This is a genomic window from Herbaspirillum sp. WTB6 (assembly GCF_057457785.1).
This window is the reverse complement of record NZ_CP176522.1, coordinates 854,230-910,117: the sequence shown is the minus strand read 5'-3', so window position 1 is coordinate 910,117 and position 55,888 is coordinate 854,230. Positions and strand designations below refer to the sequence as shown.

At 62.4% G+C, this 55,888-nt stretch carries 55 protein-coding genes and 2 tRNA genes (2 of these 57 running past the window's edge); 30 read left to right on the top strand and 27 right to left on the bottom strand.

Annotated features, from left to right (window positions below; translation table 11 throughout):
- Positions 1-325: the 3' end of a PKD domain-containing protein gene (locus ACK2VC_RS04185; RefSeq protein ID WP_486732339.1), read on the top strand. The gene continues 1,340 nt to the left of window position 1, outside the view; 325 of the gene's 1,665 nt are visible here — the last part of the coding sequence; its start codon lies beyond the left edge, outside the window; the stop codon is at positions 323-325.
- Between the two features lie 558 nt (positions 326-883).
- On the opposite strand, the gene ACK2VC_RS04180 is transcribed toward ACK2VC_RS04185, so the two are convergent.
- From ACK2VC_RS04180 to ACK2VC_RS04140, 9 genes are all read right to left on the bottom strand, one after another.
- Positions 884-959: transfer RNA gene (locus ACK2VC_RS04180), tRNA-Lys, on the bottom strand.
- A gap of 84 nt (positions 960-1,043) precedes the next feature.
- A complete protein-coding gene (gene ybgF, locus ACK2VC_RS04175) occupies positions 1,044-1,790 on the bottom strand; it encodes a tol-pal system protein YbgF (protein ID WP_486732338.1) in 747 nt (248 codons plus the stop codon).
- 5 nt (positions 1,791-1,795) lie between these two features.
- Positions 1,796-2,317, bottom strand: coding sequence for a peptidoglycan-associated lipoprotein Pal (pal, locus tag ACK2VC_RS04170; protein ID WP_486732337.1), 522 nt, complete (start codon positions 2,315-2,317; stop codon positions 1,796-1,798).
- Positions 2,318-2,342: 25 nt separating this feature from the next.
- The gene (gene tolB, locus ACK2VC_RS04165; RefSeq protein ID WP_486732336.1) at positions 2,343-3,626 is read right to left on the bottom strand and encodes a Tol-Pal system beta propeller repeat protein TolB; all 1,284 of its coding nucleotides are present in this window, start codon (positions 3,624-3,626) and stop codon (positions 2,343-2,345) included.
- A gap of 2 nt (positions 3,627-3,628) precedes the next feature.
- A complete protein-coding gene (gene tolA, locus ACK2VC_RS04160; protein ID WP_486732335.1) occupies positions 3,629-4,573 on the bottom strand; it encodes a cell envelope integrity protein TolA in 945 nt (314 codons plus the stop codon).
- Positions 4,574-4,583: 10 nt separating this feature from the next.
- Positions 4,584-5,027: a biopolymer transporter ExbD gene (locus ACK2VC_RS04155; RefSeq protein WP_486732334.1), complete on the bottom strand. Its 444-nt coding sequence runs from the start codon at positions 5,025-5,027 to the stop codon at positions 4,584-4,586.
- Complete coding sequence (gene tolQ, locus ACK2VC_RS04150) at positions 5,027-5,725, bottom strand: protein TolQ (RefSeq protein ID WP_486732333.1); 699 nt, start codon at positions 5,723-5,725, stop codon at positions 5,027-5,029. The genes ACK2VC_RS04155 and tolQ overlap by 1 nt, the downstream gene beginning before the upstream one ends.
- 75 nt (positions 5,726-5,800) lie before the next feature.
- Positions 5,801-6,235 carry a tol-pal system-associated acyl-CoA thioesterase gene (gene ybgC / locus ACK2VC_RS04145; protein WP_486732332.1) on the bottom strand — a complete coding sequence of 145 codons (435 nt, stop codon included), beginning with the start codon at positions 6,233-6,235 and terminating at the stop codon, positions 5,801-5,803.
- Positions 6,236-6,363: 128 nt separating this feature from the next.
- The gene (locus ACK2VC_RS04140) at positions 6,364-7,110 is read right to left on the bottom strand and encodes an SDR family NAD(P)-dependent oxidoreductase (protein WP_486732331.1); all 747 of its coding nucleotides are present in this window, start codon (positions 7,108-7,110) and stop codon (positions 6,364-6,366) included.
- 188 nt (positions 7,111-7,298) lie between these two features.
- Here ACK2VC_RS04140 and ACK2VC_RS04135 point away from each other — a divergent pair, with 188 nt between their 5' ends.
- The 3 genes from ACK2VC_RS04135 to trxC all read left to right on the top strand — a co-directional run bounded on the left by ACK2VC_RS04135 (position 7,299) and on the right by trxC (position 9,215).
- Positions 7,299-7,778 (top strand): flavodoxin domain-containing protein, encoded by a 480-nt coding sequence (locus ACK2VC_RS04135; protein ID WP_486732330.1) that lies wholly within the window; start codon positions 7,299-7,301, stop codon positions 7,776-7,778.
- On the top strand, positions 7,759-8,583 hold the full coding sequence (locus ACK2VC_RS04130) for an alpha/beta fold hydrolase (RefSeq protein WP_486732329.1): 825 nt from the start codon (positions 7,759-7,761) through the stop codon (positions 8,581-8,583). Before ACK2VC_RS04135 ends, ACK2VC_RS04130 begins: the two co-directional genes overlap by 20 nt.
- Before the next feature lie 197 nt (positions 8,584-8,780).
- The gene (gene trxC, locus ACK2VC_RS04125; protein ID WP_486732328.1) at positions 8,781-9,215 is read left to right on the top strand and encodes a thioredoxin TrxC; all 435 of its coding nucleotides are present in this window, start codon (positions 8,781-8,783) and stop codon (positions 9,213-9,215) included.
- Between the two features lie 57 nt (positions 9,216-9,272).
- On the opposite strand, the gene ACK2VC_RS04120 is transcribed toward trxC, so the two are convergent.
- Positions 9,273-10,199, bottom strand: a complete 927-nt coding sequence (locus tag ACK2VC_RS04120; protein WP_486732327.1) for a CysB family HTH-type transcriptional regulator — start codon at positions 10,197-10,199, stop codon at positions 9,273-9,275.
- A gap of 232 nt (positions 10,200-10,431) precedes the next feature.
- Between ACK2VC_RS04120 and ACK2VC_RS04115 the strand changes: the two genes are divergently transcribed.
- A tRNA-Val gene (locus ACK2VC_RS04115) sits at positions 10,432-10,508 on the top strand.
- 158 nt (positions 10,509-10,666) lie between these two features.
- Here ACK2VC_RS04115 and ACK2VC_RS04110 read toward each other — a convergent pair.
- The gene (locus ACK2VC_RS04110) at positions 10,667-10,966 is read right to left on the bottom strand and encodes an acylphosphatase (RefSeq protein WP_486732326.1); all 300 of its coding nucleotides are present in this window, start codon (positions 10,964-10,966) and stop codon (positions 10,667-10,669) included.
- Positions 10,967-11,184: 218 nt separating this feature from the next.
- On the opposite strand from ACK2VC_RS04110, the gene ACK2VC_RS04105 reads away from it, so the two are divergent.
- Positions 11,185-12,093: a formylglycine-generating enzyme family protein gene (locus ACK2VC_RS04105; protein WP_486733165.1), complete on the top strand. Its 909-nt coding sequence runs from the start codon at positions 11,185-11,187 to the stop codon at positions 12,091-12,093.
- A gap of 276 nt (positions 12,094-12,369) precedes the next feature.
- On the opposite strand, the gene ACK2VC_RS04100 is transcribed toward ACK2VC_RS04105, so the two are convergent.
- Complete coding sequence (locus ACK2VC_RS04100) at positions 12,370-12,561, bottom strand: hypothetical protein (RefSeq protein ID WP_486732325.1); 192 nt, start codon at positions 12,559-12,561, stop codon at positions 12,370-12,372.
- Here ACK2VC_RS04100 and hemN point away from each other — a divergent pair.
- Both hemN and ACK2VC_RS04090 read left to right on the top strand, forming a co-directional pair.
- Entirely contained in the window at positions 12,560-13,957 is a 1,398-nt protein-coding gene (hemN, locus tag ACK2VC_RS04095; protein ID WP_486732324.1) for an oxygen-independent coproporphyrinogen III oxidase, read from the top strand. The genes ACK2VC_RS04100 and hemN overlap by 2 nt on opposite strands.
- A 302-nt stretch (positions 13,958-14,259) precedes the next feature.
- Positions 14,260-17,097 carry an adenosylcobalamin-dependent ribonucleoside-diphosphate reductase gene (locus ACK2VC_RS04090; protein ID WP_486732323.1) on the top strand — a complete coding sequence of 946 codons (2,838 nt, stop codon included), beginning with the start codon at positions 14,260-14,262 and terminating at the stop codon, positions 17,095-17,097.
- 44 nt (positions 17,098-17,141) lie between these two features.
- Here the strand turns inward: ACK2VC_RS04090 and ACK2VC_RS04085 are convergent, their stop codons facing one another.
- A complete protein-coding gene (locus ACK2VC_RS04085) occupies positions 17,142-17,534 on the bottom strand; it encodes a YbaN family protein (RefSeq protein WP_486732322.1) in 393 nt (130 codons plus the stop codon).
- A 177-nt stretch (positions 17,535-17,711) separates the two neighbouring features.
- Between ACK2VC_RS04085 and ACK2VC_RS04080 the strand changes: the two genes are divergently transcribed.
- Entirely contained in the window at positions 17,712-18,392 is a 681-nt protein-coding gene (locus ACK2VC_RS04080) for a Crp/Fnr family transcriptional regulator (protein WP_486732321.1), read from the top strand.
- On the opposite strand, the gene ACK2VC_RS04075 is transcribed toward ACK2VC_RS04080, so the two are convergent.
- Together ACK2VC_RS04075 and ACK2VC_RS04070 are read right to left on the bottom strand one after the other, a co-directional pair.
- Positions 18,372-19,676 carry a hypothetical protein gene (locus ACK2VC_RS04075; protein WP_486732320.1) on the bottom strand — a complete coding sequence of 435 codons (1,305 nt, stop codon included), beginning with the start codon at positions 19,674-19,676 and terminating at the stop codon, positions 18,372-18,374. The two genes, ACK2VC_RS04080 and ACK2VC_RS04075, sit on opposite strands and share 21 nt — an antisense overlap.
- Positions 19,673-19,897, bottom strand: coding sequence for a DUF2249 domain-containing protein (locus tag ACK2VC_RS04070; protein ID WP_486732319.1), 225 nt, complete (start codon positions 19,895-19,897; stop codon positions 19,673-19,675). Before ACK2VC_RS04070 ends, ACK2VC_RS04075 begins: the two co-directional genes overlap by 4 nt.
- A 257-nt stretch (positions 19,898-20,154) precedes the next feature.
- Here ACK2VC_RS04070 and ubiU point away from each other — a divergent pair, with 257 nt between their 5' ends.
- Genes ubiU through ACK2VC_RS04050 form a run of 4 tightly spaced genes read left to right on the top strand, consistent with a single transcriptional unit; the run spans position 20,155 to position 23,095 of the window.
- On the top strand, positions 20,155-21,210 hold the full coding sequence (ubiU, locus tag ACK2VC_RS04065; RefSeq protein WP_486733164.1) for a ubiquinone anaerobic biosynthesis protein UbiU: 1,056 nt from the start codon (positions 20,155-20,157) through the stop codon (positions 21,208-21,210).
- A gap of 36 nt (positions 21,211-21,246) precedes the next feature.
- Complete coding sequence (locus ACK2VC_RS04060) at positions 21,247-22,134, top strand: U32 family peptidase (protein ID WP_486732318.1); 888 nt, start codon at positions 21,247-21,249, stop codon at positions 22,132-22,134.
- 47 nt (positions 22,135-22,181) lie between these two features.
- The gene (gene ubiT, locus ACK2VC_RS04055) at positions 22,182-22,670 is read left to right on the top strand and encodes a ubiquinone anaerobic biosynthesis accessory factor UbiT (RefSeq protein ID WP_486732317.1); all 489 of its coding nucleotides are present in this window, start codon (positions 22,182-22,184) and stop codon (positions 22,668-22,670) included.
- Positions 22,671-22,708: 38 nt separating this feature from the next.
- Entirely contained in the window at positions 22,709-23,095 is a 387-nt protein-coding gene (locus ACK2VC_RS04050; RefSeq protein ID WP_486732316.1) for a putative zinc-binding protein, read from the top strand.
- A 223-nt stretch (positions 23,096-23,318) separates the two neighbouring features.
- Here ACK2VC_RS04050 and ACK2VC_RS04045 read toward each other — a convergent pair whose 3' ends face one another.
- The 3 genes from ACK2VC_RS04045 to ACK2VC_RS04035 form a co-directional block, all read right to left on the bottom strand.
- Positions 23,319-23,696, bottom strand: coding sequence for a SirB2 family protein (locus ACK2VC_RS04045; RefSeq protein WP_486732315.1), 378 nt, complete (start codon positions 23,694-23,696; stop codon positions 23,319-23,321).
- A 73-nt stretch (positions 23,697-23,769) separates the two neighbouring features.
- Entirely contained in the window at positions 23,770-24,033 is a 264-nt protein-coding gene (locus ACK2VC_RS04040; protein WP_486732314.1) for a DUF2249 domain-containing protein, read from the bottom strand.
- An 81-nt stretch (positions 24,034-24,114) separates the two neighbouring features.
- Positions 24,115-26,391 carry a nitric-oxide reductase large subunit gene (locus tag ACK2VC_RS04035; RefSeq protein ID WP_486732313.1) on the bottom strand — a complete coding sequence of 759 codons (2,277 nt, stop codon included), beginning with the start codon at positions 26,389-26,391 and terminating at the stop codon, positions 24,115-24,117.
- Between the two features lie 188 nt (positions 26,392-26,579).
- Between ACK2VC_RS04035 and ACK2VC_RS04030 the strand changes: the two genes are divergently transcribed.
- Positions 26,580-27,836 (top strand): acyl-CoA dehydrogenase family protein, encoded by a 1,257-nt coding sequence (locus tag ACK2VC_RS04030; protein ID WP_486732312.1) that lies wholly within the window; start codon positions 26,580-26,582, stop codon positions 27,834-27,836.
- A gap of 154 nt (positions 27,837-27,990) precedes the next feature.
- Here ACK2VC_RS04030 and ACK2VC_RS04025 read toward each other — a convergent pair whose 3' ends face one another.
- Positions 27,991-28,248: a heavy-metal-associated domain-containing protein gene (locus ACK2VC_RS04025; protein ID WP_486732311.1), complete on the bottom strand. Its 258-nt coding sequence runs from the start codon at positions 28,246-28,248 to the stop codon at positions 27,991-27,993.
- Positions 28,249-28,740: 492 nt separating this feature from the next.
- Here ACK2VC_RS04025 and thrS point away from each other — a divergent pair, with 492 nt between their 5' ends.
- From thrS to upp, 10 genes are all read left to right on the top strand, one after another.
- Complete coding sequence (gene thrS / locus ACK2VC_RS04020; RefSeq protein WP_486732310.1) at positions 28,741-30,648, top strand: threonine--tRNA ligase; 1,908 nt, start codon at positions 28,741-28,743, stop codon at positions 30,646-30,648.
- A 61-nt stretch (positions 30,649-30,709) separates the two neighbouring features.
- Positions 30,710-31,231, top strand: a complete 522-nt coding sequence (gene infC / locus ACK2VC_RS04015) for a translation initiation factor IF-3 (RefSeq protein WP_486733163.1) — start codon at positions 30,710-30,712, stop codon at positions 31,229-31,231.
- 208 nt (positions 31,232-31,439) lie between these two features.
- Complete coding sequence (gene rpmI, locus ACK2VC_RS04010) at positions 31,440-31,637, top strand: 50S ribosomal protein L35 (protein ID WP_486732309.1); 198 nt, start codon at positions 31,440-31,442, stop codon at positions 31,635-31,637.
- Between the two features lie 27 nt (positions 31,638-31,664).
- Positions 31,665-32,024 (top strand): 50S ribosomal protein L20, encoded by a 360-nt coding sequence (gene rplT, locus ACK2VC_RS04005; protein ID WP_486732308.1) that lies wholly within the window; start codon positions 31,665-31,667, stop codon positions 32,022-32,024.
- 129 nt (positions 32,025-32,153) lie between these two features.
- Complete coding sequence (pheS, locus tag ACK2VC_RS04000; RefSeq protein WP_486732307.1) at positions 32,154-33,170, top strand: phenylalanine--tRNA ligase subunit alpha; 1,017 nt, start codon at positions 32,154-32,156, stop codon at positions 33,168-33,170.
- Between the two features lie 97 nt (positions 33,171-33,267).
- The gene (gene pheT, locus ACK2VC_RS03995; protein ID WP_486732306.1) at positions 33,268-35,697 is read left to right on the top strand and encodes a phenylalanine--tRNA ligase subunit beta; all 2,430 of its coding nucleotides are present in this window, start codon (positions 33,268-33,270) and stop codon (positions 35,695-35,697) included.
- Between the two features lie 21 nt (positions 35,698-35,718).
- Positions 35,719-36,138, top strand: coding sequence for an integration host factor subunit alpha (locus ACK2VC_RS03990; protein ID WP_486732305.1), 420 nt, complete (start codon positions 35,719-35,721; stop codon positions 36,136-36,138).
- A gap of 6 nt (positions 36,139-36,144) precedes the next feature.
- A complete protein-coding gene (locus tag ACK2VC_RS03985) occupies positions 36,145-36,546 on the top strand; it encodes a MerR family transcriptional regulator (protein ID WP_486732304.1) in 402 nt (133 codons plus the stop codon).
- 214 nt (positions 36,547-36,760) lie between these two features.
- Positions 36,761-38,245 carry an NCS1 family nucleobase:cation symporter-1 gene (locus ACK2VC_RS03980; RefSeq protein WP_486732303.1) on the top strand — a complete coding sequence of 495 codons (1,485 nt, stop codon included), beginning with the start codon at positions 36,761-36,763 and terminating at the stop codon, positions 38,243-38,245.
- Between the two features lie 132 nt (positions 38,246-38,377).
- On the top strand, positions 38,378-39,028 hold the full coding sequence (gene upp / locus ACK2VC_RS03975; RefSeq protein WP_486732302.1) for a uracil phosphoribosyltransferase: 651 nt from the start codon (positions 38,378-38,380) through the stop codon (positions 39,026-39,028).
- Positions 39,029-39,054: 26 nt separating this feature from the next.
- On the opposite strand, the gene ACK2VC_RS03970 is transcribed toward upp, so the two are convergent.
- Complete coding sequence (locus tag ACK2VC_RS03970) at positions 39,055-39,675, bottom strand: 3'-5' exonuclease (protein WP_486732300.1); 621 nt, start codon at positions 39,673-39,675, stop codon at positions 39,055-39,057.
- A 284-nt stretch (positions 39,676-39,959) separates the two neighbouring features.
- Between ACK2VC_RS03970 and ACK2VC_RS03965 the strand changes: the two genes are divergently transcribed.
- Positions 39,960-41,162: a glycosyltransferase family 4 protein gene (locus ACK2VC_RS03965; protein WP_486732299.1), complete on the top strand. Its 1,203-nt coding sequence runs from the start codon at positions 39,960-39,962 to the stop codon at positions 41,160-41,162.
- Positions 41,149-41,946: a DUF2334 domain-containing protein gene (locus tag ACK2VC_RS03960; protein WP_486732298.1), complete on the top strand. Its 798-nt coding sequence runs from the start codon at positions 41,149-41,151 to the stop codon at positions 41,944-41,946. Before ACK2VC_RS03965 ends, ACK2VC_RS03960 begins: the two co-directional genes overlap by 14 nt.
- A gap of 14 nt (positions 41,947-41,960) precedes the next feature.
- On the opposite strand, the gene fghA is transcribed toward ACK2VC_RS03960, so the two are convergent.
- The 4 genes from fghA to ACK2VC_RS03940 all read right to left on the bottom strand — a co-directional run bounded on the left by fghA (position 41,961) and on the right by ACK2VC_RS03940 (position 45,235).
- Complete coding sequence (gene fghA, locus ACK2VC_RS03955; RefSeq protein WP_486732297.1) at positions 41,961-42,818, bottom strand: S-formylglutathione hydrolase; 858 nt, start codon at positions 42,816-42,818, stop codon at positions 41,961-41,963.
- 11 nt (positions 42,819-42,829) lie between these two features.
- Positions 42,830-43,936 (bottom strand): S-(hydroxymethyl)glutathione dehydrogenase/class III alcohol dehydrogenase, encoded by a 1,107-nt coding sequence (locus tag ACK2VC_RS03950; RefSeq protein WP_486732296.1) that lies wholly within the window; start codon positions 43,934-43,936, stop codon positions 42,830-42,832.
- Positions 43,937-44,055: 119 nt separating this feature from the next.
- Positions 44,056-44,463 carry a DoxX family protein gene (locus ACK2VC_RS03945; RefSeq protein WP_486732295.1) on the bottom strand — a complete coding sequence of 136 codons (408 nt, stop codon included), beginning with the start codon at positions 44,461-44,463 and terminating at the stop codon, positions 44,056-44,058.
- 133 nt (positions 44,464-44,596) lie between these two features.
- A complete protein-coding gene (locus ACK2VC_RS03940) occupies positions 44,597-45,235 on the bottom strand; it encodes an NAD(P)-dependent oxidoreductase (RefSeq protein WP_486732294.1) in 639 nt (212 codons plus the stop codon).
- Positions 45,236-45,373: 138 nt separating this feature from the next.
- On the opposite strand from ACK2VC_RS03940, the gene ACK2VC_RS03935 reads away from it, so the two are divergent.
- Positions 45,374-46,102, top strand: coding sequence for a LysR family transcriptional regulator (locus tag ACK2VC_RS03935; RefSeq protein ID WP_486732293.1), 729 nt, complete (start codon positions 45,374-45,376; stop codon positions 46,100-46,102).
- Here ACK2VC_RS03935 and ACK2VC_RS03930 read toward each other — a convergent pair.
- From ACK2VC_RS03930 to metG, 3 genes are all read right to left on the bottom strand, one after another.
- On the bottom strand, positions 46,081-47,076 hold the full coding sequence (locus ACK2VC_RS03930; protein WP_486730009.1) for an IS30 family transposase: 996 nt from the start codon (positions 47,074-47,076) through the stop codon (positions 46,081-46,083). The two genes, ACK2VC_RS03935 and ACK2VC_RS03930, sit on opposite strands and share 22 nt — an antisense overlap.
- A 187-nt stretch (positions 47,077-47,263) precedes the next feature.
- The gene (locus ACK2VC_RS03925) at positions 47,264-47,755 is read right to left on the bottom strand and encodes a GNAT family N-acetyltransferase (protein ID WP_486732292.1); all 492 of its coding nucleotides are present in this window, start codon (positions 47,753-47,755) and stop codon (positions 47,264-47,266) included.
- 62 nt (positions 47,756-47,817) lie between these two features.
- Entirely contained in the window at positions 47,818-49,941 is a 2,124-nt protein-coding gene (gene metG / locus ACK2VC_RS03920; RefSeq protein WP_486732291.1) for a methionine--tRNA ligase, read from the bottom strand.
- A gap of 173 nt (positions 49,942-50,114) precedes the next feature.
- On the opposite strand from metG, the gene apbC reads away from it, so the two are divergent.
- The 3 genes from apbC to fdhF form a co-directional block, all read left to right on the top strand.
- On the top strand, positions 50,115-51,203 hold the full coding sequence (gene apbC, locus ACK2VC_RS03915; protein WP_486732290.1) for an iron-sulfur cluster carrier protein ApbC: 1,089 nt from the start codon (positions 50,115-50,117) through the stop codon (positions 51,201-51,203).
- A 353-nt stretch (positions 51,204-51,556) separates the two neighbouring features.
- Entirely contained in the window at positions 51,557-53,254 is a 1,698-nt protein-coding gene (locus tag ACK2VC_RS03910) for an NADH-ubiquinone oxidoreductase-F iron-sulfur binding region domain-containing protein (RefSeq protein WP_486732289.1), read from the top strand.
- 30 nt (positions 53,255-53,284) lie between these two features.
- On the top strand, positions 53,285-55,888 hold the 5' portion of the coding sequence (gene fdhF, locus ACK2VC_RS03905) for a formate dehydrogenase subunit alpha (protein ID WP_486732288.1). Its footprint extends 225 nt past the window's final position; the window shows 2,604 of its 2,829 coding nt (coding positions 1-2,604); the start codon lies at positions 53,285-53,287; its stop codon lies off the right edge, out of view.

Here is a 55,888-nt window from a genome sequence, read left to right as displayed (position 1 = left end):
GGATTCAGTTTTCACTACTACTTGCGTTAGCGGAGTTGCCTACAAGGTTACCTTCGATCTTTCTATGCTGATTCCGAAGGTGACGTTGCCGGGTGGTACTTTTGCCTACGACGTTTCATTCGCGACGAGCGCCCATGGCGCCGCCCCAGGCCCCGCCGACCTACTGAAAATTGCGGTTTACCAAACCGGTACAACCCCTTCCGTTGGTGCTGCCGTGGCTTCTGGTTCCCTTGTTTGGAATGGGGTGTCTGCACTAGCGGCCACCATTATTCCTGGCAGTCCTGCAGCGGGGCTCATGGCGCAAGTCGGATTGATCGCACCCTGATGGCTTTTCGCTTAAAGGCCAAAGGGATTGCTTCAGCGTCAATGAACCAGGTGAGTGAGATGCCTGGTTCTGGAAGTCAGGTCAGCGGTTAACTGGGGCAAATGGTCAGCAGAGATCTGGTCGGTGCTGATTGAACCTCTGTCGTACTTGACGACATGCGACGCTAAAATCAGAGGAAGTTCTGGTGCAGAAGTGCTTTACAGGAATGCTGTTCAGTTGAATCTGAACAGCATTTTTATTTGAGTGATCAGGATTTTAATCACCAATCAGAGTTGTCAATTTTTGGTTCGATGCTGCCGGGGTAACTTTACACAACGACCGAGGTTTTGCCTGTGGCAGGCCCTGATCGACTGGCTGATCGTTTGCCGTTGGCCGAAATCGAGCGCTCCGTCATGGCACCCTGTTTATCCATGTCCATATGCAACGGAGCATTTGACCGTTGCCGCAGCCAGGGTCGAGCGCGTTCGAAGTGATGACAACGGGAAAGATTTCGCCACGTTTCTGCCACTTCAGAAACACGAAAGGGTCTAGACTTGTGATCTAGACCCTTGGTATTCGTGGTAGGCCGTGCGGGATTCGAACCTGCGACCAACGGATTAAAAGTCCGCTGCTCTACCAGCTGAGCTAACGACCCGAAAGAACGCAATTATAAGTAGATAATGGCTGACCTGTCAAACATGGAGGAGGGTTTTATTGCTCCGGCGACTCGAATTTTTCTTTATCGCAACGCAGCCAGGCGTTCCTTCGCGGTCTGGGCAGCCGGCGTCGATGGATATTGCGCTACCAGCGCCTCCAGCGTCTTCTTGGCAGATGGCTTGTCTTTCAGTTCGGTGTAGCAACTGGCGATATTCAGCATGGCGTCGGCTGCCTTCGGACTGTCCGGGAAGTTTTTTATGACCACCTGTTGCGCACTGATTGCGTTCCGATAGTCGCGTTGCGCGTAGTAGGCATTTCCCAGCCAGTATTGGGCAGACGGCAGAAAGCCGGATTGCGGATAGCGCCGGATGAACTCGGCGAATGCGGTCCCGGCGCCGCGATAATCGCCGGCCTTGAACTGGGCCAGCGCGGCGTCGTAGGATTTTTGTTCGGTTGGTTCGACGCTGACTTCCTTGCCGTCCACCGTGACCTGCTGCGGTTCCAGCTTGCGCAGGCGGGCGTCAAGGTCGACGTAGAAATCCTTTTGCCGTTGCTGCGTGTTGGCAAGTTCATTGGTCAGCACTTCGACCTGGCCGCGCAGCTTGGCAATTTCCTGCCTGACCTGGTCGTTTTGGTCGGCCAGCCCAAGTGCACTCGACTTGTCGGCCTTGTTGTTCAGGTCGCGCTGGACGGCATCGATCTTGTTGCGGATATCGAGGATCGCGCGGCGCGCCTCGTCGTCGTCAAACAGGCCGGCGTGGGCGAGCGGTGCGTGCCATGCCGCACTCAGTACGAGTGCCGCCAGCGTGGCTCTGAACAGGGGCTTCATGGCAATTATTGATACACGATATCGGCACGGCGGTTTTCAGCCCAGGAGGCTTCGTCGCTGCCCAGGGCTTTCGGCTTTTCCTTGCCGAAGGAAACCGCTTCCATTTGCGAATCCGGTACACCCAGGAGACCCATCGCCCGGCGCACGGCTTCGGCGCGTTTCTGGCCCAGCGCCAGGTTGTACTCGGCGCCGCCGCGTTCATCGGTATTGCCCTGGATCAGGATTTTGCGATCCTTGTGGGTGTTCAGGTAGCGTGCGTGATTTTCAACTACCGGCTTGAACTCGTCCTTGACGGTGTAGCTGTCGTAGTCGAAATAAATGCTGCGCTTGGCGAGCACGCCTTTCGGGTCGTTCAGCGGATCGGTCGAGCCGGTGGTGACGGTGCCGACACTGCGCGCATCGGCCGCAGACCCGGTTGAGCCCGTGCTCTCCGCGATCGGTGCCTTGTCGTCGAGCTTGACGGAAGAGCAGGCCGACAGCAGCACGGCACTGGAAAGAATTACAGCCAGGATATTCAGGGAACGCATTAATTTCTCCTTGTGGTTGAAGGGATTATTTCATGAACGGGCCCCAGGTGGGCTCGCGGATATCGCCGTTCTGCATGGTCAGGCGATGTTTGACGCGACCGTCAACTGAAACTACGGCCAGGGAGCCACGCCGCCCCGACTCGGTCGCATACATCAGGTATTTGCCATTCGGCGAAAAACTGGGAGATTCATCCTTGGCGGTGTCCGACAGCCGCAGTTCCTGGCCATTGCCCAGGTCCATTGCGTACAACTGGAACTTGCCGTCGCGGCGCGAAATGTAGGCCAGCGTCTTGCCATCCGGCGAGATGCGCGGGCTGATGTTGTAGCTGCCGTTGAAGGTGACCCGGCGCGCTTCGCCGCCGGTTGCGCTCATGCGGTAGATCTGCGGGCCGCCGCTGCGGTCGCTGGTGAAGTAGATGCTCTGGCCGTCGGCCGAGAACTGCGGTTCGGTGTCGATGCCGTTGGTGTTCGACAGCCGGCGCAGGTTGCTGCCGTCGGCGTTCACCACGTAGACCTGGGTCAGGCCATCGCGCGACAGCGCCACCGCCAGCTTCGAGCCGTCCGGCGACCAGGACGGCGCCGAATTACTGCCCTTGAAGTTGGCTACCACGGTGCGCCGCATGGTTACCAGGTCCTGCACGTAGACCACTGGTTTTTTTGCCTCGAACGAAACGTAGGCGACCTTGCCGCCATCCGGCGACCAGGCTGGGGAGATGATCGGCTCATTCGAGCGCAAGGCGATCTGGCGTCCTTCGCCGTCGGAGTCGGCGATTTCCAGTTGATAGTCGCGGCCGACCTTGGTGATGTAGGCGATGCGGGTGGCGAAGGCGCCGCGCACGCCGAGCAATTTCTCGTAGATGTCGTCGGCGATCTTGTGGCCGGAGACGCGCAGGAACTGTGGCGCCGCCGCCAGCGACAGCGCCGACAGCGGGCTCGATTTCACGGTGTCGAGCAGCTTGTAGCGGACGTCAAAACGGCCATCGGCCAGCCGCTGCACGCTGCCGATCACCAGCGCGTCGGCGCCGCGCGCCTTCCAGTCGCTGTAATTGACCGGGGCGGTTTCGGACATGATGTCGCCGGTATCGATGATGCGGAAATAGCCGCTGCGGGCCAGGTCAGCCTTGATGATCGCGGTTATCTGTTGCGGCGCGACCGTTTCGTTGGCAAAGCCGGCGATCGCGATCGGAATCTGGTTGGCGCCGACGCCGGAAATTTCAACCCGCAATTGGGCCTGCGCCACTGAGGCGCCGCCGAATGCGATGATCGCGCACAGCGCGCCGAAGCTACGGAGGAAAAGGCGTTTCATCATGGTCACTGATCCTTCGGGTGGTGAACTACATTGAATCCGGCCGGCACCCGGCCGCTCTGGTCGGGCGGGAAGGGCGCGGATTTGCCGATCGCGCGCTGCACCGCTTCGTCGAAACCGGGCACGCCGGAAGATTTGACTTTGTTTAGCGAGCGAATCGAGCCGTCCGGCAACAGTTCGATTGCAAATTCGACCGCCGGATTTCCTGCCAGGCCTTCCGGCACATTGAACACTGTGTTCGAGCGGATGCGGGCGCCGACTTTCTGTGTGTAACTGCTGTCGGCACGGCTGCCCTGGGTAGTTGGCGCGTTGCCCGTGCCACCGGTACCGGCCTGGGCCAGCATGCGTTTCATGTCTTCGGCGCGGCGTTGGTCGGCCGCCGCCGCATCTTGCGCATCCTGTTTGCGCTTTTTCTCAGCCGCCAGTTTTTCCGCTGCCAGCTTTTTGGCTTGTTCGGCTTCTTTTTCCTTCTTTGCCAGCGCTTCGGCTTTTTGCTTCTCGAGGTGTTCCTTTTCCGCCTGTTTTTGTTTTTCTTCGCGTTCGTGTTCCAGTTTCTGCTGTTTCAGCTTCGCCTGTTTCTCGTGTTCCTCGCGCTCACGCTTTTCCTGCGCCTTGCGCTTCTTTTCCTGCTCCAGCACGATCTGCGGGTTTTCCCGCACCGGCTCGGCGACCGGCGGTTTCGGTATCTCCTGGACCACTGGCTTCGGTGCCGGCTGCGGCTCTGGTTGCGGTTCCGGTTTTTTCTCGACCGCCTGCGGCTCGGGACGCGGCGCCGCCTCCTGGTTTTGCGGGCTCCAGATTTCAGCTTCGACGCCCAGCGGCGTTTCGTTCTGCCAGCGAATGCCGATCCACAGGAACGCCAGCAACGCGATATGCACGATCACCGCAAGGGTAATCGCGCGCCAGCGGCCAGGTTCTTTTGGTACCGAATACGGGACAGGGTCCGTCATAAAGCTGTGCTCACTTGGTAGCGAGTCCCACGCGTTCGATGCCGAGTTTTTTGGCGTCCGAGATGGTACGGATCACCTCTTCGTACTTGATGTCCTTGCTGGCTGAAATCATCAGCGGCAAACCCGGCTGGTCGGCGTGCAGTTGCTCCAGTTTTTGCATCAGGCTGGCGCGGCCGCCGACGGTTTCCGCGCTGCCGCCACCGCCCGTTCGGCCGCGTACGGCGATGGTGGCCGTGGTGTCGGCTTTCAGTCCGATCTCGATGTATTCCGTCGGCGGCAGGTTCGACTTGGCGGCCGTCGGCAGGTCGATCACGCCCGGGTTGGTGATTGGCGCGGCCACCATGAAGATCACCAGCAGCACCAGCATCACGTCGATGTACGGCACGACGTTGATCTCGGATTTGAACTTGCGCGTGCGCCCGCCGCGCATCGAACCGGAAAAGGAACTGGCCATCAGCCTGCCTGCCGTTGCAAGATGTTGGAGAATTCTTCGATAAAGCTTTCGAAGCGGATTGCGAGGCGATCGATATCGTGCGAGTAGCGATTGTAGGCGACCACCGCCGGAATCGCCGCGAACAGGCCGATCGCGGTGGCGATCAGCGCCTCCGCGATGCCGGGCGCAACCGCCGCCAGCGTCGCCTGCTGCACATTGGCCAGCCCGCGAAAGGCATTCATGATGCCCCACACGGTGCCGAACAGGCCGACATACGGCGACACCGAGCCGACCGAAGCCAGGTAGGCCAGGTGCGCCTCCAGCGCATCCATCTCGCGCTGGTAGGCGGCGCGCATGGCGCGGCGGGCGCCGTCCAGCATGGTGTTGACGTCCATCCGCTCCTTGTGGTTGGCGGCGCGCGTCTTGCTGAATTCAGCCATGCCAGCCTCGAAAATCCGTTCCAGCGCGCCGCTGTCGCCGCTGCTTTTGCGGCGGTTGGAGGACGCGTCCTGGTAGAGCGTGGCGAGGTTGCCGCCGGACCAGAAGGCGCGCTCGAATTCCTCGGTTTGCGTTTGCGCGCTGCGGATGGCAAACATTTTGCGGAAGATGTAAGTCCAGCTGATCACCGAGACGGTCATAAGGAGCGCCATGACCAGTTGAACGAGCAGGGATGCGTTGGTGATGAGGGAGAGGAAGGAGAGATCCTGGGTGACTGTCATGTAGGTGTTGTCGTCAAGTCGATTGCGCGTAATTATATTCTTAAAGCCTTGCCGGCCCGGCTGCGGCGGCCAACCTTACGGCGGCGTGGCGGCAGCCTGATAGCGTTCGATCCGGGCCAGCACCGCCGGTGGCAGCGGCGCCGGACGAAACGTCGTCAGGTTGACGCAGCCGACCTTGATGCGGCCGCTGGCCAGCAATTCCGGCGTATCGCCAACGCGCCATGCTTGTTGGAAAAATTGCACTGAAGCACGGCCCAGCCGTTCGACCGCAAGCGTCAGTTTCAGTTCATCATCCAGCCGCGCCGGCGCGTGATAATCGAGCGCGCTGCTCTTGACCACGAAGGTCACGCGTTCGGTTTGCGCCATCGCCTGCTGGCCGATCCCGGCGGCGCGCAGCCATTCGGTGCGCGCCCGTTCGAAAAATTTCAGGTAGTTGGCATAAAACACGATGCCGCCGGCGTCGGTGTCTTCGTAATAGATGCGGACTGTCCAGCTGAAATCGGAAACCATCGTACCTATCTATGATGTGGTAATGCAGGGGTATAGGTATTTTTCGCCTGTTTCGGCAGTATATTCCAGCGAGTTTAAAAATACTACTATCAGTATTGAAAGACGGACAGGATTTACGGCTACCAGGACTAGTTGCGCTTGATCGTGAACGGCGAAAATCCCTGGCAGGTCGGCATCATCTCGATGTAGTTGATGTTGACGTGCGGCGGCAGGGTAGCGATCCAGTAGGCGGTTTCGGCGATGTCGCCCGAATTCAGCGCGACCGTGCCTTCATACACCTTGGCCGCAGCGGCGTCATTGCCCTTCAGCCGGACATTGGAGAACTCGGTGCCGCCGACCAGTCCGGGCGCGATATTGGTGGCACGCACGCCGGTGCCGACCAGGTCGGCGCGCAAATTCAGCGTGAATTGATCGACGAAGGCCTTGGTCGCGCCATATACGTTGCCGCCCGGGTACGGGTAGGCGCCGGCGGTCGAGCCGATGTTGATCACCAGTCCGCTGCCGCGTGCCACCATGGCCGGCAGCAGCCGCCGCGTCATCGTCACCAGTCCCTTGCAATTGGTGTCGATCATGGTTTCCCAGTCTTCGAGCGCGGCCTGCTGGGCCGGTTCGATGCCGAGCGCCAGCCCGGCGTTGTTGATCAGGACATCGATTTCCCGCCATTCGGCGGGCAGCGCGGCCAGCGCGGTGTCGATCGAGGCCTTGCTGGCGACGTCCAGCACGATCGGCAGGATCTGCCCGCCGAATTGCGCCGCGAGTTGTTCGAGGCGCTCCATGCGGCGCCCGGTGGCAATCACTTTATGGCCATTTTGAGCGAATTTGCGCGCCATTTCGGCGCCGAAGCCAGATGTCGCGCCGGTAATCAAAACGATCATGAAAGTCCACCTTCTGTCTGGTTGATTGCGGGAATGCCGAAATTGTAGTCCAAACCCGGCATGCGGATCGGCGTTGCCGTGTGCGCTCCCCATTTCAGGCAAAATACGGGGCCGCGCGCCAGTCGGCCTGCGGCGCACAATGTCAATCGGGCTGTTTTTCGTTTCAGCCCCGCATCGAGATGGTTTTTATGGATAGTCCTTCGCCGCTGTTGTACACCATCCTGGTCGGCACCATGACCGGCACCGCCGAACTGGTTGCCGAAGAAATCGGCTATGCGCTGGAGCAGGGCGGTGCCAAGGTGACCCAGCTCGACATGGCCGACGCCACGCCCGCGGTGTTCCAGCGCCCGGGCCGTTTCATCATCTGCTGTTCCACCTATGGCAGTGGCGACGTGCCGGACAACGCGCAAGCGCTGTATGCCAGCTTGATGACGGAAAAGCCGGATCTGTCGGCGGTGCGCTACGCGGTGTTTGGTCTGGGCGACCACGCCTATCCCGAAACTTTCGGCTATGGTGGCAAAAAATTCGATGCCGCGCTGGAGTCGCTGGGCGCAACGCGCCTGATCGCCACTTTCGTGCACGACGCCAGCGGCGACGCACTGCCGGAAGAGGCATGCATGGATTGGCTGCGGCCGCTGCTGGCCGAGTGTGCCGCCGCCCAGCACTGAGACGGCCATGGGCGTGCCGATGCATTCCTGGGTTGCCGTCGGTGCCCACCGGCTTGAAATCTTGCAGATTCGCGCCGAGCGCACCGATCGCCCATGGCTGGTGTTTCTGCACGAAGGCCTGGGCTCGATCGCGATGTGGCGCGATTTCCCGCAAACCCTGTGCGATGCCGTGAATTGCCGCGGCCTCGTATACTCGCGCCTTGGCTACGGCCGCTCGCAGCCGCTGCGGGGGCCGCGCGCGGTCGATTATCTGCATACGGAAGCGACCGCCGTGTTGCCGGCGCTGTGCGAGCAGTTGCAAATTCGCGATCCGATCCTGTTCGGCCATAGCGACGGCGCCTCGATTGCGCTGATCCACGCCGCCACCTATCCGCAGCGCGTCGCCGGCGTGATCGCGCTGGCGCCGCATATCGTGGTCGAGGACATCACCATCGCCGGCATCGAAGCGGCGCGCCAGGCGTGGCGCGGCACCGGCATGCGCGGCAAGCTGGCGCGCTATCACGATGATCCCGATTCGGTATTTTGGGGCTGGAATGACATCTGGCTCGACCCCGCATTTCGCCACTGGAATATCGAGCCGCTGCTGGCTACGATCCGCTGCCCGGTCCTTGCGATCCAGGGCGAAGAGGATGAATACGGGACCATGCTGCAGATCGATGGCATCGCCGCCCATGCACGTCACAGTGTGGTTACGCTTTGCAAGCTGGCGGCTTGCGGGCACAGTCCGCAACGCGACCAGCCGCAGACGGTGGTGGATGCCGTGGCCGCCTTTCTCGCGGGTCTGCCGCAGAACGATCGCGCCTGACGATAAAGCCGTTGCGCCAGGTCGATTTCATGCACTGGCCTGCGCAAAGTCTGACGAATCGGCGGCGTAGCGCGCCGCCTGGCAAAAGTGGCACAATCAGCCATCTGCGGGCGCGACAATTGGCGCGGGCGCTGGCCGCGTCGACGAGTTGCGCGCCGGCACGCAGATCGCAATCCATTACCTGACCCTACGACAACATGACTGATTCCCTACACATTGTCTGCCCGCATTGCGACGCGGTGAACCGCGTGCCAGCGGCCAAGTTGAAGGATGGGCCGGTCTGCGGAAAATGCGGCAAGGCGCTGTTCAGCGGGCAGGCGCTCGAGTTGGATGGTGCCCGATTCATGCGCCATATCACACGCAATGAGATCCCGGTGCTGGTGGATTTCTGGGCGCCCTGGTGCGCCCCCTGCCAGATCATGGCGCCGGCCTATGCGCAGGCGGTGCGGCGGCTGGAGCCGCGCTTGCGGGTCGCCAAGCTGAATACAGAAGAGGCGCAAGAGCTGGCGGCGCGCCATGCGATCCGCAGCATTCCGACGCTGGCCTTGTTCAAGAACGGACGCGAAGTGGCGCGCCAGGCGGGGGCCATGAACGAAGCCGGAATCGTGGCGTGGGCAGAAGCCCACGCCTGAAGCGATACGGCGCTTGGCTGCTGCGCATCAACAGGCCGGCGGCCGCCAGCCACCGCATCATTCCGGCTCCGCGTGCGCTTTGCGCACCGCCTCCGGCCGCAGGTGCGGCGCAAACATTTCAATGAAGGCATACGAATAGGCGCGCACGTAGGCGCCGCGGCGCAAGGCTATCCGCGTGATGTTGTGGTCGAAGCAATGCGCGGCGTCGATGCAGCGCAGGCCGCCGTCGCGCTGCGGCTCGAACGCCATCGAGGCAACGATGCCGACACCCAAGTCGAGGCGCACGTAAGTCTTGATCACGTCCGAATCCATCGCTGTCAGCACGATATCCGGCACGATGCCGGCGCCGGCAAAGGCGTTGTCGATATGGCTGCGGCCGGTGAATCCGAGGTCGTAGGTGATCAGCGGGTAGCGCGCGATGTCGGCCAGTTCCACTTGTGCCAGTTGCAGCAGCGGATGGCCGTCGGGCACCACCAGCGTATGGTGCCATTGGTAGCAGGCGAATGACGACAGTTCCTTGAACTGCGACAGGCCTTCGGTGGCGATGCCGATATCGGCCTTGCCCGAAATCACCCAGTCGGCGATATGTTCCGGCGAACTTTGCTGCAGCGCGACCCGCACCTGGGGAAAACGCGCACGAAAGGACTGGATCACCTGCGGCAGCACATAGCGCGCCTGGGTGTGGGTGGTGGCGATGTTCAGTGTGCCGATGCTGCGGCCGGCATATTCGCGCGCGGCCTGGTTCAGGTTCTCGGCCTCGATCAGCAGTTTGTCGACGATCTGCAGGATTTCCGCGCCCGGCTCGGTCAGGCCGGTCAGCCGCTTACCGTTGCGCTCGAAGATGGCAACGCCGAGCTCGTCCTCCAACTCGCGGATCTGGCGGCTGATGCCCGGTTGCGAGGTGAATAGCGCATTCGCCACCTCGGTCAGGTTATAGCCGCGTCGCGCCGCTTCCCGGATCGAACGGAGTTGCTGAAAGTTCATGCGGAAATTACCGACGACATGGCGTCCTCTTTCTGATGGCCAATCCAATTGCAAGACCGGATGATTGCATCAGGCCGTTATAAAGAAAACGAATCTTTTTTCATTTCCATAAGCGCCAAGGGTATATAGAACCCCGGCACGGCTGCGAGCGGCGCTTGCCGCGGCGGCTGGCGCAGATAAGTTATCCATCGCTGGCAAAAACGAAAATTTGCCGCTATAATCCCGCTTCTTCAGGCGCGTAGCTCAGCTGGTTAGAGCACTACCTTGACATGGTAGGGGTCGTTGGTTCGAGTCCAATCGTGCCTACCAGGATTCTCGTCACGTGCGCGGGGGTTCTGGGGCAAGTTCGAAGTGATGAATTTGTCGATGATGATTTTTCAGTAAAAAAGCGCGGTCTTTTCTCTTTTTCTTCCGCTTCCCTTTGGGGCTCGCCGTCAGCCCACTCCGTCTGTCCCGTTCCTGCCAGCTTAATCCGTGGGTCGTACATCGAAGTCCGGGCCGCAGCCAATATCCTCGGTATCCGTGATTTGGATCGAACGCACCTGCGCCGCGCGTGGCCCGTGCCGCGCCCATTCGGTAATTTGCCGGACGCGCTCCATGCTGCCGCAAACGGTGGCTTCCACCGAACCGTCGCTGCGATTGCGCACCCAGCCGCCCAGTCCGAGCCGCTGCGCTTGGGCGGCGAATTGGGCGCGATAACCGACACCCTGCACCACGCCGGTAATACGCAAATGCCGGGTCAGCCGCCCATTGATGCCGGTTTCCATGCCGATTTTCCTTTGATGCGCGGATCGTGAATGGGCGGTTGACGCTGGTATCATCACTGGCGATACTGCCGGGGCAGATCCGGCTTCCCAGCACTTCCAGTCCCGACGGCGCCATGCGGATACATCCCATCATCCTGCTGCTGATTTTCCTGCATTATCAAGCGGCGTGGGCGGGCTCGGAGCATGCGCCGCCAGCCGCCGTCGAGAACACGCTCGGCATGAAATTTGTCTTGGTGCCGGCGGGTGAATTCATGATGGGCAGCGACGAAGCGCCCGAAGCGCTGGCGCAAGCCTATCCGCGCTACGAGCGCAAACGTTTTCTCGAACTGGGCGATGAGGCGCCGGTGCACCGGGTGCGGATTACCCGTTCCTTCTACATGGGGCAGCACGAGGTGACGGTCGCCCAGTTCAGGCGCTTCCTGCAGGCGTCGGGCTATGTCCCGGAATCCGAAGCCGACGGCAGCGGCGGCTACGGTTTTAATCCCGAATATGATTCGAAAAAAACCGTGCGCGGCGATGCCTTCGAAGGCCGCGACCCGAAGTATTCCTGGCGCAATCCGGGTTTTCCGCAGGCAGACGATCATCCGGTGGTGAATGTGACCTGGAACGATGCGCTGGCCATGAGCGCATGGCTTTCCGCGCAGGAAGGCAGGCGCTACCGGCTGCCAAGCGAGGCGGAGTGGGAATACGCGGCGCGCGCCGGCAGCAGGACGCGTTACTCGAGCGGCGACGATCCCGAATCGCTGCCGGCAGTCGCGAATGTTTTCGACGCTGATGCGCAAATAAACTGGCCGCAATGGCAGGCGTTTGCGCTTTCCGGCCACGATGGCTTTGCCTTTACCGCGCCGGTCGGCAGTTTCGCGCCGAATGCGTTCGGCCTGCATGACATGCACGGCAACGCTTGGGAATGGTGCGCGGATTGGCATGCGGACGACTATTACGCGCGGTCGCCGGTCGACGATCCGCCGGGGCCGGCAACCGGCAGAGTGCGGGTCCGGCGCGGCGGCTCGTGGCATACCTGGCCGTTTTACGCGCGCTCGTCTTACCGCAACTGGAATGCACCGGATACGCGCTACACGCTGGTCGGGATGCGCCTGGTACGGGAAGTGGAGTTAGATGCGTATTAGGCGAAAATGGCCGCTAATTGCTCTAGGTTTGGCGAAATTTGAGATGTGATTCGATTGTTCCGGGCCATTGCCGGAAGGCCTCGACTGGATGCCGTCGCGGGTCCCAAAAAGCCCCACTCATTTTCGTAACATGCAAGAGTATATTAAAAACCATGAGTTTTTATGGGCGAACATTTGTTATATGTTGTGGAGTATGCGAATTTCGTGATCCGCTCGGCCGATTCCGGCCGCCGGCTTCAGTAGAATGCTGGGTGGCAGATGTTTCGTTGACTTGCATCATGTAATTTTTGGCTTGTTTCGGCCGACAATGCCGTGATGGCGGACACTCCACACGGGCGGCATCGGCCAGCATGCTTCGCCCTGACCGGTGCCGTGCGCCACCAGACGGAATTCCATCCAATTTGCCCCGCCTTGAATATTGCTTCCGGAATACGTGCAATCGTGCACATTACCCGAGATTGAATCCATGAATACCACTGCCACCGTGCCAGACATCGAAATTTCCGAAGAGCTGATCCGCCGCTTCGATACCCTCGGGCCGCGCTATACCTCGTATCCGACCGCGGATCGGTTCCGCACCGATTTCGGCGAACCGGACACGATCCGCTACCTGGAACAGCGCGCCGGGCGCAGCGGCAATCCGCCGCTGTCGGTGTACGTGCACCTGCCGTTTTGCGAGTCGCTCTGCTATTTCTGCGCCTGCAACAAGATCATCACCAAGGATCACAGCAAGGTCGCCGAGTACCTGCATTATCTGGACAAGGAGATGGCGATGGTGGCCGGGCATCTCGGACCCGAGCGCGAGACGGTGCAGCTGCATTTCGGCGGCGGCACGCCGACCTTCCTCTCGGCCGACGAGCTGCGGCAACTGATGGCAATGCTGCGAGGCCATTTCAACTTCACGCCGGACGCCGAGCTCGGGATCGAGATCGATCCGCGCACCGTCAACCACGACACGCTGGCACTGCTGGCCGAGCTCGGCTTCAACCGCACCAGCTTCGGCGTGCAGGATTTCGATCCGGCGGTGCAGGAGGCGGTCAACCGCATCCAGCCGCGCGAGATGGTGGAAACCGCGATCGTCGCCAGCCGCCAGAACGGTTTCCAGTCGATCAATGCCGACCTGATCTACGGCCTGCCGAAGCAGACCCTGGCCAGCTTCGACCGCACATTGGACCAGCTGATCGAACTGGCGCCGGACCGCATCGCGCTCTACAACTATGCGCACCTGCCGAACCGCTTCAAGGGCCAGCGGCTGATCGTCGCCGCCGACCTGCCGAGCGCCGAGGCGCGGCTGCAGATCTTCCTGATGTCGATGCGGCGTCTGCTGGACGCCGGCTACCGCTACATCGGCCTCGACCATTTCGCCAAGCCGGATGACGAGCTGAACGTGGCGCGCGAAAACGGCACGCTGCACCGCAATTTCCAGGGCTACACCACGCGCGCCGAGTGCGACCTGGTGGCCTTCGGCATGTCCTCGATCAGCAAGGTGGGGGATTCCTACAGCCAGTCGTCGCACAGCATCAAGGGCTATTACCAGCATCTGGACGAGGGCCACCTGCCAACCGAAAAAGGCTATGAGCTGAGCCAGGACGACGTCCTGCGGCGGCAGGTGATTATGGAAGTGATGTGCGGCGGGCCGGTGCGGTTTGCGCCAATCAATCAGCGCTATGGGATTGATTTCGTTGAATATTTTGCACCCGAGCTGGCGCGCCTGCGGCAGTATCAGGAAGCCGGCCTGATCGACATCACGGCGCAGGCCATCGTCGTCTCGGCCAAGGGGCGCCTGTTCGTGCGCGGCGTCGGCCTGGTATTTGATAAATATTTGCGCCAACCTACTACATCAAGTTATTCAAAGCTGATTTAGACTATATATTGTGGGTATAGCAGGAGACGGCGCGCCCGGAATTGTTTACTATAGTAAGCATGCCGAACCCCACCGAGGGCGACATAATTCTTGAATGTCAATGGGTATATTGGTAAATCTGCCATTTTTCGCGCGCGGCAGGCATGTGTCTTAGGGAGTATGTGATCCAGGCAGGACTGGCGTTGCACCCGAATGCGAACCCGAATCACCTAGAGCGGTAAAAACTTATTTTCGGACGCCGCCTGCGCTGCATTGCGCGCATCAATGGCGGCAGTCCGGACCAACATCTCGAGGAGATCACTATGCAAAAACTGGAAAGCGCGGCCATCGCGCTGGCATTGCCACAAGAAATTTCACGCGAAGTACTGCTGGAGAAATACGCCAAGGATGGCGAAACCAGCATCGATGAAGTGCTGGCGCGGGTGGCCGGTGCGCTGGCCGAGGTCGAAGCGCCGAAAACCCGCAAGAAGTACAGCGAGGAATTCCTGTGGGCGATGCAAAACGGCTTCATCCCGGCCGGCCGCATCGCTTCCGCCGCCGGCACCGGCCTGCAGACCACGCTGATCAACTGCTTCGTGCAGCCGGTCGGCGACTCGATCACCGAAGCGATCGAAGGCAAGCCCGGCATCTACACCGCGCTGGCACAGGCCGCCGAAACCATGCGCCGCGGCGGTGGCGTCGGCTACAACTTTTCCGCGATCCGGCCCAAGGGAGCGCGGGTCAAGGGCACCGGCAGCAGCGCCTCCGGCCCGATTTCCTACATGCGCGTGTTCGACCGCTCCTGCGAAACGGTGGAGTCGGCCGGCGCCCGGCGCGGCGCGCAGATGGCGGTCTTGAACGTCGAGCATCCGGATATTGTCGAATTCATCACGGTCAAGCAGGAAAAGGGGCAACTGAACAACTTCAACGTCTCGGTCGGCATGTCGGACGCCTTCATGCGCGCGGTGGAAGCCGACGGCAGTTTCGAGCTGGCGCACGTGGCGCAGCCGAACGACGACTTGAAGCGCGCCGGCGCCTATCTGCGGGATGACGGCAAATGGGTGTACAAGACGGTCAAGGCGCGCGAAGTGTGGGACCTGATCATGCAAAGCACTTACGCCGCGGCCGAGCCGGGCGTGCTGTACATGGACCGCATGAATGCCGAAAACAATCTCGGCTACTGCGAAGTGATCGAAGCCACCAATCCGTGCGGCGAGCAGCCGTTGCCGGACTATGGCTGCTGCTGCCTCGGCAGCATCAACCTGGTGGCCTGCGTCGAGGCGCCGTTTACGCCCGAGGCCCGCTTCGATTTCGCCAAGCTGGGACGCGTCGCCGGCATCGCGGTGCGCATGCTGGACAACGTGCTGACCGCCACCAAGTGGCCGCTGGAAGAGCAGGCGCGCGAAGCCGCCGCCAAGCGCCGCATCGGCTTGGGCTTCACCGGCCTGGGCGACGCGCTGATCATGCTCGGCGTGCGCTACGACTCGGAGCAGGGACGTGAACTGGCGGCCGAAGTGGCGCGCGAAATGCGCGACGCCTCGTACGCGGCGTCGGTGCAATTGGCGCGCGAACGCGGCGCCTTCCCGTTGCTGGACGCGGAAAAATACCTGCAAGGCGGCTTTGCGCAGCGCCTGCCGGATGCGCTGAAGGAACAGATCCGCCAGCACGGCATCCGCAATTCGCACCTGACCTCGATCGCGCCGACCGGCACCATTTCGCTGGCCTTCGCCGACAACGCCTCGAACGGCATCGAACCGGCGTTCTCCTGGTTCTACAACCGCGTCAAGCGGATGGCCGACGGCAGCAAGAAGGATTACACGGTCGAGGACCACGCCTACCGCGTATATCGCGCGCTCGGGCATGACGTCGAGCAGTTGCCGCCCACCTTCGTTTCGGCGCTGGAAATCTCGGCCACCGACCACATGCTGATGATCGCCGCGGTGGCGCCCTACGTCGACGCCGCGATTTCAAAAACCGTGAACGTGCCGGAGGATTATCCGTACGACGACTTCCGCGACCTGTATCTGCAGGCCTGGCACAAGGGCTTGAAAGGCATCACCACCTACCGTCCCAACAATGTGCTGGGCGCGGTGCTGTCGGTGCCTGCCGCCGACAACGCGCCGCAGCCGATCACGCTGTCCGAGCAGGACAAGCGGCTGGTGCTGACCGAGCTGACCATGTCGCCGCCGCTGGCGTCGCTGCGCTGGCCGTCGCGCCCCGGCCTGCCGGCCGGCGCCACCGGCTGGATCAGCGAAACCATCCGCACGCCGCAGGGCGATTTCGCCGTTGCGGTGTCCGACCAGGGCGGCGTGCCGTTCGAAGTCTGGGTGCTGGGCGGGCAGCCGCCGCGCGGCCTGGATGCGATCGCCAAGACGCTGTCGACCGACATGCGCGCCAACGACCGCGGCTGGCTACGCAACAAGCTAACGATGCTGGCCAAGGCTTATGGCGATCCGTTCGAAATGCCGATGCCGCCGAATGGCGAGCGGGTGCAGGTGCCGAGCGCCACCGCGGCGCTGGCGCGGCTGGTCGAATGGCGTTATCACCAGTTGGGCGCGCTCGATTTGCACGAGGGCGATCCGGCACCGGTGCTGGACGCGCTGTTTGCCAAGCGCGAGCCGAAAACCGGCACCGATGGCACGCTGGCCTGGGTGGCGGATGTACGCAACCCGGCCACCGAGGACGATTTCGTGCTGATGCTGAAGGAGCTGCAGATGCCGGATGGCAGCCGTCGCCCTTATAGTGTGTGGCTGACCGGCGGCCACCCGCCGGCACTGGACGGCCTGTGCAAGCTGCTCTCGCTCGACATGCGGGTGATCGACCCGGCCTGGATCGGCATGAAGCTGCGCAAGCTGCTGAACTACGCCGAGCCGCGCGGCGACTTTTTGGCGCGCGTGCCGGGCAGCGAAAAGCAGGCCAGCTATCCGTCCACCGTCGCCTATATCGCGCAACTGGTGATCCACCGCTATGCGATGCTCGGCATCCTGACCGAAAGCGGGGTGCCGGTGCAGTCGATGGGGGTGGTGGCTGGCGAGCCGGGGCGCACGGTTAGCACCGTCATGCGCGGCCGCCAGTGCCGCGAATGTGGCAACCATACAGTGATCCGCAAGGACGGCTGCGATTTCTGCACTTCCTGCGGCGCGATCGGCAGTTGCGGCTGATGGCAGTTGTCGGCGGCCGGACGCATCCGGCCGCCGGCGTCACGTCAGGAATGGTCCCCGTTCAGATCGCGCTCGGGATTTACCCGCAGTGTCTTCATCCGCAGCAGGTAAATGCTGACTCCGCTGGCGAGCGCCAGCAGCATGATTTTCAGCGCCATCCATTTCACCGTCTGCACGGAAAAGAGGATCGACGCCCATAGCAGAATCAGGGCAACGATCTTGGCCCGCAGCGGTATCCCGCGTTTTTCCTCGATATTGCGCAAATATTCGCCAAACAGCCGATTGGCCAGCAGCCAGCGGTGCATGCGCGTCGATCCCCGCACGTAGCAGGCCGAAGCCAAAAGCAGGAATGGCGTGGTCGGCAGTAGCGGCAGGAAAACGCCCAGAATGGCGAGTATGACCGCAATGGTCCCGATGATATTCAGCGTGATTTTCATGCGTGTCTCGTGTGCGGGCGATCCTTGCTCCGGCGGCGTGCTGGTGTATACCGATGATCGACCCGCCTGGCCCGGCGGTTTTTGTGGCGCCGGCTGGCCGCGGGCAGGAATTTTCAGCGTGGAAGTCGCATACAATCGCGGTATATCACATTCTTATTGTTGCTGATTTCCCTATCTATGGCCACAAGCAAGATCAAGGTTCAGGATTTTTTGTCGGTTCTACCGTTGTTCGACGGTCTGGCGCCGGAAGAACTGGCGGATATCGCCCAGGCCACCACCGAGCAGAAAGTGGCGCGCGGGGAAATCATCTTCCACCGCGGCGACCCCTGCGTCGGCTTCCACACCGTGGTCTATGGCCAGGTCAAGCTGGCATTCACCTCTCCGCAAGGCGGCGAAAAGGTGATTGAAATCATCGGCCCCGGCCACAGCTTTGGCGAGGCGCTGATGTTCATGGAGAAACCGTACATCGTCTCGGCCCAGGCACTGGCCGATTCGCTGCTGTTGCACGTGACCAAATCGGCGGTATTTTCCGGCATCGAGCGCGACCCGAAGTTTGCGCGCAAGATGCTGGCGGGCTTGAGTCGGCGGATTCACAGCCTGATCTGCGACGTGGAAGCCTATTCGCTCAGTTCCGGTACTCAGCGCGTGATCGGCTACCTGCTCAAGAGCGATGATCTGGAGGACGGCGATCAGTTCAGGCTGGAAGTCAGCAAGACCGTGATCGCATCCCGGCTGAACCTGACGCCGGAACATTTTTCCCGCATTCTGCACGACTTGTCGGCGCAAAAGCTGATCGAGGTCAACGGCCGCGACATCACGATTCAGGACGTTCAGCGCCTACGCGACTACCAGGGGTGAGGCCGCGCTGCGCTTGACGCGCAGATATAGCCGCGTGGCCTGCAGCAGGTTCAGCCACAACCAGCCGGCCGACAACGCCAGCGCCAGCGCCGCCGGCTGAGCCAGCGCTTGCGGCCACAGGGTGGCGCCGGTCAGCAGCAGCAGTGCCGCCAGGTGCGCCACGAATTGCCGGAGCGCGATGCGGTCGGGCAGCACTTCCTTGACGCTCGGCGCGCGCCGATCGGGAGCCACCGTGTGCTGCAGGTGGTACCAGACCAGGAACGGCACGATCTTGTACAGCATGCCGTTGATCGCCGACCAGGCAAAGCCGACGATGAACAGGACCCCCAGCGTCAGCGGCAATTGCGGATCGCCGTCGCCATATCGCAGCAGCCACAGCGCAGCGCACAGCAGCAGGCTACCCATCGAGGCACGCCAGAACCAGGTGGTGCCATCCGGCTTTGGCCGCTTGCGCTGTCTCAGCAGATGCAGCGTGGTCAGCGTGAAGCCGAGATAGCCGATCAACAGCAGCAGCGCGACGATGCCGGCGCCCCAATGGCCGCTGTCCCGAAACCGGAGCACGGCGGCCGACCACAACAGCAGCAGGCCGAGCAGGACCGGACCCAGCCAGCGCGTCAGGCTGTCCGGATACACCGGCGTGACCTGAAACATCGGGATCACCTGAAAGGCCACCCCGACCACCAGCAGCCCGACCCAGCCCAGCAAGCCCCAGGCGACGTGCAAGTCGGTCAGCAGCAACAGCGGCAACGGTAGCGGCCAGGCGAAACCGCTGGCCAGCGTGGCGCCGAGCATGACGGTCACTGCCAGCGCGGCCAGCGCCAGCCGCACCGTGCGCACGGTGGCGTTGGCCGCCGACCGCTGTGCGCGCCACAGGCCGATCGCGCAGGCCGCCAGCAGCCAGCCGAAGGCTGTCGCCAGGCAGATCAGGGCCAGCTTGAACAGGATCGGCTGGCTGCGCCAGAACGCCGCCGCCAGCGCCGCCGTGCCGAGCACCAGCAGCGCGTGTACGCCGGTTGCGGTGGTGTTTGCCTTCGGCAAGGAAACGCTGGCCACGACCGGCAGGATTTGCATTAGCGCGCCGATCATCGCGCCCGCCAGCGCGCCCAGGGTCAGCAGATGAGTCAGGGCCAGTGTTACCGGCGACCAGCGCGAGACCAACGCCGACGGTCCTTGCCAGAACAGCAGTATGGCTGCGGCCAGTACGAACAGCGGCGCCGCTAGGAAAAAGCGCAGCGGCGTCATCAGACTGGGCGCCTGTTCAAAAGCAAGTACGCGTTGAATCATTCCTTGTGCCAGATCAGTATCTCGTAACGATAATTAGCCGCCGGCGTGACCTGATACAGAAAGCCGTTGTTGTCCAGGATCCGGTAGAGCGGACGCGGCTCGCGGTCGATCAGCATGCGCAAGCGCTGTTGCTTCGACATGCGGGAAAGGGCGTCGAGGACGCGTTCGAGCGGCTCCGGCGGCTCCAGGCCGCACACGTCCAGGGTAATGTCTTGTTCCATATTTCTCTTCACTGTGCTGCTTTGCCGGGAGGAGCCGCCCGGAGTCCGGATGATCTGCTGTCCATGGCCGGCGATCCTTGATGCAGGTTAAGGATTGCCGGTCATGCTGGCCGCTATAGTGCCGCAATGCTAGGTTTCTTGCTGAAGCCGGACATGCCGCGCCAGATGGCGGCAATCCAGAACCCGGCCGCCGTTCCCCGCCAAACAGGATGCGCCGATGGCGCACTGTATATCTCATATCGGCCACGCCCATGAACATGCTCCTGACACATCCCGAGGACGCGGATTCGGATTCGTCCGGTTCTGCGCCGCAGATCGAACTGGTTTGCCCCGCAGGCAGCCTGCCGGCGCTGAAGGCAGCGGTCGACCATGGCGCCGATTGCGTCTATCTGGGGTTTCGCGACGAGACCAATGCGCGCAACTTCGCCGGCCTGAATTTCGACGATGCGGCGATCCATGAGGGGCTTCGCTATGCCCGGGAGCGCGGGCGCAAGGTGCTGCTGGCCTTGAATACCTATCCGCAGCCAACCGGCTGGCAGCGTTGGCGCCGCGCGATCGACCGTGCTGCCGAGGCAGGAATCCACGCGGTGATCCTGGCCGATCCCGGCCTGATGCAATACGCGGTGAAGACCCATCCGCAGCTGCGCCTGCATTTGTCGGTGCAGGGTTCGGCCACCAACTATGAAGCGATCAATTTCTATCACCGGCATTTCGGCATCGCCCGCGCGGTGCTGCCGCGCGTCCTGTCGCTGGCGCAGGTCGAGCAGGTGACCGGAAAAACACCGGTGGAAATCGAGGTGTTCGGCTTCGGCAGCCTATGCGTGATGGTCGAAGGGCGCTGCGCCCTGTCGTCGTACGCCACCGGCGAATCGCCAAACACGGCCGGGGTCTGTTCGCCGGCCAAGGCGGTGCGCTGGGAGCAGACGCCGCAAGGGCTGGAATCGCGCCTGAACGGTGTCCTGATCGACCGCTACGCCGATGGCGAAAACGCCGGCTATCCGACCTTGTGCAAGGGCCGCTTCGATGTCGCCGGCGAAAGCAATTATTACGCGATCGAAGAGCCGACCAGCTTGAACACGCTGGAAATCCTGCCGCAGTTGCACAAGATGGGGGTGCGCGCGATCAAGATCGAAGGGCGGCAGCGCAGCCCGGCCTATGTCGCCCAAGTGACGCAGGTGTGGCGCGAGGCGATCGACAACTGCCTGTCCCCGACCCAGCGCTATTCGATCAAGCCGTCCTGGATGACCGCGCTCGACAAGGTCGCCGAGGGCCAGCAGCACACATTGGGCGCCTATCACCGGCCGTGGAAGTGAAGCCGGTTCATCGAACGACATTCAGGAGGCAATAGCGTGAAACTGGCTTTGGGTCCGTTGCAGTACTACTGGCCGCGCGAGACGACCATCGATTTCTACGACAGCATGGCGGCGACGCCGGTGGACATCGTCTATCTGGGCGAGACCGTGTGTTCGCGCCGCCACGAACTGCGCGTCGCGGACTGGCTGGCGATCGGCGAGCGGCTGCAGGCCGCCGGCAAGGAGGTGGTGCTGGCGACCCAGGTGTTGATCGAATCCGGTTCCGATCTGGGCACCTTGCGCCGTATCACCGACAACGGCCGTTTCATGGTCGAGGCCAACGACATGGGTGCTGTCCATTGCATGGACAACAGGCCGTTCATCGGCGGCCCGTTCCTGAACATCTACAGCGGACCCACGCTCGAATTGCTGGCCGGCCTGGGCGCCAAGCGCTGGGTGATGCCGCTGGAAATGGGGCGCGAGGGCTTGGAGCAGTTGCAGCAGGAGCGGCCGGCCGGCATGGAGACCGAGGTGTTTGTCTACGGCCGCATGCCGCTGGCATTTTCCGCGCGCTGCTTCACCGCCCGCCACCACAATCTGCCGAAAGACGACTGCCAGTTCGTCTGCATGAAATATCCGGACGGGTTGCTGATGGAAACCCGTGAAGGCCAGCCGTTCCTGACCTTGAACGGCATCCAGACGCAGTCGGCGCTGGTCTACAACCTGATCGACCAATTGGAGCCGATGCGCGAACTGGGAGTCGATGTGGTGCGGATTTCGCCGCAGTCGCAACACACCGCCGAAATCCTTGCCTTGTTCGATGCCGTGCTGAAGCGGCAGATGAGCGGCACCGACGCCCTGCCGCAAATCGAGCCCCTGATGCCGGCCGCGCCCTGCAACGGCTACTGGCACGGCAAGCCGGGGCTGGAGCTGGTCGCCGCCTAAGCGGAGCGTTGCCGCCACACCGGATGTTTTCAACCAAGGGGTTTCGCATGCGTAGAGGTCAATATGAATTGCCCGATCCGGTCGGGAAGCTGTTGTCGATGCTGCCGGTATATCCCGGCTCGGTCTTGTTCGTCGCCGGCCTGAATCTGGTGCTGACGCCGCACCTGCAGGCCGGGGTGTTGCAGCCGCTGCAGCAAAAGAAGCTGCGGCTGAAGGTGCTCGATGCGCGCCTGGTGTTCAATTTCACTTGGGGCGCGCAGGCGTTTTCGGCCATCTCCAATGACGGTGCCGCGGATCTGACGATCGGCGCCAGCGCCCACGATCTGCTGTTGCTGGCACAGCGCCGCGAAGACCCGGACACGCTGTTCTTCAGCCGGCGGCTGGTGATGGAAGGCGATACCGAACTCGGCCTGCTGGTGAAAAACACGCTGGACGCGATCGACCTGTCGGTGTTCGAGCGTGCCAACCTGGCACCGGCGCGCGTCCTGGCGCGGCTGCGTTCCGGCTCCAGGCCGGCGCGCGACGCGGCGCGCTAATCCGGCAGCGCCGCGGTTTCCCGCTTGAGGTGATACGGATGGCTAATGCAAGAAAGTCGCTGCCCCTGGTGTATTCCTGCTCCGGCTGCTCCAGCGCGGCGCAACTGGCCAATCATGTAGCGGTGCAGCTGGACCGGCGCGGCGTGGCCGAGATGTCCTGCATCGCCGGGGTCGGCGGCGACGTTCCTTCGCTGCTGAAGGTGGCCAAGTCGGGACGGCCGATGGTCGTGATCGATGGCTGTGCGCTGGAGTGCGCCAGACGCTCGCTGCAGCGCCACGACGTGTTTCCGGACCGGCATTGGCAACTGGGGGAGCAGGGAGTCAAGAAACGCTTCCATGCCGATTTCGATTTGCGGCAGGCCGAGGAAATCATCGCGCTGATTACCGAGGCGGTGAAGGAACCGCTTGCGGCGGGCGCCGGATAAGCGGTCAAACGGCCGGCGTTCGGCCTGGATGCGGCGGCAAACCGGAGCCGCCGATCGGGTAATTCATCATCCTTCCAGCGTGAAAACCTGGAGTATCGTTAAATTTGCCTTGTTTTATCCGCGGAAATAATAGCTTGTCAAAGGAGTATATTGCGACATGCGGCGCCCGCATGCCGAATCGTCCAATGCCGGCTTCAGACAGCCGAATTCAGGCCCGCGGCGGCTAAAAAACCGTGACCTGCTTGGTCAGCGCGACGCCGACGATGTAGGCATACACCAGCACTGCGGTGGCGAATGCGATTGCGCGCGTCTGCCTGGTCTTGCCGCGCTTCAGCGCGATCGTCCCCAGCACGATGTACAGCACCAGGCCGACCACCTTGGCCGTCAGCCAGCCCTGCACCAAAGGGTATTGCCCGCTCCAGAATGCCAGCACCAGCGCGCTGGTCAGCAGCAGCGTGTCGATGATGTGCGGTGCGATTTTGACCCAGCGCCGCTGTAGTTGCCCGGCTTCGCGCAACATCCAGGCGCCGCGCAGCAGGAACAGCGCGCCGCTCAGGACGACGCAAGTGACGTGGAAGTGCTTGAGGGCGAGGTAGCTCATGGAAAAACCGGGTGGAAGCGGCTGTACGTAAAGCAATCATTCTATGCGAATACGTCGCGCCGCCGCCCCGTTCTTACTCCGCGATGTGGAAGTCGATCACGATCTCGCCCGGCTGGCGCGAGACGTAGCTGATTTGCACGTGCGGCCCGTAGTGGCCTTCGATCTGCGCCAGCAGCGGCAGCGGATCATGATCATTGCAAAAACGCATGGTCTCGCCCGGCTGCAGGGCGGCCAGCGCGCCAAAAATTGCGGCGTGGCGGAAGCGTTTGGCGACGCCGCGGGCATCGAACGGGTAAACGCCTTCGGCAATAACGGGAGTGGAACAATCGTGTGCCAAGATAATTCTCCTTGAATCAGGTTGCGTCAAACTACGGAAAAGGGCCGGCATGCGCCGGCCCCGGTACTTGCTACTCGGGCATCAGGCGCCACGGGCCTTGGCGATCGCGCCGATCGCTTCTGGCTGGCGCTTGCCGCCCAGGAGGCGCAGCGCGAACAGCGCCAGGAACAGCATGCCGATGGCGAACACGATGTCGCCCGGAACGCGCAGCCACACCATGGTTTCCATGAAGGTCGAGTGGATCACCTCCGGCGAGCGGGCGAACCACATGCCTTCGGTGATGCTGGCCCAGACCTGATAGATGCCGGCCGGTACCAGCGACATGAAGACCATCATCGCCAGCCCGATATTCAGCGACCAGAAGGTCAGGGCCAGCAGCCGATCCGACCACAGCGCGCGCGGCGAGACTCCGCGCAGGCAGAACAGCAGCAGACCGATACCGAGCATGCCGTAGACGCCAAACAGGGCGGCATGGCCGTGGGCGGCGGTCATGTTCAGGCCTTGCAGGTAGTACAGCGCGATCGGGGTGTTGATCGTGAAGCCGAGCAGGCCGGCACCGACCACGTTCCAGAAGCCGACCGCGATGAAGCACAGGATCGACCATTTATAGGTCTGCACCCAGGGGGCGACCTTCGAGCGCTGGTAGTTCTTGTAGGCTTCGGTGCCGATCATGGCCAGCGGCACCACTTCCAGCGCCGAGAACATGGCGCCGATCGCGATCACGAAAGTCGGCGTGCCGGTGAAGTACAGGTGGTGCAGCGTGCCCAGGATGCCGCCGAACATGAACACGATGGTTTCCAGCACGATCGCGCTATTGGCGGTCTTGGCATGGATCAGGCCCAGGCGGGTGAACAAGAGCGCGATGACCGCAGTGGCGAAGACTTCAAAGAAACCCTCGACCCACAGGTGCACCAGCCACCAGCGCCAGTACTCGACCATCGCGTAGTGGGTATGTTGGCCCCAGGTCAGCGAGGTGGCGTAGAAGCCGCCGATGCACAGCGCCGACAGGAACACCATGGCGATCAGGCCGCGGCTTTCGCTCGGTTTTTTCAGCGCCGGCCACAGGCCACGGCCGAGCAGCGTCACCCAGAACAGCAGGCCGACGAACAGCAGCAACTGCCAGAAGCGGCCCATGCTGGTGAATTCCAGGCCCTGGTTGCCGAACCAGAAGCTGAAGTTGGTACCCGATTTGGCAAGGGTACCGAGCCAGCCGAATGCGGTCGAGCCGACCACGATGAACAACAGCGCGTAGAACAGCACGTTGACGCCGAGCTTCTGGTATTTCGGCTCGTGGCCGGAAATCGCCGGCGCGATATACAGGCCGGTGGCCAGCCAGGCGGTGGCGATCCACAACACGGCGAACTGGGTGTGGATCGTGCGGCTGACCGTGTACGGCAGGATCTCGCCCAGCGGGATGCCGAAGAAACTTTGCCCTTCGACCGCGTAGTGCGCGGTGATGACGCCGAACCCGACTTGCGCCAGCATCAGGCCGATCACCACGTAGAAGTATTTTCTGGTGGCCAGCATCGACGGTGTCGGCTTCAGGCTCAGCAGCGGGTCGGACTTGGCCGGCGCCGGATCATCCGGTTCCTGGTGGCGCGAGTGATAGAACAACATGCCGATGATGGCGCCGATCATCAGGATGATGCTGGCGATCGACCAGATGCCGGCATCCGCGGTCGGGGTGTTGCCCACCGCCGGTTCCGGCGGCCAGTTGCTGGTGTAGCTCATGTCGGTCTTGCCGGGGCGGTCAGCTGCCGCCGACCACGAGGACCAGAAGAAGAACGCCGGCAAGGCCTGCAGATCGGCCGGGTCGGCCAGCGCGCCAGCGGTCATTGCGTATTGCTCGCGCAGCTTGTCCAGCGCCGGCTCGGTGCCGAACAGGTCGATGTAATGCTTCGCCACTTCCTGGGCGGCGGCGAAACGCGCCGGCGACAGCGTGATGACGCCGGTTTGGTCGTCATACGTGTTGCGCCGCATTTCATCCTTCACCAAGCCGTCGAGCTGGGCCTTGGGGCCGGCGCCAAGTTCCTCGTATGGCTTGCCGAAATCGCGCCGGGCCCAGATGTCACGCAAGGCAACGGTTTCCCGGTGCAGCCAGTCGGCCGACCAGTCCGGTGCCAGATAGCTGCCATGGCCCCAGACCGAACCCAGTTGCTGGCCGCCGGCGGTCAGCCATGCCGACTGGCCGCGTTGTACTTGCCCTTCCGAGAACAGCACCTTACCCTGGGTACTGACGACCTGTTTTGGTATCGGTGGCGCGGCCAGATAAATTTCAGTGCCAACCCATCCCAAAACGCCGAAGGACAGCAGGCAGATGACTGCCAGCCAAGTCCATAATTTGCGCGTTGCGTGCATGATCATTTTCCCTTTTCAGTGGTTCAAATTTTCGGCTTGAGTATAGGGAAAACGCTGTCTTCGGCGAAATGATGTATATCAAAGAAATCTATTCAGAGGTCAATTTATCATGCGCTGCAGCAGAGCCGCCGGAGGCGCCGCGCAGCAGGTTTTCAGTTCCATTTTTACAACCAGGAGATGGCATCGTGATGGATTTCGACTACTCGCCGCGGGTGCAGGCCTTGCGCCGGCAATTGCAGGATTTCATGGACGATCACGTGATCCCGCGCATTGGCGAATGGCAGCAATGCGAGGCGGCCGGCGCGGTGCCGCCATTCATGGAAGACCTGAAGGCGCTGGCCAAATCGGAAGGTCTGTGGAATCTGTTTTTACCCGCTCTGGGCGCCGACGAACCCGGACAGCGCCTGTCCAACCTCGAATACGCGCCACTGGCGGAAATCATGGGGCGCGTCGCCTGGGCATCGGAAGTCTTCAACTGCAGCGCGCCCGATACCGGCAACATGGAAGTGCTGCACCTGTTCGGCTCGCCCGAACAGCGCCGCCAGTGGCTGACGCCGCTGCTGGAGGGCACGATCCGCTCCTGCTTCGCAATGAGCGAGCCGGATGTCGCATCGTCCGACGCCAGCAATATCCAGACCCTGATCCGGCGCGACGGCGACGATTATGTCGTCAACGGCCGCAAGTGGTTCATTACCGGCGCCGCCCATCCGCACTGCAAGCTGGCGATCGTGATGGGCGTCACCGACCCCGACGGCGAGCCGCATCAGCGCCAGAGCATGCTGCTGGTGCCGATCGACGCGCCCGGTCTGAAGGTAGTGCGCAACATTCCGGTCATGCAGCACGTCGCCGCCGAAGGGCACTGCGAAATTGTCTTGCGCAACGTACGCGTGCCGCGCACCAACCTGATCCATGCCGAGGGCGCCGGCTTCGCGATCGCCCAGGCGCGCCTCGGGCCGGGGCGCATCCACCATTGCATGCGGCTGATTGGCCAGGCCGAACTGGCGCTGGAACTGATGTGCGAGCGCGCGGCCGAACGGCGTGCCTTCGGCCGTTATCTGCACCAGCACGGCACGGTCGCCGACTGGATTGCGCTGTCGCGCATCGAAATCGAGCAGGCGCGGCTGCTGGTATTCAAGACCGCGTGGCTGATCGACCAGCAGGGGGCCAAGGCGGCAGCGCGCGAAATTTCGATGATCAAGGCAGTGGTGCCGCGCATGCAGACCGCGTTGTGCGATCGGGCGATGCAGGTATTCGGTGCGATGGGCCTGTCCGCCGACACGCCGCTGGCCGCGATGTGGACCGGCGGCCGCTTGCTGCGCATCGCCGACGGCCCGGATGAGGTCCATCTGCGCACGCTGGCGCGCCAGGAAATGGCAGCCGCAGCCGAACGCCGCGGCGCCAGTGCGCGCTACATGTCGATGCCGACAGAGCGGACGCCGGGTTGAACGCACATCGCCGCCAGCCCGGCCGCGGCTGGCGGTAGAGTCGCAGAAAATCTCGGCCCCGATAGATACTGCATATATCGAGAGTGGATTACGTATGAGGAATATGTAGAAAAGCAATATACTCCACCGGAATCCGTGATGATGCCGGCGAGCTTTAGCCGCCGCAGCTGCCGCAGCAACTGCCATCCGCATGCGCGTTCTGCGCGCCGCCGATGCCATAGCCGGCTTCCACCAGCGCCGTCTGGAATTGCTTGGACGAGGTGCGATGTTCGTCGTAACGCACGGTGATGCTGCTGCCAGCCAGAGAAATGTTGAAATCGTCGACGCCGTCGATCGCATCCAGCGTCTTGGCGATATGGTCGACGTTCGCCGCATCATTCAATCCGGTGATACGCAAAATTTCAGTCTGCATGGTGTTCCTTGTGATCAAAGAGTGGTAAGAAAACCGGCGGCAGCGGTGGTGCGGCGGCGCCGTCGAAAGCCAACTGAATATAGCAAGGGTCAGTTGGAAAATAATTGATGTATCTTAAATCATTCTTTGTGCGCAAGGCTAGTGCCCGCGCCGGCAGTGCTCTTGCGGTGCCCGGTTTTCCATCGACCGCGCTCCTGCGCCGTCTGGGCCTGTTAGGCATGGCGGCTGTCCGCGGTCGCCATTCTCTGCTATGATTTCGCACCTGTTTATAGCTGCGGCGGTGAGTGCGTGGCGACAACCCCTGGCAAGAGCGAGAAAGGCATTTTGGTTATGACACCGCGAACTACGACGACGATGTTGTTGCAGCGACGCTAGTCGGGTTCTTTTTCGTCCAGGTAATTTGAAAAAGCGCGGCTGGCCCGCGTTTTTTTTCGCCCGTATTTTTTTTCAATCATGGTTTGGCGTCGGCGTACTGCTGACTTGGAGAGCAAAGTGATTTCAATTCGACTCCCGGATGGTTCCCAGCGTCAGTTCGAGGCGCCGGTGACGGTGGCTCAGGTGGCGGCTAGTATCGGCGCTGGTCTGGCCAAGGCCGCGCTGGCCGGCAAGGTGGATGGCAAGGTGGTCGACACCTCGTTTTTGATCGAACGTGACGCCGAACTGGCGATCGTCACTGACAAGGATGCCGATGGACTGGAGGTGCTGCGCCATTCGACCGCGCACCTGCTGGCCTATGCGGTCAAGGAATTGTTCCCCGACGCCCAGGTGACGATCGGGCCGGTGATCGATAACGGTTTTTACTACGATTTTTCCTACAAGCGCCCGTTTACGCCGGAAGACTTGCAGGCAATCGAAAAGAAAATGGCGGAACTGGCGAAAAAAGACGAGCCGGTAACGCGCAAGGTGTTGCCGCGGGATGAAGCGGTCGCCTATTTCAAATCGATCGGCGAAGCCTACAAGGCTGAAATCATCGAATCGATCCCGGCCGACCAGGATGTCTCGCTGTACACCGAAGGGAAATTCACCGACCTCTGCCGCGGCCCGCACGTGCCGTCCACCGGCAAGCTGAAAGTGTTCAAGCTGATGAAGCTGGCCGGCGCCTACTGGCGCGGCGATGCCAAGAACGAGATGCTGCAGCGGATCTACGGCACCGCCTGGGCCAAAAAAGAGGAACAGGAAGCGTATCTGCACATGCTGGAAGAAGCGGAGAAGCGCGACCATCGCAAGCTGGGTCGCCAACTCGATTTATTCCATTTTCAGGAAGAAGCGCCGGGTCTGATCTTCTGGCACCCGAAGGGCTGGACCATCTGGCAGCAGGTCGAGCAATACATGCGCCGCGTGTACCAGGACAACGGCTACCAGGAAGTGAAGGCGCCGCAGATTCTCGATCGCAGTCTGTGGGAAAAATCCGGTCATTGGGAGAACTACAAAGAAAACATGTTCACCACCGAATCGGAAAACCGCGCCTATGCGCTGAAGCCGATGAATTGCCCCGGCCATGTACAGATTTTCCGCGCCAACCTGCATTCGTATCGCGAACTGCCCTTGCGCTACGGCGAATTCGGGCAGTGCCATCGCAACGAGCCATCCGGGTCGCTGCACGGCATGATGCGGGTGCGCGGTTTTACCCAGGACGACGGTCATATTTTCTGCACCGAAGACCAGATCCTCGATGAATGCGTCGCCTTCACCGCGCTGCTGCAGAAGGTGTATCGAGACTTCGGCTTTACCGACGTCATCTACAAGGTCGCGACCCGACCGGAAAAGCGCGTCGGCTCTGACGAGGCCTGGGACAAGGCGGAAAACGCGCTGATCGAATCGTTGAAACGTTCCGGTCATCCGTTCGAAATTTCGCCGGGCGAGGGCGCCTTCTACGGCCCCAAGATCGAGTACACATTGAAGGATGCGATCGGCCGCATGTGGCAATGCGGCACGATGCAGGTTGATTTCTCGATGCCGCTGCGGCTGGAAGCCGAGTATGTCGGAGAAGACAACAGCCGCAAGACGCCGGTCATGCTGCACCGGGCGATCCTCGGTTCGCTGGAGCGCTTCATCGGCATGCTGATCGAAAACCATGCCGGCGCCTTGCCGATCTGGCTGGCGCCGGTGCAGGTTTCGGTCCTGAATATCTCCGAGGGGCAGGACGAGTATGCCCGCCAGGTAACACAAGCCCTGCAAAAACAAGGGTTTAGGGTGCAGGCCGATTTGCGCAATGAGAAAATAACCTATAAAATACGCGAGCATTCGGTTCAGAAGCTGCCTTACATCGTCGTCGTCGGCGACAAGGAGCGGGATGCGAATACAGTGGCCGTGCGTGCGCGGGGCAATGTCGATCTGGGAACCATGCCGGTCGACGCATTGGTGGAGCGCCTCAAAAGCGAGGTGGAAACCAGGGCCTGAACGGGGCAACCCGTCGTGCAGAAGCACGGCTTAATTATTTGATTTTTTAAAGGAAACTACGATAGCTACGGACAAGTCGCATCGCATCAATGGCGAAGTCACCGCCCCTGAATTGCGCTTAACTGGAGTCGATAACGAACCCTTGGGAATCGTCTCTCTGGCCGAAGCCTTCCGCTTGGCGGAAGAAGCAAATGTGGATCTGGTGGAGATTGCGCCCACTGCGCAACCGCCGGTGGCGCGTTTGATGGATTACGGCAAGTTCAAGTATCAGGAGCAGAAAAAGGCGCACGAAGCCCGGCAAAAGCAGAAGGTCATTCTGGTCAAGGAAGTCAAGTTCCGACCCGGTACCGATGACGGCGATTACGGTATCAAGCTGCGCAACCTGATCAAGTTTCTGGAAGATGGCGATAAAACCAAGATCACGCTGCGTTTCCGCGGCCGCGAAATGGCGCACCAGGATATCGGCATGCGCGTGCTGGAGCGGCTGAAGGCGGATCTGGAGCCCTACGGCCAGGTCGAGCAGTGGCCGAAAATGGAAGGCCGGCAGATGATCATGGTGCTGGCGCCGAAGAAAAAGAAGTAGCAGCAGCGTTTTGCGGGGCGGAATTCAGTGTGGTGTTCGCTGACTCCCGACCCTGGAATTTGCATGCGGCACTCAGCGATGGGTGGCGTGTGCCAATCGGCAGATTCAGTTCTGCTGTCAAACAAGTGAGAGCAGGCATCCAAGCGCAATGAAATATTGCCACCTGCAATCATGTTAAAAATGGAGCTGTCCGAAGGACAGAAGTATCATGCCTAAAATGAAAACCAAGAGCAGCGCCAAAAAGCGCTTCCGTGTTCGTCCGGGCGGTACGGTCAAATGCGGCCAGGCGTTCAAGCGCCACATCCTGACCAAGAAAACCACCAAGAACAAGCGCCAGTTGCGCGGTACTACGACGGTGCATGCAGCCGACGTCGTTTCCGTCCTGCGCATGTTGCCGAACGCTTAACCTCACACTCGATATCAAGGAGAAATCATGCCTAGAGTAAAACGTGGGGTTACCGCACGGGCCCGTCATAAGAAAATCCTGGTTCAAGCCAAAGGCTATCGCGGCCGTCGCAGCAAGGTCTATCGCGTTGCCAAGCAGGCGGTCATGCGTGCCGGCCAGTATGCGTATCGCGATCGGCGCAACAAGAAACGCGTATTTCGTGCGTTGTGGATCGCGCGTATCAACGCGGCGTCGCGCGAGCACGGAATCACCTATAGCGTATTCATGAACGGTTTGAAGCGCGCGTCGATCGAGTTGGACCGCAAGGTGCTGGCCGATATGGCGGTGATGGACAAGCCGGCGTTTGCCGCGATCGTGAGCCAGGTCAAGGCCAACATCGCTGCTTAAGTACCACGACCGAAATCGCGCTGCCTTGCCGGCAGCGCAGCAGTTTCCCGCGGGGCAGAGGTGTTTACCTGTGCCCCGTTTCATTTTCAGATTCTTTTTTGTCTCCTTTTCAAGAGTGGGAAATCGCGCATGAATCCCCTGGAACAACTCGTCATTCAGGCCGCCGCCGATTTTTCCGCGGCCGCCGACGCCGCCGCGCTGGAGAACGCAAAAGCAAAATATCTCGGCAAGACCGGCCAGATCACCGAGCAGATGAAAGGCCTGGGCAAGCTGGCGCCGGACGAGCGCAAGACGCAAGGCGCGGTGATCAATGCCGCCAAGGAGCGCATCGAGGCGGCGCTGACCGGTCGCCGCGAGGCGCTGGCGAATGCACAGATGCAGGAGCGCCTGAACGCGGAAGCGATCGACGTCAGTTTGCCGGGACGCGGGCGCGGCATGGGTGGGATTCATCCGGTGATGCGTTCCTGGCAGCGGGTCGAGGAAATTTTCCGTTCGATCGGCTTCGATGTCGCCGACGGCCCCGAAATCGAAACCGACTGGACCAACTTCACCGCGCTGAACAGCCCGGAAAACCATCCGGCGCGCTCGATGCAGGATACCTTCTACATCGAAGGTAACGACACCCAGGGCAAGCCGCTCTTGCTGCGCACCCACACCAGTCCGATGCAGGTGCGTTATGCGCGCATGAACCGGCCGCCGATCAAGGTGATTGCGCCGGGCCGTACCTACCGCGTGGATAGCGATGCCACTCACTCGCCGATGTTCCATCAGGTCGAGGGCTTGTGGATCGCCGACGACATCAGCTTCGCCGACCTGAAGGGTGTGTACCTGAATTTCGTCAAGGCGTTTTTCGAGACCGACGATTTGCAGGTGCGTTTCCGTCCGTCCTATTTTCCGTTCACCGAACCGTCGGCCGAGATCGATATCGCCTTCGGCAGCGGGCCGTTAAAAGGCCGCTGGCTGGAAGTGTCCGGGGCCGGCCAGGTGCATCCGAGCGTGGTGCGCAACATGGGGCTGGACCCGGAGCAGTACATCGGTTTTGCCTTTGGCTCGGGCCTGGAACGGCTGACGATGCTGCGCTACGGCATCAACGACCTGCGCCTGTTCTATGAAGGCGATTTGCGCTTCCTGAAGCAATTCAACTGACGCCGACGCATTTCCCGCCGGAGGGCGGCGCCGATCCCAGCAGCGGTCGTCGTCCGCGCCGCGCTTTCACGCTTTGAAGTTAAAAGGTATACCGATCATGCAATTTTCTGAACACTGGCTGCGTACGATGGTTGATCCGAACATGACTTCGGATGAACTGGCTCATCTGTTGACGATGTCGGGCATGGAAGTGGAGGAAGTGGAGCCGGTGGCGGTGCCGTTTTCGCACGTCGTGGTGGCCGAAGTGCTGGAGGTGGCCAAGCATCCGAATGCCGATCGGTTGAATGTGTGCCAGGTCGATGTCGGCACCGGCACGATTTTGAATATCGTATGCGGCGCGCCGAATGTGCGCGTCGGCTTGCGGGTGCCGTGCGCGATGGTCGGCGCCAAATTGCCGCCGGCCAAGGAAGGCGAGCCGCCGTTCGAGATCAAGACCGGCCAGTTGCGAGGCGTGGAGTCGCAAGGCATGTTGTGTTCGGCGCGCGAACTGAAATTGTCGGACGACCACGGCGGTTTGCTGGAATTGCCGGACGATGCGCCGGTCGGCCGCAATTTCCGCGATTACTACCAGTTGAACGATCTCAAGTTCACCATCAAGCTGACGCCCAACAAGGCCGATTGCCTGTCGGTGCTGGGCGTGGCGCGCGAAGTGGTGGCCTTGACCGGCGCCGCGCTGAAGGCGCCATCCTGCGCGCCGGTGGCGCCAACCATGCAGGAAATCCTGCCGGTCAAGATTGCGGCGCCGGATCTGTGCGGCCGTTTTTCCGGACGCATCATTCGCGGCTTGAATGCGCGCTGCGAGACGCCGGAGTGGATGAAGCGGCGCCTGGAGCGCAGCGGCCAGCGGCCGATTTCGGCGCTGGTCGACATTTCCAACTACGTGATGCTGGAACTGGGACGGCCCACCCATGTGTTCGACCTGGCGAAGATCCACGGCGGGCTGGAGGTGCGCTGGGGTAGGAGCGGCGAATCGCTGAAACTGCTGAACGGCAACACGGTGGCGGTCGACGACTGGGTCGGCGTGATCGCCGACGAAAGCGAGATCGAATCGCTGGCCGGCATCATGGGCGGCGACGCCACGGCGGTGTCGCTGGATACCACCGACATCTACCTGGAAGCGGCATTCTGGTGGCCGCAGGCGATCCAAGGCCGCGCGCGCCGCTATAATTTTTCAACCGATGCCGCACACCGCTTTGAGCGCGGCGTCGACTACGCCACCACGGTCGAGCACATCGAGCGCATCACCGCGCTGATCGTCGAAGTCTGTGGTACCCGCGACACCGTGATCGGCCCGGTCGATGACCAGGTGCTCAACCTGCCGCAACGCAAGCCGGTCACGCTGCGCACCGCGCGCGCAGAAAAGGTGATCGGCGTGCCGCTGTCGGATGATCAGATCGCCGACATTTTTACCCGCCTCGGGCTGGCGTTTACCCAGGAGCCCGGATTGTTTGCGGTAACGCCGCCGTCGTACCGCTTCGACCTTGAGATCGAGGAAGACCTGATCGAGGAAGTGGCGCGCATCTATGGCTTCGAGAATATTCCGGCGGTGGCGCCGGTGGCGCCGAACGCAATGCGCATCGCCCCGGAAAATGTCCGCTCGCCGTTCGTGCTGCGGCGCCAGTTGGCCGACCTCGATTATCAGGAAGTCATCAACTTCAGCTTTGTCGATGCCGCCTGGGAAACTGATTTTGCCGCCAACGCCAATCCGATCAAGCTGCAGAATCCGATCGCCAGCCAGATGAGCGTGATGCGCTCGACGCTGATCGCTGGCCTGGTTGCGAACGCGCGCTACAACCTGAACCGCAAACTGAACCGGGTGCGGGTATTTGAAATGGCGACCGTATTCCTGCGCAATGACGAGGCGGAGGACGGCGCCTTGTCGGTGGCCGGCTTCGAGCAACCGAAACGGGTGGCGGCGCTGGCCTATGGCCCGGTCGTGGAGGAGCAATGGGGGCAGAGTGCGCGCAACGTGGATTTTTTCGACCTCAAGGCCGACCTGGAAGCGCTGTTCGCGCCGCGCGCCTTGCGCTTTGTGAAAAATGAACATCCGGCCCTGCATCCGGGGCGCTCCGCTGCCGTGCTGCTGGAGGGCGAAGCGATCGGCGTGATTGGCGAATTGCACCCGCGCCTGCAGCAAAAATATGACCTGCCGCTGGCGCCGGTGCTGTTCGAGGTCGATGCGGCCGCGCTGGCGCGGCGGGAAGTGCCGGCCTATGCCGAAATCTCGCGCTTCCCGGCGGTCACGCGCGACTTGGCGCTGGTGCTCAAGCAGTCGGTCGCGGCGCAGGAAGTGATCGATACATTAAACGCGGAAAAGCGCGCCAACCCGATCTGTGGCAGTATGCAAGCCATTGTTTTATTTGATGAATATCGCGGCAAAGGGCTGGAGTCGGATGAAAAAAGCCTTGCGTTCCGGTTTACCATGCAAGATACTCAACGCACCCTGCAAGACGAACATGTGGACGCCGCAATGGCTGCTTTCATTGCCGCCGTCCAAAAGAAACATGGCGCAAAATTGCGCGCATGACAGCAGGTAGGGACAACCAAGATGAACGACGTGAATACGGCGGAATTTTCCTCCTTTCTGGCCGCCGATCTGAATCGCGCGGTGCTGGAAGCACAGGCCCGCTCGCAAGCCGCCAGAAACCTGCCGACGCTGACCAAGGCCGAGCTGGCCGAATTGCTGTTCGAGCAGGTCGGCTTGAACAAGCGCGAAGCCAAGGACATGGTGGAAACGTTTTTTGAGGAAATCCGCAATGCGCTGGAACGCGGCGAAGCGGTCAAGCTGTCCGGCTTCGGCAACTTCCAGTTGCGCGACAAGCCGCAGCGGCCCGGCCGCAATCCGAAGACCGGCGAGGAAATCCCGATCACCGCGCGCCGCGTCGTCACCTTTCACGCCAGCCAAAAGCTCAAAGGCCTGGTGGAAAGCCCACGCCCCAGCCCGACCCCGGCCACGCCCCATGCGTAGTGAGTCATGAACGATCGCACCAGCAAGACCGAGTTGATTACATTGCCGCCGATTCCGGCGAAGCGCTATTTCACCATCGGCGAAGTGAGCGAACTGTGCGGCGTCAAGCCGCACGTGCTGCGCTATTGGGAGCAGGAATTCACGCAGTTGAAGCCGGTCAAGCGGCGCGGTAACCGGCGCTACTACCAGCATCACGAAGTGCTGCTGATCCGGCGCATCCGCGAGCTGTTGTACGAACAGGGCTTCACCATCAGCGGTGCGCGCAACCGGCTCGACAGCGGCCCGGCCGATGCTGCCGGCGAACCGGCTGCCGCTGCACCCCAGCCGCAGGCTGCTGCCAACGGGTTCGACCGGGCCGCCGTGCGCCGCGAGCTGACGGCGATTCTCGCGCTGCTGTCGCCGCGCTAGCCGATGCGGCAGCCACTTCGCATTCCGGTGCAAGACGACCAGGCAATCGATGCCGGTCCGCCGCCTTTTCCCGAACAAGCCGCAAGCCCGAATTTGCGGCTTTTTTCATGCCTGGAAAGCGCTGGACGCCGCTTCGACAGCCGTTCCGGTTTTTATCGCAAATTGCTGTGCGCGCCGCACTTCCACTTCCATCAACCTGACCTGAGGCCCAGACATGTCGCAATCCCATCCCGATAATCCACTGTGGAATACCGACCTGGCGCCAACCGGCGCCGCGCAACGCACCTGGACTGCGACCCACTACGCTGCGCTGTGGGTGTCGATGGCGGTGTCGGTGCCGGCCTATATGCTGGCGTCGGGTCTGATGAGCGAAGGCATGAACTGGTGGCAGGCGGTGCTGACGGTGTTTCTCGGCAACCTGATCGTGCTGGTGCCGATGCTGCTGGTCGGCCACGCCGGCGCCAAGCACGGCATTCCGTATCCTGTGCTGGCGCGCGCCTCGTTCGGCGTCTATGGCGCGCGGCTGCCGGCGATCCTGCGCGCGATCGTCGCCTGCGGCTGGTTCGGCATCCAGACCTGGCTTGGCGGGCAGGCAATCTACACGATCCTGAATGTGGTCGGCAGCGGCTTCCTGCAGGGGAATGCCTTGCCGGGGCTGGGCATCAATCCCGGCCAGTTGTTCTGCTTCCTGCTGTTCTGGGCGCTGCACATTTACTTCATCTACAAGGGTACCGATTCGATCCGCTGGATGGAGACCGCAGCCGCGCCCTTGTTGCTGCTGTCATCGATTGCGCTGGTGTGGTGGGCCTACAACGGCGCCGGCGGCTTCGGCCCGATGCTGGAGGCGCCGTCGCAGTTTGATGCCGGCGGCAAGCGCGCCGGCCAGTTCTGGCTGGTGTTCTGGCCGGCGCTGACGGCGATGGTCGGCTACTGGGCGACGCTGGCGCTGAACATTCCCGACTTCACCCGCTTCGCGCGTAGCCAGCGCGACCAGATCATCGGTCAGTCGATCGGCTTGCCGCTGCCGATGGGCTTGCTGGCGCTGGTGGCGGTGCTGGTGACTTCGGCTACCGTGGTGATCTACGGCGAAGCGATCTGGGACCCGGTGGTGTTGTCCGGCAAGATGGGCGGCATCTCGGTGGTGCTGGCGCTGATCGCGCTGATCATCGCCACCATTACGACCAACCTGGCGGCCAACGTGGTATCGCCGGCCTATGACTTTTCAAACCTGGCGCCGCGCAGGATCTCGTTCCGCATGGGCGGCTACATCACGGCGGCGATCGGGCTCGGCATGTTCCCGTGGAAGATTTTGGAAACTACGCAAGGCTACATCTTCACCTGGTTGATCGGCTACGGCGCGTTGCTGGGCCCGATCGCCGGCATCATGCTGGTCGACTATTTCCTGATCCGCAAAACCGAGCTGAACCACGCGGCGCTGTTCGATGCCGATGGTGAATACAGCTACCGCGGCGGCTGGAACCTGCGCGCGCTGGCGGCGCTGGTGCTGGGCGTGCTGCCGAACCTGCCGGGCTTCCTGAAGGCGGCCGGTTTCGTCGCCAGCACTGCGCCGCTGTTCGAGACGCTCTACACCTATGCCTGGTTTGTCGGGCTGGCGATTTCGGCCGTGCTTTACTACGTGCTGATGCCGGCGCAACGACAGGCCGGTAACACTGCCAGAAACCCACAACCCTTGAATTAATCCGGAGTATATTGAAAAGTTCCAAATTTTTCGCTCGAGACTGGTTGTTCATGCTGGGAGTATCTGGCTTGACAAACATCCGCTGCACACCGCAAGGACAGCCTGTCTCATCATCCGAACACCGAAAACCCCATGAGCCAAGATCCACGCTTTCCCAACCTGTTTATCCTTGACCACCCGCTGATCCAGCACAAGTTGAGCCACATGCGCGAAAAGGACACCTCGACGCGCACCTTCCGCGAGTTGCTGCGCGAAATCACGCTGTTGATGGGCTATGAAATCACGCGCACCCTGCCGCTCACCACGCGCCGCATCGAAACGCCGCTGCAGAGCATGGATGCGCCGGTGATTGCCGGCAAGAAGCTGGTGGTGGTGCCGGTGCTGCGCGCCGGCATCGGCATGAGCGACGGCTTGCTGGAGTTGATCCCGTCGGCGCGAGTCGGCCATATCGGCGTCTACCGCGACCCGGCTACGCTGCAGCCGGTCGAATACCTGGTGCGGTTGCCGGACGTGCGCGAGCGCACCTTCATCCTGTGCGACCCGATGGTGGCAACCGGCAACTCGGCGGTGCATGCGGTGGATGTGCTGAAAAAACGCGGCGTGGCCGACGACCAGATCCTGTTCCTGGCGCTGGTGGCGGCGCCGGAAGGGGTCAAGGTATTCCAGCAGGCGCATCCGCAGGTCAAACTGTACGCCGCTGCGCTGGATTCCCATCTGAACGATCACGCCTACATCGTGCCCGGCCTGGGCGACGCCGGCGACCGGATTTTCGGCACCAAATAAGATCCGGCCGGCCGCGCATCCTGCGCTCAGGGGGCGACTTCCTCCGTAGGCAGGTAAGCAGGGCGCGCCCGTCTTTTCTTCGCGCCCGGCTCTCCCGGCCGCTGGCGCAATGCCTGCACCGCCGGCTGGAAAATTTCCGGTGCGATCTCGCTCGCAAACCGGTTCCACAATTGCCACAGCAGATCGGCGTCGGCCAGTGCCCGGTGGCGCTCGCCGGTGACCAGTTGGTGACGCGCGATCAGCGTGTCCAGGTTGTGCCGGCGCTCGGCCGGAAACAGCCGGCGCGACAGGCGCACCGTGCACAACACCTCGTTTTCCAGGCGCGACCCGGCCTGCAGGCAGGCGTTGTTCAGGAAACCGAAATCGAAGCGGGCGTTGTGGGCGATGAACAGGCCGCCGTCCAGCCGGCTGCGCACCGTATCCAGAACCGCGTCGATCGGCGGCGCATCCCGCACCATCTGGTCGTCGATGCCGGTCAGGCGCTGGATGAAGGGCGGGATCGGGATGCCGGGATTGACCAGGGTCGACCAGCGCGTTACTTGGCCGTGATCGACTTCGACCAGGCCGATTTCGGTAATGCGGTCGGCGGCAGCATTGGCGCCGGTGGTTTCCAGATCGAGGAACACCAGTTTTTCGGATTGGGTCATGGGCGCATTTTGCCATGTCCAACCAGTCGGGGCAGAGCCAATCATGGCGCGCAGCGGTTCCTGCCTGATTTTTGTGCGCAGGAAAATTCCCGTGCGCAATCAAATGCTTGCGCCAGATCAACTGGGTTAGCCACATGTTTATCCACAGGAACGGTGCAGAACTTTTCCGCCATTTTCTTGCCTCTTGTTTATGGCCGGTCAAGTTGCCATCGGCCCGATCGCGTTTGCATCCGTCCGCAAGCGGTAGCGCCGCAGGGACCACTGGCTGAGGTTGACGGAAATCAATGCCGGTCGAAGGCCGTTCGGTAACGTGTTCTTATCCCAACCGAGAAGGCGGCGGCGTGCACCTGGTAGACATCACGATGTTTTATGCGGCGCAGGGTGGCGGAGTCAGCACCTACCTGGCAGCCAAGGCAAACTGGCTGGCGCGCCACAGCCGGATTACCCATTCGATCGTCGCGCCGGCGCAGCATATTCGGGCCGGCGCCTCGCACAATATCCATTTCGTGCAGTTGCCTAGCATCCCGATCCCGGGTAGGAGCAGCTACCGCATGCCCTTGTCGCCGGCGATCGCCGCCGCCGTGCTGCGGCGCCTGCAGCCGGATTTGATCGAAGTCGGCGATCCGTATCAGTCGGCGTGGGCTGCCTTGCGCATCAAGCGCGAATCGAATATCCCGCTGGTGGCGTTCTATCATTCCGATTTGCCGCAATTGGCGGCCCAGCGTTTCGGCGCCAATGCACAAGCGCTGGCGAAGCGCTACCTGGCCCATCTTTATCGGCAATTCGATCTGGTGCTGGCACCCAGCGAAATCATGCTGCGCCGGCTGCAGGCGATGGGGCTGGAACGCGTGCGCCAGCAGCCGCTTGGCGTTGATACGGCCGTTTTTTCGCCAGCTTGCCGCGATCCGCAGTTGCGTAGCCGTCTGGGCCTGGACGCTGACGCCCGCCTGCTGGTGTATGCCGGCCGCTTTACCCGCGAAAAGAGGCTGCCGCTACTGATTGCCGCGGTCGAGCGGCTGGGTCGGCCCTATCACCTGTTGCTGATCGGCGGCGGCGAGCAATTGCCGTATTCGCCGCATTACACCTGTCTGCCGTTTCAAAACGGCTCGGCACGCCTGGCGTGCCTGCTGGCCAGTTGCGACCTGCTGGTGCATGCCGGTGACTCGGAAACCTTTGGCCTGGTGGTGCTGGAGGCGATGGCCTGCGGCATCCCGGTGCTGGGCGTGGCAGCCGGCGGGGTGGGCGAACTGGTCGATGCCGAAACTGGCATGCTGGTGCCGCCAAACGATGCGGCGCTGCTGGCGGATGGCGTCGATGCGCTGTTCCGGCGCGATCTGTCGGCGCTGGGCGCGAATGCGCGCCGCAGGATGGTGGAGAAATACGATTGGGACATCATCGTGCCGCAACTGATCGCGTGCTACGCCGGCTTGCTGGCATCGCCGCAGCGGGCCGAACTGGAAGCGGGCACCGCCTATGCCGCCGAATGAGCTGGCGAGCGCATTGTGCGTCTCGCTGCACGATGTCGCACCGCACACCTGGCCGCAATGTGCGCACCTGCTGCGGGCAGTGCATGCGGTGGCGCCGATCCGGGTGACCCTCTTGGTGGTGCCGGCCTATCATCGGCAGCCGGCGGCCAATGCTGCCGCCTTCGATCGCCTGCTGGAGGCGCGGCTGGCGGCCGGCGATGAGTTGGCGCTGCACGGCTTCACCCATCTGGACGAGGGGCCGCCGGCGATCGGCTGGCAGCAGAAATTCCTGCGCCGGGTGTACACCAGCGGCGAAGGCGAATTCAGCGCGCTGGATGTCGCCGAAGCGAGCCGCCGGATTGCCCAAGGGCTGGAATGGTTTGCGCAGCGGCACTGGCCGGTGGCCGGCTTCGTGGCGCCGGCCTGGCTGCTGGGCGCGGATGCCTGGCGCGCCCTGTGCCAGTTTCCGTTTCGCTACACCACCACGTTGCGCTATTTCTACACCTTGCCGCAGCCGCACGCGCTGCTGTCGCCGAGCCTGGTGTACGCGGCGCGCAATCGGAGCGGCCGCTGGCTGTCGGCGCGCCGCAATGCGCTGCTGGCGCGCCTGCTGGCGCAGCGGCCGCTGGTGCGGCTGGGCCTGCATCCGCGGGACGCCGCATATCCCGAACTGGTCCGGCATTCCCAGCAGTTGATCGAGCAGTTGCTGCAGTCGCGGCAAGCGCTGACCAAGGCGGATTTTGCGCTGCGGCTGCAGGCTTCCTACTACGATGCGGTGCCGCCGGCGGCGCAGGGCGTGGCCTGACGCCTTCGGCTGCCTCAAGCCTGGTGCAGGATCTGCTGGTGGAATGCCAGGTGATCGGCGATGAAGGTCGAGACGAAGTAATAGCCGTGGTCATAGGCCGCATGGCGGCGCAGCGTGAGCGGCTGGGCCGCCGTCCGGCACGCGGCTTCGAACTGCTCCGGCAGCAGTTGCCGCGCCAGGAACTGGTCGCCCAGGCCCTGGTCGATCAGGATTCCCTGCGGGAACGGCGTACGCAGGGTTTTCATCAGTTCGCTGGCGTCGTACTGGCGCCAGTCATCCCGGTCGGCGCCCAGGTAGCCGGCAAAGGCCTTTTCGCCCCACGGGCATTGCATCGGCGCGGCGATCGGCGCGAAGGCCGAGACCGAGCGATACAGCTCCGGGTTTTTCAGCGCGATGGTCAGCGCGCCGTGTCCGCCCATCGAGTGGCCGCAGATGCCGATGCGCCCGGCGCGTGCCGGGAATTGCGCCAGGATCAACTCGCGCAGTTCGTGCACCACATACGAATACATTCGGTAGTGTGCGCTCCATGGCGCTTCGGTCGCATCGACATAAAAGCCGGCGCCGACGCCGAAATCCCAACTATCGGTTTCGCCGGCAATGCCGGCACCGCGCGGACTGGTGTCCGGCGCCACCAGCATGATGCCGTGCTGGGCAGCGAAGCGCTGGGCGCCGGCCTTGATCATGAAGGTTTCTTCGCTGCAGGTGAGGCCGGCCAGGTAGAACAGTACCGGCACCGACCCGTGCTGCGCCTGCGGCGGCTGATACACCGAAAAGCGCATCGGCAAGCCGATTGCGGATGAGTCATGGCGGTAAAAACCCTGCGTGCCGCCGAAGCAGGGGTGCAGGCCGAGCGTTTCAAGCGTTACGGACATGGCGCGCCCGCTCAGTAAATCACGACCGAGCGGATCGACTCGCCGCGTTCCATCAGCTCGAAGCCGTCGTTGATTCTTTCGAGCGGCAGGCGGTGCGTGATCAGGTCATCGATATTCAGCTTGCCCTCCATGTACCAGTCGACGATCTTCGGCACGTCGGTGCGCCCGCGCGCGCCGCCGAAGGCCGAGCCTTCCCATTTGCGGCCGGTGACCAGTTGGAACGGCCGCGTGGAAATTTCCGCGCCGGCTTCGGCCACGCCGATGATGATGCTGCGGCCCCAGCCCTTGTGCGTGCATTCCAGTGCCTGCCGCATCACCTGGGTGTTGCCGATGCATTCGAAGCTGTAGTCGGCGCCGCCGTCGGTCAGCTGGACGATGGCGTCGACGATATTGGCGTGGTCCTTCGGATTCAGAAAGTGCGTCATGCCGAACTGGCGCGCCATCGCTTCGCGCGCCGGATTCAGGTCGATGCCGATGATCTTGTCGGCGCCGACCATTTTTGCGCCCTGGATCACGTTCAGGCCGATGCCGCCCAGCCCGAACACCACGACATTGGCGCCGGCTTCCACCTTGGCTGTGAACAGCACCGCGCCGACGCCGGTGGTGACGCCGCAGCCGATGTAGCAGACCTTGTCGAACGGCGCGTCTTCGCGGATCTTGGCCAGGGCGATTTCCGGCACCACGATGTAATTCGAGAAGGTGGAGGTGCCCATGTAATGGTAGATCGGCTTGCCGTCCAGCGAGAAGCGCGAGGTCGCGTCCGGCATCAGGCCGCGCCCCTGGGTCGAACGGATCGCCTGGCACAGGTTGGTCTTGCGCGACAGGCAGAACTTGCACTCGCGGCATTCCGGCGTATACAGCGGGATTACGTGGTCGTCTCTTTTCAGGTGCTTGACGTTGGGGCCGACGTCGACCACCACGCCGGCGCCTTCGTGGCCCAGGATCGCCGGGAAGATGCCTTCCGGGTCGGCGCCGGACAGCGTGTAGTGATCGGTATGGCAAATGCCGGTGGCCTTGATTTCGACCAGCACTTCGCCAGAGCGCGGCCCACCCAGTTCGACTTCTTCAATCGTGAGCGGTTTGCCGGCCTGCCAGGCCACGGCTGCTTTGGTTTTCATTTCCGGGTCAACTCCATAAAAAATAGCCGCCGCGCCGGTTGCCGGCGCGGCGGCTCGGGTACACCTTGCCATTATCGTGGAATTGTCGGCCGCCGGCTTGCGGTGTGGTTCGGATGGCCTTACCTGTTTTTGGCGCGCAATGCGTCGATTCCGAAAGCGCCGGCGCCGCCCACCGCCAGGAACAGGAACACGAAGCAATACAGGACCGCCAGTTCGCCCTCGTTCAGGATCGGCAGGAAGGTCTTGGGGGCATGTGCCATGAAATAGGCGACCGCCATCATGCCGGACAGAACGAAGGCCACCGGGCGCGTGAACAGTCCGAGGACGATCAATGCGCCGCCGGCCAGTTCCAGCACGCCGGCCAGCCCCATCAGCGAAAACAATTGCAAGCCATCGAACATCGCGATATGCGGTGCGCCGAGCAACTTGGCGCTGCCATGCTGCAGGAACAGCAGGCCGGTGACGATACGCAGGACACTCAGCAGGCGCGGGCTCCAGACGGCGGAAAAATTGTTGTCGTTTTGCATGGTGTTATCCCTTGTCGAGTCAATCAAAAAATGAGTGTTACTGCGAAAATACGAATCCGAGTGCTTGTCCATGGGTAATCCGGCCCGGCTTGGACGGTGCGGAATATCGCGCTCGGTGCTGGCTTGCCGGTCGTCAATAGCCTACCGTAAAGCGTTGTCGGGCGTGCGCGGGACGCTCCAGTTCATCGATCATGGCGACGGCGTAGTCCTCCGTCGAGATCTGGCTGGTGCCGTCAGCGGATACCAGCAATTGTTCGCCGCCCAGGCGGAATTTGCCGCTGCGCCGGCCCGGCGCGATCATCGCCGACGGGCTCAGCATGGTCCAGTTCAAGTCCGCTTCACGGTGCAATAGCGCCAGCACCTGGCGCGCGCCTTCGGCGGTCGCCAGGTAGGCTTGCGGGAAATCGGGGGTATCCATCAACTGCACCCCTGGCGCGGTTTGCAGCGAGCCGGCGCCGCCCACCACCAGTAGCCTTGGAACCCCGGCCTGTTTGCTGGCGGTGATGATCGAGCCGATCCCTTGCATGTAATAGTCGAACGTGTTGCTTTGGGCATGGCCGCTGAAAGCGCTGATGACGGCGTCGAAACCGGTGAGCTGGGTTGCCAGCCGGGCTGTATCCAGCACATCGGCGGCGACCACCTCCAGATTGGGCCGGGACGCCAGCTTTTCCGGATGGCGCACCAGCGCCGTTACCAGGTGGCCGCGCGCCAGCGCTTCGTTCAGCAGCGCCGAGCCGATGAAGCCACTGGCGCCTATCAGTACAATTTTCATGATCTTTCCTTGATTCGGTGGCTGGCCACGCCTGATGGCGGCCGTTAGCCAATCAAAACATGATGGCACTGATGATTGTCTTGATAAACCCGAATAAATATAATTCATTATTACGGTTTTCTTAACAATAAGGCGGCCATGATGACCCTCGGGGAAATTGATCTGAATAGCCTGTTGTTCTTCGACGCGGTGGTCAGGAGCGGCAGCTTTACCGCCGCTGCGGATCGCCTCGGCGTCGCCAAGGCCAAGGTCAGCATCCAGGTCAGCCGCCTGGAGCAACGGCTGGGCGTTACGCTGTTGTCGCGCACCACGCGCCTGGTCATGCTGACCGATGCCGGCCGCGCCTTGCACGCTGAATGTCAGCCATTGCTGCAGGCGTTGCAGGAGGCGCTCGAACAGGTCGGCTCCAGTCGCGACAGGGTGGGCGGCAGCCTGCGGCTCTCGACCTCGGTCAACCATGCTGCGCGCTCGCTGGCACCGGCGGTTGCGGCATTTGCCCGGCTGCATCCAGAACTACAGATCGACTTGCGCACCGACGACCGGATCGTCGATCTGGTGGCGGAGGGCATCGATCTCTCGATTCGCATGGGCTGGCTCAAGGATTCATCGCTGCGCGCGCTCAAGCTGGGCGAGTTCGAGCAATACGTGGTGGCGGCGCCGGACTATCTGCGGCGCGTCGGATATCCGCAACGGCCGGAAGACCTGGCGCATGGCGAGTGGATCGCGCTGACGCTATTGCCGACCGCGCAAACCTGGAAATTCACGCCGGCGGCTGGGCGCCCGAGGCTGGTGCAGATGAAGTCCAGAATCCGGGTCGATTCCCCTGATGTCCTGCGGGGGCGGTTTCAAACACGAAGTGCAACATAGGCTAAATCCAGAGGAAGTGTAGCAAGGTTGTAAAAGACCTCATGCGGGGTTCTGTAACCAAGGCATTTGCGGGGGCGGTGGTTGAGTTTGTCGACGGCGGCCTGGAGCGCTTGCTGGCTGACGGTTTTCAGATTGGTGTTCTTCGGGAAATACTGCCGGAGCAAGCCATTGGTGTTTTCATTCAGGCCGCGCTCCCAGGAATGATAGGGGCGGGCAAAGTAGACATCGGCCCGCAGGCGGGCACTGATCAAGGCGTGGTCGGCGAATTCCGATCCGTTGTCGAAGGTGATGGTGTGGCACACCCGCCGATGCGGGCTGAGCAAATCGACCACCACCGCACCCACGCCCTCGGCCTGCTTGCTGTTGGCTGGGGCGGCCAGGGTGAAGCGCGACCGCCGTTCCACCAGCGTCACCAGCACCCCTTGCTGGCCTTTGCCAATCACGGTGTCGCCTTCCCAATCGCCCAGCCGCAGGCGTTGCTCGACCATCAGGGGACGATGCTCGATGCCGATCCGGCCCGGCAGGATTCCCCGACGCCGCCGGCCGCTGCCGTGGCGCTGGCGCCGGGGTTTCTGGCTGCGCAAGTGCCGGATCAAATCGCCGCCGCCACGCCGATCGGCGTAGATCCGTTGATAGACGCTCTCATGACTGATGCCGATCGGGCTGCCCCGTTCCAGCGTCAGGCGGTGGATCGCTTGTTCGGGCGACAGGTCCAGGCGGATATAGGCCTGAACCGCCAACCAGGCGGCGTCGGCAACCCGGCTCGCATTACGACTGTTCTGTTGCCGTGCCAAGGCTTTATCGTGTGCCTGGCCAGGCCGCCATTGATGCACGCCCCGGTTGCGCCGCAGTTCGCGACTGATCGTCGAGCGATGCCGCCCCAGCCGGCGCGCAATCTCGCTGACTGAATGATCGTCTGCCTGCAGTTCGTGAATTTGGTATCGTTCGTCTCGGGTGAGGTGTGTATAGCGCATATTCGGCAACTTTCGACTGGCTGGTCAAAGGGTTCGAATGCTAGCGCATCTCGCCCTCCTTCCGTTGATCGGTGTTGCACTTCGTGTTTGAAACCGCCCCTGATTTGCATGGAGTATGCTTATAAATCCGCCATTTTCAGGCGGAATATTAGGATCTGTTTCAGGAGTATGCGTTTTCGGCGGCAACTTATCGGCCGAGTATCTTGCGCATCACCGACGGCACCGGCTCGAGCGGATTGGCGTGGCCGTATTCCAGTTCCGGCGCCAGCTCGAAGCCGAAGGCGGAGTACAGATCGATCAGGCGCGACTGGTCGGTACGCACCGCCAGCCGCAATTCGTCGATGTCGGCCGCCAGCGCCTGGTGGATTACCGCTTCCAGCAAGTGCTGCGACAGGCCGGCGCCGCGATAGGCAGGCAACACTCCCATGCGTACGATGTCCCATACCGCCGGTTCGTACTCGTCGTGCAACCAGCGCACCGAGCCGGCGGACTGGCCGTCGACTTGCAGGATGAAGCCGCCGCCGATGCGCAGGTCGTGCAGTACGCGCGCCACGTCTTCGCGGTGGCCGCTGGAACTGGCAGCGACCTTGTCGGCCCAGCTGAGGCGGGTCAGTTCGGCGATCAGCTCGGCGTCGTCGACGCCGGCTTCGCGTACCAGGATGTTGCAGGGGGGCGCCACAGAGAGGGGCGCCGAAGGGAGCGCGGCAGAGCCGCTACTACTGGGTAAGGGGTCCATAGCTTTCAGCTGACCCGCATGCCGGGCTGGGCGCCAGGCCACGGGTTCAGCACATAGATACCGGGATTGGCTTTTTCGTCGGCGGCCGAGGCGGCCAGCACCATGCCTTCCGAAATGCCGAACTTCATCTTGCGCGGCGCCAGGTTGGCGACCATCACGGTCAGCTTGCCAATCAGGTCGGCCGGCTGGTAGGACGACTTGATGCCGGAAAAGACGTTGCGCAGGCGGCCCTCGCCGACGTCGAGCGTCAGGCGCAGCAGCTTGTCGGAACCGTCGACCGCTTCGCAATTGACGATCCTGGCGATGCGCAGGTCGATCTTGGCGAAGTCGTCGATCTTGATCTCCGGCGCGATCGCCTCGATCGCGCCGCCGTCCTCTCCCCCAGGGAGAGAGTCGGTCTTCGCATCTCCCGTAGCCGCCGCTTCCGGCACCTCGAACAAGGCATCCAGCATCTTCGGTTCGACCCGCGTCATCAAATGTTCAAACTTGCCGATCGCCGCCGGGATCGTGCGCAGATCGGCCCAGGCCAGGTCGCGCTCGATCTGGAACAAGCTGGCTACCTTGCGCGCCAGCGCCGGCAGGATCGGCGCCAGGTAGATGCTGAGGCGATAGAACGACAGCAGCAGGTCGCTGCAGACATCCTGCAGCGCCTGGTCATTGGCCGGGTCTTTCGCCAGTTCCCACGGTTTTTTGCTATCTACATACTGGTTGACTTCATCGGCCAGCGACATGATCAGGCGTAGCGCCTTGCCGAATTCGCGGGCATCAAAGGAATCGCGGATCGCCGTTTCCTCGCCGGCGCCGACCAGTTCCCAGAAGCGGTTGGTCGACTTGCTGATCGGATTCGAGAGCCGGCCGTCGAAGCGCTTGGTGATGAAGCCGGCCGCGCGGCTGGCGATGTTGATGTACTTGCCGATCAGGTCGGAATTGACGCGGGCGATGAAGTCCTCGGGATTGAAATCGATGTCTTCGTTGCGTGCGCTAAGCTTGTTGGCCAGGTAGTAGCGCAGCCATTCCGGGTTCATGCCCAGGCTCAGGTATTTCAGCGGGTCAAGGCCGGTGCCGCGGCTCTTGCTCATCTTCTCGCCATTGTTGACCGTCAAAAAGCCGTGCACGAACACCTTGTTGGGCGTCTTGCGGCCGCTGAACTTGAGCATCGCCGGCCAGAACAGCGTGTGGAAGTTGACGATGTCCTTGCCGATGAAGTGGTACTGCTCGGTGGCGGGGTCGGCCATGAAGGCGTCGAAGTCGCGCCCGCTCTTGTCGAAATAATTTTTCAGCGAGGCCAGGTAGCCAATCGGCGCATCCAGCCAGACATAGAAATACTTGCCCGGCGCATCCGGGATCTCGATGCCGAAATACGGCGCGTCGCGCGAGATGTCCCAATCGCTCAAGCCCTCGCTGGTGCTGCCGTCCTGGTTTTCGCGCGGGGCAAACCATTCCAGCACCTTGTTGGCGACTTCCGGCTGCAGATGCGGCTTGCCGTCGACGTCGCTGCCCTTGATCCATTGCTCCAGGAATTCCACGCTGCGCGGATCGGACAAGGTAAAGAAAAAGTGCTCCGATGATTTCAAGACGGGCTTGGAGCCGGTCAGGGCCGAGTAGGGATCGATCAGGTCGGTCGGGGTGTAGACCGCGCCGCACACTTCGCAGTTGTCGCCATACTGATCCTTGGCATGGCACTTTGGACATTCGCCCTTGATGTAGCGGTCCGGCAGGAACATGTTTTTCTCGGGATCGAAAAACTGTTCGATGATCCTGGTGGCGATGAAGCCGGCCTGCTTCAAGTCGCGGTAGATTTGCTGCGCCAGCGCATGGTTTTCCGGGCCGTCGGTCGAATGCCAGTTGTCGAAGGCGATGTGGAAACCGTCCAGATATTGCTGGCGGCCGGCAGCGATCTTCGCCACGAACTCCTGCGGCGTCACGCCGTCCTTTTCCGCCGCGATCATGATCGGCGCGCCATGCGCATCGTCGGCGCCGACGAAGTGCACCTGATGCCCCTGCATGCGCTGGAAACGAACCCAGATGTCGGCCTGGATGTATTCCATGATGTGGCCGATATGGAAAGGACCGTTGGCGTAGGGCAGGGCGGTGGTGACGAACAGTTGGCGCGCGGGCGTGATGCTCATTGGGACAATGCGGGTAAGGGAAAGCCATGATTTTAGCAGCGCAATGCGTTCTGTCATCCCGGGCACGCCGCCCGCATGCGATCCTCGCCATTTCGCAAGCTTACGGTGCGGTTCGGTTCCGATTGGTTTAGACTGGCCGCAAACTCATCGCACTACAGTCAAGAGGACAATCCATGAGCATTACGCCTGAAGCGGTCACGGCCGCACTGTCGACGGTAATCGATCCCAATACCGGCAAGGACCTGGTGGCCGGCAAGACGGTGAAAAACCTCGCCGTCGACGGCGCCGAAGTCAGCTTCGAGATCGAACTCGGTTATCCGGCCAAGAGCCAGTTCGACGCCATTCGCAAGGCGGCCATCGGCGCCGTGCGGGCTCTGCCCGGTGTCGGCAACGTCAGCGTCGCGGTGCAGTCGAAGATCGTCGCGCATGCGGTGCAGCGCGGCGTGGCGACGATGTCGAACGTGAAAAACATCATCGCGGTCGCCTCCGGCAAGGGCGGAGTCGGCAAGTCGACCACCGCCGTCAACCTGGCGCTGGCGCTGGCGGCCGAAGGGGCGTCAGTCGGGATTCTAGATGCCGACATCTACGGGCCGTCGCAACCGATGATGATGGGCATTGCCGGGCGCCCCGAAACCACCGATGGCAAGACCATGGAGCCGCTGGAAAACCACGGCCTGCAAGTGTCGTCGATCGGCTTCATGATCGATCCCGACGAGCCGATGGTGTGGCGCGGCCCGATCGTCACGCAAGCGCTGCAGCAGTTGCTGACGCAAACCAACTGGCGCGACCTCGATTACCTGATCGTCGACATGCCGCCCGGCACCGGCGACATCCAGTTGACGCTGTCGCAAAAAGTGCCGGTGACCGGTGCGGTGATCGTCACCACGCCGCAGGATATCGCCTTGCTGGACGCGCGCAAGGGCTTGAAGATGTTCGAGAAAGTCGGAATTCCGATCCTCGGCGTGGTGGAAAACATGAGCACCCATATCTGCACCAACTGCGGCCACGCCGAGCCGATCTTCGGCGAGGGCGGCGGCGAGAAGATGTGCGCCGACTTTGGTGTCGATTTTCTCGGCGGCTTGCCGCTGACGATGGCAATCCGCGAGCAGACCGATTCCGGCCGGCCGACCGTGGTGGCCGAGCCGGATGGCGCGGTGGCTGCCATCTACAAGCAGATCGCGCGCAAGATGGCGATCAAGGTGGCCGAAAAGGCGAAGGACATGAGCAGCAAATTCCCAACCATCAAGATTCAAAACACCTAAATGGCGCGGATGTGGGGTAAAGCGGATTAAGATGGTGGCCCGCAACAATCTGCGGGCCATTACATGTCTATACAATATGGGTCGCCGGTGTCGCCGGTGGCCCATTGCTTTTTCAGTGATCGAAGTTGTGTTGACGATATCGGTACAATGTGGGATGTCTTCGGCAGTATACTCGGCGTGTATATGGCTATTTACGTTTATAAAATGGATGTTTTTTCAACATACTCCCATTTTTTACCGAAAACAGACGAAAACCTGAGGTTGGCACGGCCTGCAAGGCGTGATAAATGCCTGCAAAATCAAGAGCGGTCTGCCCTCGGCATGGCGCCGCTGCCCTATTTTCCGGAGTAGACATGAATCACCCTGTAATTCCGATCCTGCCCGCCGGTGCTTCGCGTGAGCGCAAGCGCCAACAGCCGAAAGGCCGGCGCGTCGAGCCGCAGGCGCTGGACGAAGTGCGCGCCTTGCTGGGCGAGGCCTCGCGCCAGCGCGCTTTACTGATCGAGCACCTGCACAAGATTCAGGACTGTTACGGCTGCCTGTCGGCGCCGCACCTGGCGGCGCTGGCGCAGGAAATGCGGCTGGCGCAGACCGAGGTGTACGAGGTCGCGAGCTTCTATCACCATTTCGACGTCGTCAAGGAAGGCGAGCCTGCACCCGCCGCGCTGACGGTACGGGTGTGCGCCGGCCTGTCGTGTGAAATGGCTGGCGCGGCGGAGTTGCTGCAGAAGCTGCCGGCCCTGCTGGGACGCGAAGTGCGGGTGCTGGCCGCGCCCTGCGTCGGCCGCTGCGAGCAGGCGCCGGTGGCGGTGGCCGGGCAAAACCCGATCCCGCAGGCGACTTGCGATGTCGTGGTGCAGGCGGTGGAAAGCGGCGCCTTGCAGCATGCGCCGCAGCCATATCTGGATTATGCCGCCTACCGGGCGCAGGGCGGCTACCAGCTGCTGCGGCGCTGCCATACCGGCGGCCTGGAGCGCGAGCAGTTGCTGGTCACGATGGAAAATTCGGGCCTGCGCGGCCTCGGCGGCGCCGGTTTTCCGGCCGGCCGCAAATGGCGCATCGTCGGCGCCGAAGCGGGGCCGCGCCTGATGGCGGTGAATATCGACGAGGGCGAGCCGGGCACCTTCAAGGACCGTTTCTACCTGGAGCGCGATCCGCACCGCTTCCTGGAAGGCATGCTGGTCGCGGCCTGGGTGGTCGGCATCGCCGAAATCTATATCTACCTGCGCGACGAATACCACGGCTGCCGCGAGCTGCTGGAAGCGGAGCTGGCCAGGCTGCGGGCCGAGCCGCCGGTGGCGGGGCTGCCGCAAATCCATTTGCGGCGCGGCGCCGGCGCCTACATCTGCGGCGAAGAGTCGGCCATGATCGAATCGATCGAAGGCAAGCGCGGCATGCCGCGCCTGCGTCCGCCGTACGTGGCGCAGGTCGGCCTGTTCGGCCGCCCGACGCTGGAGCACAACTTCGAGACCCTGTACTGGGTGCGCGAGATCGTCCAAAAGGGCGCCGACTGGTTTGCTGCGCAGGGCCGCCACGGCCGTAAGGGATTGCGTTCGTTCTCGGTGTCGGGCCGGGTGCGCGAGCCGGGCGTCAAGCTGGCGCCGGCCGGCATCACCATCACCGAGCTGATCGAGGAATACTGCGGCGGCATGCAAGAGGGCCACAAGTTCTACGCCTACCTGCCGGGCGGCGCCTCGGGCGGCATCCTGCCGGCGGCGCTGGGCGACATCCCGCTTGATTTCGACACCCTGCAGCCCTACGGCTGCTTCATCGGCTCGGCGGCGGTGATCGTGCTGTCGGACCAGGACACGGCGGTCGGCGCGGCGCGCAACATGATGGCGTTTTTCAAGCATGAATCCTGCGGCCAGTGCACGCCGTGCCGCAACGGCACCGCCAAGGCGCTCGGCTTGATCGAGCAGTCGCAGTGGGATACCGGCCTCTTGGCCGAACTGTCGGCGGTGATGCGCGATGCCTCGATCTGCGGCCTGGGCCAGGCGGCGCCAAACCCGGTCGACTGCGTCATCAAGTATTTTCCGCACGAGCTGGCTTGAGCGCCCGTCCGAAGCACAGAGGAATTCCGAATGAATGCAATTACCCGCAACGAGATCGCGCAGCTGGACGCGCCGGTCGTCACCTTTGAACTGAACGGCCGCACCGTCACCGGCCGCGAGAGCGAAACGCTGCTGCAGGTGGCGCAGCGTGAAGGTATAGAAATTCCGCACTTGTGCTACAAGGACGGCTTGGACACGGCCGGCAACTGCCGCGCCTGCATGGTGGAAATCCAGGGCGAACGCGTGCTGGTGCCGTCCTGCTGCCGCGCTCCCAGCGCCGGCATGCAGGTGCAGAGCGATAGCGCGCGAGCCCAGGCAGCGCAAAAAATGGTGCTCGAGCTGCTCTTGTCCGACATGCCCGAAACCGAATACACGCGCCAAAACGAACTTGACCAGTGGGCCGAAAAACTCGCGGTCGGCAAGCCGCGCTTCGCCGCGCGTCCTGCAGTGCAAGCCGATCTGTCGCACCCGGCGATGGCGGTCAACCTCGATGCCTGCATCCAATGCACGCGCTGCGTGCGCGCCTGTCGCGACGAGCAGATGAACGACGTGATCGGCCTCGCCTTCCGCGGCGACCAGGCCAAGATCGTGTTCGACATGGACGACCCGATGGGCGCCTCCACCTGCGTCGCCTGCGGCGAATGCGTGCAGGCCTGCCCGACCGGCGCGCTGATGCCGGCACGCGAGGTTGGTCTGATCGTGCCGGACAAGCAGGTCGATTCGGTCTGCCCGTATTGCGGCATCGGCTGCCAACTCACCTACAACGTCAAGGACAACAAAATCCTGTTCGTGGAAGGCCGTGATGGCCCGGCCAACCACAAGCGCTTGTGCGTCAAGGGCCGTTACGGCTTCGATTACGCGCACCATCCGCAGCGCCTGACCAAACCCCTGATCCGGCGCGCCGATGCGCCTAAGCGCGGCGATTTCACGATGGACCCGGAGCACGTGCTGGACGTGTTCCGCGAGGCAAGCTGGGAAGAGGCGCTGGCCTTGGCCGGCGGCAAGCTCAAGCAAATCCGCGACCGGCACGGCAAGAAATCGCTGGCCGGCTTCGGCTCGGCCAAGGGCAGCAACGAGGAAGCCTATCTGTTCCAGAAGCTGGTGCGGGTCGGCTTCGGCAGCAACAACGTCGATCACTGCACCCGGCTGTGCCACGCCTCGTCGGTGGCGGCGCTGCTGGAGGGCATCGGCTCCGGCGCGGTGTCGAACCCGGTGATGGACGTCACGCAAGCCGAGGTGGTGATCGTGATCGGCGCCAATCCAACCGTCAATCACCCGGTCGGTGCCACCTGGATCAAGAACGCGGTGAAGAACGGCACCAAGCTGATCGTCTGCGATCCGCGCCGCTCGGACATGGCGCGCATCGCGCACCGTTTCCTGCAATTCAAGGCCGACACCGACGTCGCGCTCCTGAACGCGATGATGCATGTGATCGTGCATGAGGGGCTGGTCGACCAGGGCTTCGTCGACAGCCGCACGCTCGGCTACGACGAATTGAAGAAGAACGTCGAAGGCTACAGCCCGGAAGCGATGGCGCCGATTTGCGGCATCGACGCCGACACCATCCGCTACGTGGCGCGCCTGTATGCCACTTCGAAGGGATCGATGATCCTGTGGGGCATGGGCGTGTCACAGCACGTGCACGGCACCGACAACGCGCGCTGCCTGATCGCGCTGGCGTTGATGACCGGCCAGATCGGCCGTCCCGGCACCGGCCTGCATCCGCTGCGCGGGCAGAACAACGTGCAGGGTGCGTCCGACGCCGGCCTGATCCCGATGATGTACCCGGATTACCAGAAGGTGTCCGACCCCCAGGTGCAGGCGCGCTTCGAGGCCACCTGGCAGTTGCCGGCCGGTACGCTCGATCCCCAGCCTGGCCTGACCGTGGTGGAAATCATGGATGCGATCGACCGGGGCGAGATCCGCGGCATGTACATTATGGGCGAAAACCCGGCCATGTCCGACCCCGACGCCAACCATGCGCGCGCGGCGCTGGCGGCGCTCGACCATCTGGTGGTGCAGGATATTTTCCTGACCGAAACCGCCTACCTTGCCGACGTCATCCTGCCGGCCTCGGCCTTTCCGGAAAAGACCGGCAGCTTCACCAATACCGACCGCACGCTGCAGATGGGCCGCCAAGCCATCGACCCGCCGGGCGAGGCGCGCCAGGACTTGTGGATCATCCAGCAGATGGCGGCGCAACTCGGCCTCGACTGGCAGTACGCGCACGTGTCGGAAGTGTTCGACGAAATGCGCCACACGATGCCCAGCATCGGCGGCATCACCTGGGACCGGCTGGAGCGCGAGCATGCGGTCACCTATCCGTGCGAGACGGAGGGCGATGCCGGCGAACCGGTGGTGTTCGTCGATCATTTCCCGACCGCCAGCGGCCGCGCGCGTTTTGTCCCGGCTGACATCATTCCCGCCGACGAGCGACCCGATGCCGAGTATCCGATGGTATTGATTACCGGCAGGCAGTTGGAGCACTGGCATACTGGGAGTATGACGCGCCGCACGGCGGTGCTCGACGCGCTGGAGCCCGATCCGGTGGCGCTGATCCATCCGCTCGATCTGGCGGCGCTGGGCGGCAAGCCGGGCGACGTCATCACGATCGCCTCGCGCCGCGGCGAAGTC

Bases quoted from the DNA above. Each gene is read 5' to 3' on its own strand.
- ACK2VC_RS04105 (WP_486733165.1), top strand. From the start codon at position 11,185: ATGAAATTTGTCTTGGTGCCGGCGGGTGAATTCATGATGGGCAGCGAC.
- ACK2VC_RS03950 (WP_486732296.1), bottom strand. From the start codon at position 43,936: ATGAAAACCAAAGCAGCCGTGGCCTGGCAGGCCGGCAAACCGCTCACG.
- ACK2VC_RS04035 (WP_486732313.1), bottom strand. From the start codon at position 26,391: ATGCACGCAACGCGCAAATTATGGACTTGGCTGGCAGTCATCTGCCTG.
- trxC (WP_486732328.1), top strand. From the start codon at position 8,781: ATGACTGATTCCCTACACATTGTCTGCCCGCATTGCGACGCGGTGAAC.
- rpmI (WP_486732309.1), top strand. From the start codon at position 31,440: ATGCCTAAAATGAAAACCAAGAGCAGCGCCAAAAAGCGCTTCCGTGTT.
- ACK2VC_RS03930 (WP_486730009.1), bottom strand. From the start codon at position 47,076: ATGCGCTATACACACCTCACCCGAGACGAACGATACCAAATTCACGAA.
- ACK2VC_RS03970 (WP_486732300.1), bottom strand. From the start codon at position 39,675: ATGACCCAATCCGAAAAACTGGTGTTCCTCGATCTGGAAACCACCGGC.
- ybgC (WP_486732332.1), bottom strand. From the start codon at position 6,235: ATGGTTTCCGATTTCAGCTGGACAGTCCGCATCTATTACGAAGACACC.
- pheT (WP_486732306.1), top strand. From the start codon at position 33,268: ATGCAATTTTCTGAACACTGGCTGCGTACGATGGTTGATCCGAACATG.
- ACK2VC_RS04070 (WP_486732319.1), bottom strand. From the start codon at position 19,897: ATGGAACAAGACATTACCCTGGACGTGTGCGGCCTGGAGCCGCCGGAG.
- fghA (WP_486732297.1), bottom strand. From the start codon at position 42,818: ATGTCCGTAACGCTTGAAACGCTCGGCCTGCACCCCTGCTTCGGCGGC.
- tolB (WP_486732336.1), bottom strand. From the start codon at position 3,626: ATGATGAAACGCCTTTTCCTCCGTAGCTTCGGCGCGCTGTGCGCGATC.
- ACK2VC_RS04085 (WP_486732322.1), bottom strand. From the start codon at position 17,534: ATGAAAATCACGCTGAATATCATCGGGACCATTGCGGTCATACTCGCC.
- ACK2VC_RS03965 (WP_486732299.1), top strand. From the start codon at position 39,960: ATGCCGGTCGAAGGCCGTTCGGTAACGTGTTCTTATCCCAACCGAGAA.
- ACK2VC_RS03985 (WP_486732304.1), top strand. From the start codon at position 36,145: ATGAACGATCGCACCAGCAAGACCGAGTTGATTACATTGCCGCCGATT.
- apbC (WP_486732290.1), top strand. From the start codon at position 50,115: ATGAGCATTACGCCTGAAGCGGTCACGGCCGCACTGTCGACGGTAATC.
- rplT (WP_486732308.1), top strand. From the start codon at position 31,665: ATGCCTAGAGTAAAACGTGGGGTTACCGCACGGGCCCGTCATAAGAAA.
- ACK2VC_RS04080 (WP_486732321.1), top strand. From the start codon at position 17,712: ATGGCCACAAGCAAGATCAAGGTTCAGGATTTTTTGTCGGTTCTACCG.
- ACK2VC_RS04140 (WP_486732331.1), bottom strand. From the start codon at position 7,110: ATGATCGTTTTGATTACCGGCGCGACATCTGGCTTCGGCGCCGAAATG.
- pal (WP_486732337.1), bottom strand. From the start codon at position 2,317: ATGCGTTCCCTGAATATCCTGGCTGTAATTCTTTCCAGTGCCGTGCTG.
- pheS (WP_486732307.1), top strand. From the start codon at position 32,154: ATGAATCCCCTGGAACAACTCGTCATTCAGGCCGCCGCCGATTTTTCC.
- ACK2VC_RS04155 (WP_486732334.1), bottom strand. From the start codon at position 5,027: ATGGCCAGTTCCTTTTCCGGTTCGATGCGCGGCGGGCGCACGCGCAAG.
- ACK2VC_RS03945 (WP_486732295.1), bottom strand. From the start codon at position 44,463: ATGCAAAACGACAACAATTTTTCCGCCGTCTGGAGCCCGCGCCTGCTG.
- ACK2VC_RS04030 (WP_486732312.1), top strand. From the start codon at position 26,580: ATGGATTTCGACTACTCGCCGCGGGTGCAGGCCTTGCGCCGGCAATTG.
- ACK2VC_RS04075 (WP_486732320.1), bottom strand. From the start codon at position 19,676: ATGATTCAACGCGTACTTGCTTTTGAACAGGCGCCCAGTCTGATGACG.
- hemN (WP_486732324.1), top strand. From the start codon at position 12,560: ATGAATACCACTGCCACCGTGCCAGACATCGAAATTTCCGAAGAGCTG.
- ubiT (WP_486732317.1), top strand. From the start codon at position 22,182: ATGCGTAGAGGTCAATATGAATTGCCCGATCCGGTCGGGAAGCTGTTG.
- ACK2VC_RS03940 (WP_486732294.1), bottom strand. From the start codon at position 45,235: ATGAAAATTGTACTGATAGGCGCCAGTGGCTTCATCGGCTCGGCGCTG.
- ACK2VC_RS03990 (WP_486732305.1), top strand. From the start codon at position 35,719: ATGAACGACGTGAATACGGCGGAATTTTCCTCCTTTCTGGCCGCCGAT.
- tolQ (WP_486732333.1), bottom strand. From the start codon at position 5,725: ATGACAGTCACCCAGGATCTCTCCTTCCTCTCCCTCATCACCAACGCA.
- ACK2VC_RS04025 (WP_486732311.1), bottom strand. From the start codon at position 28,248: ATGCAGACTGAAATTTTGCGTATCACCGGATTGAATGATGCGGCGAAC.
- ubiU (WP_486733164.1), top strand. From the start codon at position 20,155: ATGCTCCTGACACATCCCGAGGACGCGGATTCGGATTCGTCCGGTTCT.
- ACK2VC_RS03935 (WP_486732293.1), top strand. From the start codon at position 45,374: ATGATGACCCTCGGGGAAATTGATCTGAATAGCCTGTTGTTCTTCGAC.
- ACK2VC_RS03980 (WP_486732303.1), top strand. From the start codon at position 36,761: ATGTCGCAATCCCATCCCGATAATCCACTGTGGAATACCGACCTGGCG.
- ACK2VC_RS04135 (WP_486732330.1), top strand. From the start codon at position 7,299: ATGGATAGTCCTTCGCCGCTGTTGTACACCATCCTGGTCGGCACCATG.
- ACK2VC_RS04100 (WP_486732325.1), bottom strand. From the start codon at position 12,561: ATGGATTCAATCTCGGGTAATGTGCACGATTGCACGTATTCCGGAAGC.
- ACK2VC_RS04110 (WP_486732326.1), bottom strand. From the start codon at position 10,966: ATGGAAACCGGCATCAATGGGCGGCTGACCCGGCATTTGCGTATTACC.
- ACK2VC_RS04090 (WP_486732323.1), top strand. From the start codon at position 14,260: ATGCAAAAACTGGAAAGCGCGGCCATCGCGCTGGCATTGCCACAAGAA.
- ACK2VC_RS04045 (WP_486732315.1), bottom strand. From the start codon at position 23,696: ATGAGCTACCTCGCCCTCAAGCACTTCCACGTCACTTGCGTCGTCCTG.
- upp (WP_486732302.1), top strand. From the start codon at position 38,378: ATGAGCCAAGATCCACGCTTTCCCAACCTGTTTATCCTTGACCACCCG.
- ACK2VC_RS03910 (WP_486732289.1), top strand. From the start codon at position 51,557: ATGAATCACCCTGTAATTCCGATCCTGCCCGCCGGTGCTTCGCGTGAG.
- ACK2VC_RS03960 (WP_486732298.1), top strand. From the start codon at position 41,149: ATGCCGCCGAATGAGCTGGCGAGCGCATTGTGCGTCTCGCTGCACGAT.
- ACK2VC_RS04050 (WP_486732316.1), top strand. From the start codon at position 22,709: ATGGCTAATGCAAGAAAGTCGCTGCCCCTGGTGTATTCCTGCTCCGGC.
- tolA (WP_486732335.1), bottom strand. From the start codon at position 4,573: ATGACGGACCCTGTCCCGTATTCGGTACCAAAAGAACCTGGCCGCTGG.
- ACK2VC_RS04120 (WP_486732327.1), bottom strand. From the start codon at position 10,199: ATGAACTTTCAGCAACTCCGTTCGATCCGGGAAGCGGCGCGACGCGGC.
- metG (WP_486732291.1), bottom strand. From the start codon at position 49,941: ATGAGCATCACGCCCGCGCGCCAACTGTTCGTCACCACCGCCCTGCCC.
- ybgF (WP_486732338.1), bottom strand. From the start codon at position 1,790: ATGAAGCCCCTGTTCAGAGCCACGCTGGCGGCACTCGTACTGAGTGCG.